The 56,649-nt window shown below is 64.8% G+C and carries 52 protein-coding genes (1 of these 52 only partly in view); 18 read left to right on the forward strand and 34 right to left on the reverse strand.

From position 1 onward, the window contains the following. Nucleotides 1-34: 34 nt before the first annotated feature. The gene (locus tag E3U47_RS17780) at nt 35-1,447 is read left to right on the forward strand and encodes a cytosine permease (protein WP_134692988.1); all 1,413 of its coding nucleotides are present in this window, start codon (nt 35-37) and stop codon (nt 1,445-1,447) included. Between the two features lie 240 nt (nt 1,448-1,687). Here the strand turns inward: E3U47_RS17780 and E3U47_RS17785 are convergent, their stop codons facing one another. From E3U47_RS17785 to E3U47_RS17795, 3 genes are all read right to left on the reverse strand, one after another. Continuing rightward, a complete protein-coding gene (locus E3U47_RS17785; RefSeq protein ID WP_134692989.1) occupies nt 1,688-2,086 on the reverse strand; it encodes a hypothetical protein in 399 nt (132 codons plus the stop codon). Beyond that, nucleotides 2,079-3,476 (reverse strand): PAAR domain-containing protein, encoded by a 1,398-nt coding sequence (locus E3U47_RS17790; protein ID WP_134692990.1) that lies wholly within the window; start codon nt 3,474-3,476, stop codon nt 2,079-2,081. Before E3U47_RS17790 ends, E3U47_RS17785 begins: the two co-directional genes overlap by 8 nt. Before the next feature lie 178 nt (nt 3,477-3,654). Beyond that, complete coding sequence (locus tag E3U47_RS17795; RefSeq protein ID WP_134692991.1) at nt 3,655-4,884, reverse strand: acyl-CoA dehydrogenase; 1,230 nt, start codon at nt 4,882-4,884, stop codon at nt 3,655-3,657. A 139-nt stretch (nt 4,885-5,023) separates the two neighbouring features. Between E3U47_RS17795 and E3U47_RS17800 the strand changes: the two genes are divergently transcribed. The 5 genes from E3U47_RS17800 to E3U47_RS17820 all read left to right on the forward strand — a co-directional run bounded on the left by E3U47_RS17800 (nt 5,024) and on the right by E3U47_RS17820 (nt 9,751). Then, nucleotides 5,024-5,950, forward strand: coding sequence for a LysR family transcriptional regulator (locus tag E3U47_RS17800; protein ID WP_134692992.1), 927 nt, complete (start codon nt 5,024-5,026; stop codon nt 5,948-5,950). A gap of 94 nt (nt 5,951-6,044) precedes the next feature. Then, nucleotides 6,045-7,172, forward strand: a complete 1,128-nt coding sequence (locus tag E3U47_RS17805; RefSeq protein ID WP_134692993.1) for a saccharopine dehydrogenase family protein — start codon at nt 6,045-6,047, stop codon at nt 7,170-7,172. Between the two features lies 1 nt (nt 7,173). Beyond that, nucleotides 7,174-7,653 (forward strand): DUF2269 domain-containing protein, encoded by a 480-nt coding sequence (locus tag E3U47_RS17810; protein ID WP_134692994.1) that lies wholly within the window; start codon nt 7,174-7,176, stop codon nt 7,651-7,653. 173 nt (nt 7,654-7,826) lie between these two features. Then, nucleotides 7,827-8,981, forward strand: a complete 1,155-nt coding sequence (locus E3U47_RS17815; protein WP_134692995.1) for a cysteine desulfurase family protein — start codon at nt 7,827-7,829, stop codon at nt 8,979-8,981. Between the two features lie 137 nt (nt 8,982-9,118). Further along, nucleotides 9,119-9,751, forward strand: coding sequence for a LysE family translocator (locus E3U47_RS17820; RefSeq protein WP_134692996.1), 633 nt, complete (start codon nt 9,119-9,121; stop codon nt 9,749-9,751). 62 nt (nt 9,752-9,813) lie between these two features. Here the strand turns inward: E3U47_RS17820 and nfsB are convergent, their stop codons facing one another. Continuing rightward, on the reverse strand, nt 9,814-10,467 hold the full coding sequence (gene nfsB / locus E3U47_RS17825; protein ID WP_134692997.1) for an oxygen-insensitive NAD(P)H nitroreductase: 654 nt from the start codon (nt 10,465-10,467) through the stop codon (nt 9,814-9,816). Between the two features lie 103 nt (nt 10,468-10,570). Here nfsB and E3U47_RS17830 point away from each other — a divergent pair, with 103 nt between their 5' ends. Continuing rightward, nucleotides 10,571-11,491, forward strand: a complete 921-nt coding sequence (locus E3U47_RS17830; protein ID WP_134692998.1) for a LysR family transcriptional regulator — start codon at nt 10,571-10,573, stop codon at nt 11,489-11,491. A gap of 34 nt (nt 11,492-11,525) precedes the next feature. Continuing rightward, on the forward strand, nt 11,526-12,140 hold the full coding sequence (locus E3U47_RS17835; protein ID WP_134692999.1) for a LysE family translocator: 615 nt from the start codon (nt 11,526-11,528) through the stop codon (nt 12,138-12,140). A gap of 49 nt (nt 12,141-12,189) precedes the next feature. Here the strand turns inward: E3U47_RS17835 and E3U47_RS17840 are convergent, their stop codons facing one another. Next, entirely contained in the window at nt 12,190-13,398 is a 1,209-nt protein-coding gene (locus tag E3U47_RS17840) for a sugar transporter (RefSeq protein WP_134693000.1), read from the reverse strand. A gap of 208 nt (nt 13,399-13,606) precedes the next feature. On the opposite strand from E3U47_RS17840, the gene E3U47_RS17845 reads away from it, so the two are divergent. Next, nucleotides 13,607-14,923 (forward strand): hypothetical protein, encoded by a 1,317-nt coding sequence (locus E3U47_RS17845; RefSeq protein WP_134693001.1) that lies wholly within the window; start codon nt 13,607-13,609, stop codon nt 14,921-14,923. Nucleotides 14,924-15,034: 111 nt separating this feature from the next. Here the strand turns inward: E3U47_RS17845 and E3U47_RS17850 are convergent, their stop codons facing one another. The 8 genes from E3U47_RS17850 to E3U47_RS17885 all read right to left on the reverse strand — a co-directional run bounded on the left by E3U47_RS17850 (nt 15,035) and on the right by E3U47_RS17885 (nt 31,248). Beyond that, nucleotides 15,035-15,772, reverse strand: coding sequence for a hypothetical protein (locus E3U47_RS17850; protein ID WP_134693002.1), 738 nt, complete (start codon nt 15,770-15,772; stop codon nt 15,035-15,037). 355 nt (nt 15,773-16,127) lie between these two features. Next, on the reverse strand, nt 16,128-16,577 hold the full coding sequence (locus E3U47_RS17855) for a hypothetical protein (RefSeq protein ID WP_134693003.1): 450 nt from the start codon (nt 16,575-16,577) through the stop codon (nt 16,128-16,130). A 7-nt stretch (nt 16,578-16,584) separates the two neighbouring features. After that, the gene (locus tag E3U47_RS17860) at nt 16,585-24,006 is read right to left on the reverse strand and encodes a DUF637 domain-containing protein (RefSeq protein WP_134693004.1); all 7,422 of its coding nucleotides are present in this window, start codon (nt 24,004-24,006) and stop codon (nt 16,585-16,587) included. A 21-nt stretch (nt 24,007-24,027) separates the two neighbouring features. Beyond that, nucleotides 24,028-25,734 (reverse strand): ShlB/FhaC/HecB family hemolysin secretion/activation protein, encoded by a 1,707-nt coding sequence (locus E3U47_RS17865; RefSeq protein WP_134693005.1) that lies wholly within the window; start codon nt 25,732-25,734, stop codon nt 24,028-24,030. Nucleotides 25,735-25,835: 101 nt separating this feature from the next. Beyond that, a complete protein-coding gene (locus E3U47_RS17870; protein ID WP_134693006.1) occupies nt 25,836-28,049 on the reverse strand; it encodes a TonB-dependent siderophore receptor in 2,214 nt (737 codons plus the stop codon). Between the two features lie 197 nt (nt 28,050-28,246). Further along, nucleotides 28,247-29,665, reverse strand: coding sequence for a short-chain fatty acid transporter (locus tag E3U47_RS17875; protein WP_134693007.1), 1,419 nt, complete (start codon nt 29,663-29,665; stop codon nt 28,247-28,249). A 192-nt stretch (nt 29,666-29,857) separates the two neighbouring features. Beyond that, nucleotides 29,858-30,514: a CoA transferase subunit B gene (locus E3U47_RS17880; RefSeq protein WP_134693008.1), complete on the reverse strand. Its 657-nt coding sequence runs from the start codon at nt 30,512-30,514 to the stop codon at nt 29,858-29,860. Between the two features lie 35 nt (nt 30,515-30,549). Next, nucleotides 30,550-31,248, reverse strand: a complete 699-nt coding sequence (locus E3U47_RS17885) for a CoA transferase subunit A (RefSeq protein ID WP_134693009.1) — start codon at nt 31,246-31,248, stop codon at nt 30,550-30,552. A gap of 120 nt (nt 31,249-31,368) precedes the next feature. Here E3U47_RS17885 and E3U47_RS17890 point away from each other — a divergent pair, with 120 nt between their 5' ends. After that, a complete protein-coding gene (locus E3U47_RS17890) occupies nt 31,369-32,274 on the forward strand; it encodes a LysR family transcriptional regulator (RefSeq protein WP_134693010.1) in 906 nt (301 codons plus the stop codon). Next, complete coding sequence (locus E3U47_RS17895) at nt 32,262-33,083, forward strand: aldo/keto reductase (RefSeq protein WP_134693011.1); 822 nt, start codon at nt 32,262-32,264, stop codon at nt 33,081-33,083. Before E3U47_RS17890 ends, E3U47_RS17895 begins: the two co-directional genes overlap by 13 nt. Nucleotides 33,084-33,205: 122 nt before the next feature. Here E3U47_RS17895 and E3U47_RS17900 read toward each other — a convergent pair whose 3' ends face one another. Genes E3U47_RS17900 through lexA form a run of 4 tightly spaced genes read right to left on the reverse strand, consistent with a single transcriptional unit; the run spans nt 33,206 to nt 38,939 of the window. Beyond that, on the reverse strand, nt 33,206-36,280 hold the full coding sequence (locus E3U47_RS17900; protein ID WP_134693012.1) for an error-prone DNA polymerase: 3,075 nt from the start codon (nt 36,278-36,280) through the stop codon (nt 33,206-33,208). Beyond that, nucleotides 36,277-37,695, reverse strand: coding sequence for a DNA polymerase Y family protein (locus tag E3U47_RS17905; RefSeq protein WP_134693013.1), 1,419 nt, complete (start codon nt 37,693-37,695; stop codon nt 36,277-36,279). The genes E3U47_RS17900 and E3U47_RS17905 overlap by 4 nt, the downstream gene beginning before the upstream one ends. Before the next feature lie 6 nt (nt 37,696-37,701). Continuing rightward, complete coding sequence (gene imuA, locus E3U47_RS17910; protein WP_134693014.1) at nt 37,702-38,322, reverse strand: translesion DNA synthesis-associated protein ImuA; 621 nt, start codon at nt 38,320-38,322, stop codon at nt 37,702-37,704. Next, complete coding sequence (gene lexA / locus E3U47_RS17915) at nt 38,322-38,939, reverse strand: transcriptional repressor LexA (RefSeq protein ID WP_177414255.1); 618 nt, start codon at nt 38,937-38,939, stop codon at nt 38,322-38,324. The genes imuA and lexA overlap by 1 nt, the downstream gene beginning before the upstream one ends. Nucleotides 38,940-39,032: 93 nt before the next feature. Here lexA and E3U47_RS17920 point away from each other — a divergent pair, with 93 nt between their 5' ends. Beyond that, complete coding sequence (locus E3U47_RS17920; RefSeq protein ID WP_134693016.1) at nt 39,033-39,686, forward strand: HAD family phosphatase; 654 nt, start codon at nt 39,033-39,035, stop codon at nt 39,684-39,686. Here the strand turns inward: E3U47_RS17920 and E3U47_RS17925 are convergent, their stop codons facing one another. Continuing rightward, entirely contained in the window at nt 39,687-40,019 is a 333-nt protein-coding gene (locus E3U47_RS17925; protein WP_134693017.1) for a hypothetical protein, read from the reverse strand. A gap of 202 nt (nt 40,020-40,221) precedes the next feature. On the opposite strand from E3U47_RS17925, the gene E3U47_RS17930 reads away from it, so the two are divergent. After that, nucleotides 40,222-40,941 carry a thioredoxin family protein gene (locus E3U47_RS17930; protein WP_134693018.1) on the forward strand — a complete coding sequence of 240 codons (720 nt, stop codon included), beginning with the start codon at nt 40,222-40,224 and terminating at the stop codon, nt 40,939-40,941. A gap of 47 nt (nt 40,942-40,988) precedes the next feature. Here the strand turns inward: E3U47_RS17930 and E3U47_RS17935 are convergent, their stop codons facing one another. Then, nucleotides 40,989-41,870, reverse strand: a complete 882-nt coding sequence (locus E3U47_RS17935; protein ID WP_134693019.1) for a LysR substrate-binding domain-containing protein — start codon at nt 41,868-41,870, stop codon at nt 40,989-40,991. Between the two features lie 169 nt (nt 41,871-42,039). Between E3U47_RS17935 and E3U47_RS17940 the strand changes: the two genes are divergently transcribed. After that, on the forward strand, nt 42,040-42,687 hold the full coding sequence (locus tag E3U47_RS17940; RefSeq protein WP_134693020.1) for an ankyrin repeat domain-containing protein: 648 nt from the start codon (nt 42,040-42,042) through the stop codon (nt 42,685-42,687). A 56-nt stretch (nt 42,688-42,743) separates the two neighbouring features. Here E3U47_RS17940 and pobA read toward each other — a convergent pair whose 3' ends face one another. Continuing rightward, complete coding sequence (gene pobA / locus E3U47_RS17945) at nt 42,744-43,931, reverse strand: 4-hydroxybenzoate 3-monooxygenase (RefSeq protein WP_134693021.1); 1,188 nt, start codon at nt 43,929-43,931, stop codon at nt 42,744-42,746. A gap of 169 nt (nt 43,932-44,100) precedes the next feature. Between pobA and E3U47_RS17950 the strand changes: the two genes are divergently transcribed. Next, a complete protein-coding gene (locus E3U47_RS17950; protein WP_134693022.1) occupies nt 44,101-44,976 on the forward strand; it encodes a helix-turn-helix domain-containing protein in 876 nt (291 codons plus the stop codon). A gap of 57 nt (nt 44,977-45,033) precedes the next feature. Continuing rightward, on the forward strand, nt 45,034-45,987 hold the full coding sequence (locus E3U47_RS17955; RefSeq protein ID WP_134693023.1) for a siderophore-interacting protein: 954 nt from the start codon (nt 45,034-45,036) through the stop codon (nt 45,985-45,987). A gap of 202 nt (nt 45,988-46,189) precedes the next feature. On the opposite strand, the gene E3U47_RS17960 is transcribed toward E3U47_RS17955, so the two are convergent. Then, nucleotides 46,190-46,969 (reverse strand): helix-turn-helix domain-containing protein, encoded by a 780-nt coding sequence (locus tag E3U47_RS17960; RefSeq protein ID WP_134693024.1) that lies wholly within the window; start codon nt 46,967-46,969, stop codon nt 46,190-46,192. A 112-nt stretch (nt 46,970-47,081) separates the two neighbouring features. On the opposite strand from E3U47_RS17960, the gene E3U47_RS17965 reads away from it, so the two are divergent. Further along, a complete protein-coding gene (locus tag E3U47_RS17965; protein WP_134693025.1) occupies nt 47,082-47,978 on the forward strand; it encodes an EamA family transporter in 897 nt (298 codons plus the stop codon). A 202-nt stretch (nt 47,979-48,180) separates the two neighbouring features. Further along, entirely contained in the window at nt 48,181-48,363 is a 183-nt protein-coding gene (locus E3U47_RS17970; protein ID WP_134693026.1) for a hypothetical protein, read from the forward strand. A gap of 117 nt (nt 48,364-48,480) precedes the next feature. Here E3U47_RS17970 and E3U47_RS17975 read toward each other — a convergent pair whose 3' ends face one another. The 13 genes from E3U47_RS17975 to E3U47_RS18035 all read right to left on the reverse strand — a co-directional run. Beyond that, nucleotides 48,481-48,861 carry a hypothetical protein gene (locus E3U47_RS17975; RefSeq protein WP_256660303.1) on the reverse strand — a complete coding sequence of 127 codons (381 nt, stop codon included), beginning with the start codon at nt 48,859-48,861 and terminating at the stop codon, nt 48,481-48,483. A gap of 369 nt (nt 48,862-49,230) precedes the next feature. Further along, a complete protein-coding gene (locus E3U47_RS17980; protein WP_372239521.1) occupies nt 49,231-49,566 on the reverse strand; it encodes a hypothetical protein in 336 nt (111 codons plus the stop codon). Beyond that, nucleotides 49,563-49,925: a hypothetical protein gene (locus E3U47_RS17985; protein ID WP_134693027.1), complete on the reverse strand. Its 363-nt coding sequence runs from the start codon at nt 49,923-49,925 to the stop codon at nt 49,563-49,565. Before E3U47_RS17985 ends, E3U47_RS17980 begins: the two co-directional genes overlap by 4 nt. Then, on the reverse strand, nt 49,922-50,353 hold the full coding sequence (locus tag E3U47_RS17990; RefSeq protein WP_134693028.1) for a lysozyme: 432 nt from the start codon (nt 50,351-50,353) through the stop codon (nt 49,922-49,924). Before E3U47_RS17990 ends, E3U47_RS17985 begins: the two co-directional genes overlap by 4 nt. 45 nt (nt 50,354-50,398) lie before the next feature. Then, the gene (locus E3U47_RS17995; protein WP_167659505.1) at nt 50,399-50,821 is read right to left on the reverse strand and encodes a tail fiber assembly protein; all 423 of its coding nucleotides are present in this window, start codon (nt 50,819-50,821) and stop codon (nt 50,399-50,401) included. Nucleotide 50,822: 1 nt separating this feature from the next. Next, nucleotides 50,823-51,770 (reverse strand): hypothetical protein, encoded by a 948-nt coding sequence (locus tag E3U47_RS18000; protein ID WP_167659506.1) that lies wholly within the window; start codon nt 51,768-51,770, stop codon nt 50,823-50,825. After that, nucleotides 51,709-52,308, reverse strand: a complete 600-nt coding sequence (locus E3U47_RS18005) for a YmfQ family protein (RefSeq protein WP_134693031.1) — start codon at nt 52,306-52,308, stop codon at nt 51,709-51,711. Before E3U47_RS18005 ends, E3U47_RS18000 begins: the two co-directional genes overlap by 62 nt. After that, nucleotides 52,296-53,336 (reverse strand): baseplate J/gp47 family protein, encoded by a 1,041-nt coding sequence (locus tag E3U47_RS18010; protein ID WP_134693032.1) that lies wholly within the window; start codon nt 53,334-53,336, stop codon nt 52,296-52,298. The genes E3U47_RS18005 and E3U47_RS18010 overlap by 13 nt, the downstream gene beginning before the upstream one ends. Then, the gene (locus tag E3U47_RS18015; RefSeq protein ID WP_134693033.1) at nt 53,326-53,715 is read right to left on the reverse strand and encodes a phage GP46 family protein; all 390 of its coding nucleotides are present in this window, start codon (nt 53,713-53,715) and stop codon (nt 53,326-53,328) included. The genes E3U47_RS18010 and E3U47_RS18015 overlap by 11 nt, the downstream gene beginning before the upstream one ends. Then, nucleotides 53,712-54,221: a phage baseplate assembly protein V gene (locus E3U47_RS18020; RefSeq protein ID WP_134693034.1), complete on the reverse strand. Its 510-nt coding sequence runs from the start codon at nt 54,219-54,221 to the stop codon at nt 53,712-53,714. The genes E3U47_RS18015 and E3U47_RS18020 overlap by 4 nt, the downstream gene beginning before the upstream one ends. Continuing rightward, nucleotides 54,218-55,327: a phage baseplate assembly protein gene (locus E3U47_RS18025; RefSeq protein WP_134693035.1), complete on the reverse strand. Its 1,110-nt coding sequence runs from the start codon at nt 55,325-55,327 to the stop codon at nt 54,218-54,220. The genes E3U47_RS18020 and E3U47_RS18025 overlap by 4 nt, the downstream gene beginning before the upstream one ends. Before the next feature lie 3 nt (nt 55,328-55,330). Further along, nucleotides 55,331-56,590 (reverse strand): DNA circularization protein, encoded by a 1,260-nt coding sequence (locus tag E3U47_RS18030; protein ID WP_134693036.1) that lies wholly within the window; start codon nt 56,588-56,590, stop codon nt 55,331-55,333. Beyond that, nucleotides 56,587-56,649, reverse strand: partial view of a phage tail tape measure protein gene (locus E3U47_RS18035; RefSeq protein ID WP_134693037.1) — the 3' portion only. The gene runs 1,830 nt beyond the window's last position; only the last 63 of its 1,893 coding nucleotides appear in the window; the start codon falls outside the window, past its right edge; the stop codon is at nt 56,587-56,589. Before E3U47_RS18035 ends, E3U47_RS18030 begins: the two co-directional genes overlap by 4 nt.

A 56,649-nucleotide genomic window follows, 5' to 3' on the forward strand; every position in this document is an offset into this window, starting at 1 on the left:
GCCCCGCTTGCCCCACCTTGCCTTGGAGTCCGTCATGACCCGTGCAGCCAATTCGGCACCCCTCATCGAGAAACACACGATCGGCTACGTGCCACCGCAAGACCGCCATGGAAAGGTAAGGGACCTGTTCACCCTGTGGTTCGGCGGCAACATCGCCCCGCTGCCCATCGTCACCGGCGCCCTGGGCGTGCAGTTGTTCCACCTCAACCTGCTGTGGGGCATCGTCGCCATCCTGGTCGGGCACCTGCTCGGCGGCGTGCTGATGGCCCTGCACTCGGCCCAGGGCCCGCAGATGGGCATCCCGCAGATGATCCAGAGCCGCGCCCAGTTCGGCTCGCTCGGCGCGCTGCTGGTGGTGGTGATCGCCGGGGTCATGTACATCGGCTTCTTCGCCTCCAACATCGTGCTCGCCGGCAAATCGCTGCACGGTGTGGTCGACGCCGTGCCGGTACCGGTGGGCATCATCGTCGGCGCGTTGGGCTCGGGCATCATCGGCATCATCGGCTACCGCTTCATCCACCTGCTCAACCGTATCGGCACCTGGGTGCTGGGCATCGGCATCGTGGTCGGCTTTGGCTATATCTTCAGCCATGTGCAAAGCGACGACTTCCTCAGCCGCGGCGGCTTCAACCTGGCCGGCTGGCTGGCCACGGTGTCGCTGGCGGCGCTGTGGCAAATCGCCTTCGCCCCCTATGTGTCGGACTACTCGCGCTACCTGCCGGCCGACGTGAAGGTTTCATCGACCTTCTGGACCACCTACCTGGGCTCGGCCCTGGGTTCGAGCCTATCGTTCATCTTCGGCGCGGTCGCGGTGCTGGCGATCCCGGCGGGCATGGACACCATGGACGCGGTCAAGCTCGCCACCGGCAGCCTCGGCCCGCTGATGCTGGTGCTGTTTTTGCTCAGCGTGATCAGCCACAACGCCCTCAACCTGTATGGCGCGGTGCTGTCGATCATTACCCTGGTACAGACCTTCGCCTACCGCTGGATCCCCACCGCCAAGAGCCGTGCGCTGCTGTCGCTGATCGTTCTGGCGGGCTGCTGCGTGGTGGCGGTGTTCGCCTCGGCGGACTTCATCGGCCACTTCGTCGACATGGTGCTGGTGCTGTTGGTGGTGCTGGTGCCGTGGACGGCGATCAACCTGATCGACTTCTATGTGATCCACAAGGGCGACTACGACATCCAGTCGATCTTCAAGGTCGACGGCGGTATCTACGGCCGCTACAACCCCCAGGCGCTGATCGCCTATGCGGTGGGTATCGCGGTGCAGGTGCCGTTCATGAACACGCCGCTGTATGTTGGCCAGGTGTCCGAATACATCAACGGTGCCGACCTGTCCTGGCTGGTGGGCCTGGCGGTGACCACGCCGCTGTACTGGTGGCTGGCCAGCCGCGACACTGCGTACCGTCGTCGCCAGGTGAGTGCGAAGATGGCGCTCGGCGTTTGATTGGATGTTCAATGAGACCCGCCATGGCGGGTCTCATGCTGTCAATTCTGCAAGAGGCATTATGCGGCAGTTTCGCACAGGGCTGATTGAAGCTCAGACCCTCGGTGCTCACCCCGGTATCGCGCCTGGCCCACCAGCCTTGGACCATTGATGCACCAGGCCCCTGGTGGAAATCCCCAGACCTTTGCGCAGGTTTCATGTCCACCCAGGTTCAGGAACTTATCGACCTTCATCACACAATTATGATCGGGTAAGCTTCGTGAAGCAGATCAGCAAGAACAGGATTGCAAAGCCCGAGAGCAAGCAGTAGCTGCTGATTTTCATCAGCCAGCTCAAGTAGCCAGGAAAGTCCTTAGTGTCCTGAATACTCAACCATCCTTGACGATAACCTAAAGACGGCCATATCAGGCCTAAAGTCATGGCACTCACAATCACCATGCGTGATTTCTGACTGAGGGTCCCCCAAATCATAATTTCATCGCGAAGGCCACTACTGCGCCGAAAGGCCCGGCACATGACGTCGAAGTGACTTGAACCTGCGATGTAGGTATTGATCAGCCCCCCTGTGATGATTAACAGAAAAGGTAGGGAAATCAGTATGAGCCTCATGCTGGCGGGCCACCCGCTCAAGTCAACCATGAATACCCTCGTAAAGAACCTCGCCCAGCCATTCTCCTCCGGCCACGCCCCCACCACTGCCGGCGAATGAGCCCACTCCAACAGTTGCGATACCACAGATCGCTTTTCCCCAGACTCCAAAATTGCAGACAGCCTTTATCGCAACACCACTCGCGGCTCCACCAAAAACACCGCCCACCAAGCCGCCCGCAAAGCCACCTGCCTCTGTAAATCGAATCTTCTTGCACTCATCTGTTTCACCCGCTTTGCACGCTTCTTGAACTTTAAGATACGACGAGCTTGCCCCAAATCCCACGCCAACGTAGCCACCATATTTAAGATAACGGGCCATCTTCGCCACCTCATCCAGGTGCGTCGCATATCCCGGTATCGCCCCCGGCGCTCCGGCCTTGGACCAATGATGAACCAGGCTCCTGGTGGAAATCCCCAGCCCTTTACGCAAGCTTTCATGCCCCCCTAGGTTCAGGTACTTGCCCACGAATGCACTGCGCAGTTGCGTGTTCAGCTGTTGATACAACGCACTGCGCGACGCGAAGAACTGCGGGCTTTTCAGGTGCCCATGCAGACCGAACTCGCGCTGATGCAGCCGCTCAATCCCCTTGAGCGTATCCTCCACCTGCCCCAGCCCACGGGCCAGCATGTCTTTACCCACCCCCATGGACTGGCTAGCGCCATTGAGCACGCCCGCAATTTCACCGATGTGCTGCATCATGAAGTTGGCCTCCTGCTCGTCGAGCACAACCAGTGCTTCCCGCGCCCGCTGCGCCGCAGCCATCAGGTCGGCTTCCTCGCGGGTGCAGGCGTGGTGGTTGTCGGGGTCACCGAGGACGAAGATTTCACCGGCCTTGAAGCCCTGGTCGAAGGTGGGGTTCAGGCGCTGGATGCGTGCAATAGGCAGTGTGCTGTCCTGCGCCAACAACTGCGCCAGTACCTGGGGCCCGGACATGCTGCGGGGAACGATATGAAAACCGGGTTCCAACCCGGCTTGCGCAGACGCGATGGCGCCAGGCATCTGTGCGTTGGCTGGGGCATGGAGAGTGCGGGCGCCGGAGGCCGTCGCCGCATTCGTCTGCCTGCCATGCAGGGGATGACTGGACGGCGCCACTCCATCCAAGGGAGCAACCACCCTGTTACTGCCGTTCGGGCAGCCACAGGCAACCAGTGAACCATCCATCGCCAGTGGCTGACCGTCGGAAATCCACCCGAGGTAGCCCTCTACAACGACGCCAGGCTGGCAGCAGAGCGGACATTCGGTAGTCGAGTCCCCGACCCGCAGGACCTTTCGCCCATCACAGATGTAACCCTCACCGCTGGCAATGCAGATTGCACCCGTGGTGGTGACATCGCCATCTACTGCCTGGCCTTTCCCGTCAAGACTGACGCGATACATAAGCAGGTTCCTTTTGCCCTGAAAGCTCAAGAACCTAACAAATGAAGTTCGCCCTGTTATCCGAGAAAAAGTGAAAGAGACCTTTCCTACCATACCTAGAGAAAAGTCTTAAAACCAACCCTGTAACCAGCCTGTTCAGGCGTGCAGCCGAACCTGAGCGGGCTGGTCACAATGCACTTCAGTGCCCGCTACGCAACATCTCCTTCGGCACATACTTGCCAATCTCGTACTTGCCAATCGCCGCCCGGTGCACCTCATCCGGTCCGTCGGCCAAACGCAGCGTGCGTTGCATCGCATACATGTAGGCCAACGGGAAATCACCGCTAACCCCTGCCCCGCCATGGATCTGAATCGCCCGGTCGATCACCTTGAGCGCGACATTGGGCGCAACCACCTTGATCTGTGCGATCTCGCTGCGCGCCACCTTGTTGCCGACGGTGTCCATCATGTAGGCGGCCTTGAGCGTCAGCAACCGGGCCATGTCGATCTCCATCCGCGAGTCGGCGATCTTGTCGATGTTGCCGCCCAGCCGCGCCAGTGGCTTGCCGAAGGCCGTGCGCTCGACAGAGCGTTTGCACATCAGTTCCAGGGCACGCTCGGCCATGCCGATCGAGCGCATGCAGTGGTGGATACGGCCTGGACCGAGGCGGCCCTGGGCGATTTCGAAGCCACGGCCCTCGCCTAGCAGTACGTTCTCGTAAGGCACCCGCACGTTCTCGAACACCACTTCAGCGTGGCCGTGGGGCGCGTCGTCGTAGCCGAACACCGGTAACGGGCGGACGATTTTCACCCCCGGCGCGTCCGTGGGCACCAGGATCATCGAGTGCTGCTGGTGGCGGGGGCCTTCGGGGTTGGACAGGCCCATGAAGATCATCACCTTGCAGCGCGGATCGCAGGCACCAGAGGTCCACCACTTGCGGCCGTTGATCACCCACTCATCACCGTCGCGCACGGCGCTGGCGGCCATGTTGGTGGCGTCCGAGGAGGCCACGTCCGGCTCGGTCATGGCGAACGCCGAGCGGATCTCGCCGCGCAGCAGCGGCTCGAGCCAACGGCGCTTCTGCGCCTCGCTGGCGTAGCGCACCAGCACTTCCATGTTGCCGGTGTCCGGCGCCGAGCAGTTGAACGGCTCCGGCCCCAGCAGCGAACGGCCCATGATCTCGGCCAGCGGCGCGTACTCCAGGTTGCTAAGCCCGGCGCCATACTCGGACTCGGGCAGGAACAGGTTCCACAGGCCCTCGGCCTGGGCCTTGGCCTTGAGCTCTTCCATTATCGCGGTGGGCTGCCAGCGGTCACCCTCGGCGACCTGGCGTTCGAACACCGGCTCGGCCGGGTACACGTATGCATCCATGAACGCGCTGACACGCTCGCGCAGCGCCTGGACCTTGGGCGAATAGGCGAAATCCATCGGGGCTACCTTCAGTCAATGAAGAACATGGGCTGAGCCTAGAACAGTCACCCTTCATCCACCTAGCCTATTTTCTACGTGTATAAACATTCATAACCGATATATGATCGACCGATAACTCCAACAAAGAGCGGCGCCCATGAACCTCAGCAAGGTCGATCTCAACCTGTTCATCGTCTTCGACGCCATCTACACCGAAGCCAACCTGACCCGCGCCGGGCAAATCGTCGGCATCACCCAGCCGGCGGTGTCCAACGCCCTGTCGCGACTGCGCGAGACCTTCAACGACCCGCTGTTCGTGCGCACCGCCCAGGGCATGGTGCCCACGCCCATGGCACAGAACATCATCGGCCCGGTGCGCAACGCCCTGTCGCTGCTGCGCACCTCGGTGCAGGAGAGCCGCATCTTCAACCCGCTGCAGGCCAGCAAGACCTTTCGCATCAGCATGACCGACCTCACCGAGGCGGTGATCCTGCCGCCGCTGTTCCAGCGCCTGCGGCGCCTGGCCCCGGCGCTGGTGATCGAGAGTTTCCTGTGCAAGCGCCGCGAAACCACCAAGGAACTGGCCGCCGGGCGCCTGGACTTCGCCGTCGACGCGCCGCTCAATACCGACCCGCAGGTGCGCCACGTCAAGCTGATGCAGGACCACTACGTGTGCGCCATGCGCCCTGGCCATCCGCTGGCCGAGAGCAAGCTGACCCTGGACAGCTACCTTGGCATGACCCACATCCATATTTCCAGCCGCCGCAACGGCCTGGGCTACGTCGACCTGGCCCTGGGCAAGATGGGCGTGCAGCGCCGCGTGGCGCTGCGCTCGCAGCACTACCTGATGGCCTCGCAGGTGTTGCAGCAGACCGACATGGTGATGACCGTGCCCGAGCGCTTCGCCCGCCGCCACCAGTTGCGCCACCAGCCGTTGCCGGTGGAGATCCCGGCCCTGGAAACCCACCTGTACTGGCACGAAAGCACCGACCAGGACCCCGCCAACCGCTGGATGCGCGAGCAGATCATCGAGTTGTGCGAGCGGGTGGTGGCCCAGGACCAACAGGCGCTGGAAAGCGCCTGAGCCCTGTCGCGCAACTTGCATTGCCCAGCCCTTTCGGTGACCCTTGCGCCGCCCGCACGCGGGCGCTCCAGACTCACTGCACAAGGAACAGAGCATGGCCACCCGGATCTTGGTGATCGGCGCCTACGGCAATTTTGGCCGAATCATCAGCCGCCACTTGAATCGCATGGCCGGCGTGCAACTGGTCATCGCCGGGCGCAATGCCAGCCAGCTGCAAGCACTGGCCCAGCAACTCCAGGGTCCTGACGCCAGCCTGGACGGGCATTGGTGCGGCGATGCCATGGCCGCAGGCTTCGCCGAGGCCCTGCGCGCACAGAGTATCGACTGGGTCATCCATACCGGCGGGCCGTTCCAGGGCCAGCCGTACAACGTTGCCGAGGCGTGCATCGAGGCAGGCGTGCACTACTGCGATCTCGCCGATTGCCGGCTGTTCGTCAACGGCATCGCACGCCTGGACGCACGCGCCCGCCAGGCCAAGGTCGCGCTGCTCAGTGGCTGCAGCTCGGTACCCAGCCTGTCGTCGGCGATCCTCGACGAGCAACGCCAGCAGTTCGGCCGGATCGACACTATCGAACACGGCATTTCCTCGTCGGCGAAAATGCCCGGGCTATCCACCATCGAAGGCGTGCTGGCCTATGCCGGACGACCAATCCGTCAATGGCGCGACGGCCGCCCACGGGAGGTGGACGGCTGGCTCGGCCTGCAACTGCGGCACTTGCCGGGGCTGGGCTGGCGCCTGCTGAACAATGTCGACGTGCCGGACATGGACATCTTCGCCCAGCGCTATGGTGCCCGGAACCTGGCCTTCAAGGCAGGTTCCGGGCTGATGCTCGGCGGCCTGGCCAATGCCAGCCTGGCATGGCTGGTCAAGTGCGCCCTGGTGCGCGATCCGCTGCCCTGGGCCCGGCGCCTGCATCGTCTGGGCGGTCACTTCGAACGCCTTGGCGACGGCAAGAGCGCGATGTACCTGGACGTGCGAGGCACCGACCCAGACGGGCAGCCGCTGCGCATGCGCGCCCAGGTCAGCGCCCGCGACGACCTGGGGCCGGAGATTCCCAGCTGCGCCTCGGTGGCGTTGATGGCCAAGGTGGTGGCGGGCCATGCGCCGGCATCGGGTGCCCGGCCTTGTGTCGGCGAGATCAGTGTCGCCGAATACCTGGCGGCGATCGACGCGCCGGACAAGATACGCTACAGCGTCAGCTACCAGCGCGGGCGGGGCTAAGATGGACTACCTGTTGCTCAAGTACCTGCACCTGATTGCCGCGGTGTTCCTGTTTGGCTTCGGCATGGGTTCCTACCTGTACCTGGTCGCCGCGCACCGTGGCAACGATCCCCGGGTGATCGCCGCAGTGGCGCGCATGGTGGTGCGTTTCGATGCCTGGATCACCACGCCGGCGGGCCTGGTGCAATTGCTCAGTGGCTACGCCATGGTCAGCCTGGCTGGCATGCCCTGGTCAGCGGACTGGCTGCAAGGCGCGCTGCTGATCTTCTTCAGCGTGGGGGCGCTGTGGCTGCCGGTGCTGCTGTTGCAAAAGCACATGCAGGTTCTGGCCGAACAAGCCGCCCATGCCAACGCCACGCTAGGGGCGCAGTATCGGCGGCTCTACCGCTGGTGGCTGTGGATGGGCGTTGCCGGGTTCAGCGGCATGTTCCTCATCGTGCTGGTGATGGTGACCAAGCAAGCACCTTGGCAATGGTTTTGATGCTCGCCCAGCAATCCCAGAAAAATTTTCCCCATCTAGGCAAACCTGGAGATTTTTGTTTCGCAAACACCGCGAACCACAGCCACATAGGAAAAACATTCACCTCCACCTCCCGGTAGGATGCTGTGCATGGGCGCCGACTGGCGGCGTCCCTGCACGGACTCGCCGCGATCATGCCCAGCACCCCGCTCTACTTCGATTACGCCGCCACCACCCCGGTCGATGACCGCGTCATCGCCGCCATGCTCAGTTGCCTGGGCCGCGACGCCACGTTCGGCAACCCGGCCTCCAGCGGCCATGCCCATGGCCAGGCCGCCCGCGAAGCGGTCGAGCAGGCCCGGGCCCAGGTCGCCGCGCAGGTTGGCGCCCAGGCCGATGAACTGGTGTGGACCTCCGGCGCCACCGAATCCAACAACCTGGCGCTCAAAGGCATCGCCCAAGGCTGCGGGCAACCTGGGCACCTGATCACCAGCCAGCTCGAACACAAGGCCGTGCTCGACACCGCCGCCGAACTGGGGCGGCTGGGCTGGGCGGTGACCCGCCTGGCGCCGGACGACCAGGGCCTGATCCAGCCCGACGCCGTGCGCGCGGCGCTGCGCCCAGACACCCGGCTGGTATCGCTGATGGCGGTGAACAACGAACTGGGCACGGTCACCGACTTCGCCCAGGTCGGCGCCCTGGTGCGTGCGCATGGGGCGCTGCTGCATGTGGATGCCGCCCAGGCGGTGGGCAAGGTGCTGATCGACCTGGGCCAGCAGGCAGTCGACCTGATGTCGTTCTCGGCGCACAAGGTTTATGGCCCCAAGGGCATCGGCGCGTTGTTCGTCGGCCCCCGCGCGCGCCCACTGATGCGCGCGCAGATGCATGGCGGCGGCCATGAGCGCGGCCTGCGCTCCGGCACCCTGCCCACCCACCAGATCGTCGGCATGGGCAGCGCCTTCGCCCTCGCAGGCCAGCCGGGCGAAACCGAATACCAACACATTGCGCAACTGGCCAAGCGATTGCGCGACGGTCTGCTGGCCCTGCCCGGGGTGAGCCTCAATGGCTGTCCGTTGCAGCGTATTCCCCACACCTTGAACCTGTGCATCGACGCCAAGGGTTTCAACAGCCTGGCCCTGGCCGGCGAGCTGGCGTTGTCCAGCACCTCGGCGTGCAACTCGGCAAGCAACGCGGCCTCGCATGTACTGCTGGCACTGGGCCTGGACGAGCGCCAGGCACGCAACAGCGTGCGCCTGAGCCTGGGGCGCCATACCCAGGAAGCGGATATCGACACGGCGCTGGCGGTGTTCGCGCGGGTGGTGAATGGGGCGGCGGTGGCGCTCTGGTAGGCACGCCTGGCAGTGGCTTGAACGGCGGCGTGGGAGCGGCGTCGCTGGCTAGTAAAGCCAGGCGCTGCCAGCCAGGTATTTCAGTTGCAACCCGCTTGTGGCATCGTGCTGCTTTCCTCGCGCAAAGGATGCGCTGCATGGCACTTCACCTCTGGCTGACTTTCTCCTTCGCCTACCTGCTGACCTCGCTGATCCCCGGCCCCAACGTCCTTCTGACCGTGCGCAACGCCTTGCGCCATGGCCCGTCAGGGATGGGCATGACGCTGCTGGGCAACCTCACCGCGCAACTGCTGGCGATCAGCGCCGTGGCCATGGGCGTGGGCGCCCTGCTGGTGTCGTTGCCCACGGCGTTCCTGCTGTTGAAACTGGCCGGCGCGGCCTACCTGATCTACCTCGGCCTACGCCAACTGTTGGCGCCGGCCAAGCCTGGGCTGGCGCCAGTGCAGGCTGGCCAGGCGCCAGTGCGGGCGCCATGGCGCATCGCCGTGGAGGCTTTCGTGGTGTCGATCAGCAACCCCAAGACCCTGGTGTTCTTCTGCGCCTTCCTGCCGCAGTTTCTCGAACCGGGGCGGTCGCTGTTCGGCCAGTTCGCGATGATGTACTTGAGTTGCTCGCTGATCGTCTGCCTGGTGCATACGTGCTATTGCATCACCGCCCACCGCTTTGGCCAGCGCCTGAAGGCCTCACCTGCCGCGGCGTGGCTCAAGCGGGCCTGTGGTGCGCTGTTCATCGGGCTGGGCGTGCGCCTGCTACAGGCCCGGGCGGTTTAAGCCTGGCACCCCGGTGTCGCCTTGCTGGCGAACACCGGCAGCGCCGGTGCCAACCGCCGCCATCAGAGGAAGGTGAACACCTCGGCGGCCGGCAGGCGCGACTTGCTCAACTCGGCGTTGAAGTCTTCCTCGCTGCGATAGCCCAGGCTCAACAGCACCACGCTGGTGTAGCCACGCTCACGCAGGCCCAGCTCGGCATCCAGGGCCTTGGCATCGAAACCTTCGATCGGCGTGGCGTCCAGCCCATGGGCGGCGGCGCCCAGCAACGCAGTACCCAACGCCAGGTAGACCTGCTTCTCCATCCAGTGTTGCACGTCCTTGAAGTCATGCCGGTGCAGGTTCACATAACCGCGACGCGTCTGGTCCTGGGCGTCCCGCGACTGCTCCGTGCGAAAACGACCGTCGCTGGCCTCCTGCCGCAACACCGCCTGCAGGTGGGCTTCGGTCATCTCGGTACGGGCGGCGAACACCAGTACATGGGAGGCATCGCGAATTTTCGGGCTGTTGTAGGCAAAGCGTTCGTCGGTGGCCTTGGCCAGGCGCGCCTTGCCTTCGGCGCTGTCGGCGACGATGAAGTGCCAGGGCTGCGAGTTGACCGACGAAGGGCTGTGGCGCAGTTGCTCGAGCAAGGCATCGATGGTGGCCTGGGGGATCTTGCGGCTGGCATCGTAGGCTTTGGTGGTGTAACGGCGCTTGGCGAGAGTAACGGTGTCCATCTACGGCAATTCCTCAAGGGATCGTGAATGAGGCAAATCTTATCTTCCCGCCACGAAAGAAAAACCAGCACAATGCAGCAACACTTTCATCCCTGGAGTGAAAATGCTGCGTATCACCGACCTGGAACTGTTCACCCGGGCCAGCGCCCTGGGCAGTTTCACCGCGGCCGCCCACGAGGCCGACCTGCTGCCCGGCCAGGTGGCGGCGGCGGTCAAGCGCCTGGAGCGCGAGCTCGATGTGCGGCTGTTTGCCCGCACCACCCGCAGCCTGCGCCTGACCGCCGAGGGCGAGCTGTACCTGCCCACCGCCCAGCGGGTGCTCGAAGCCCTGCGCCAGGGCCGTGAAGACCTGCATGGCAGCCACAGCGGCCTGCGCGGCGTGCTGCAGGTGGCGGCGCCTTCGGACATGGGCCGCAACCTGCTGCGGCCATGGCTCAGCGCGTTTCGCCGCGAGCATCCAGGGCTGGGCCTGCGGTTCTTTCTCTCCGACCAGTTGGCCGACCTGTACCGCGACCCGGTGGATGTCGCCATCCGCTACGGCCTGAACGAAGACGCCAACTACATCGCCCTGCCCCTGGCGCCGTGGAATCGCCGGGTACTGGTGGCCTCGCCCGATTACCTGGCCCGCCATGGCCGCCCGCGCAGCCCCGACGACCTGCTGCAGCACGACTGCCTGCTGTACCTGCAACAGAGCCGGGTGTACGACAAGTGGCGCCTGGGCAACCGTACCGTGCAGGTGCGCGGGCCGCTGTTCAGCGACGACGCCGATGTGGTGCGGCGCTGGGCCCTGGAGGGCGAAGGGATCGTCTACAAGTCGTGGCTGGATGTCAGCAGCAACGTCGTCGCCGGCGAACTGGAGGTGCTATTGCCCGAGCATCCGGGCGAACTGACCCCGGTGACCCTGGTATGCCCGCACCGCAAGCAGCTCACCCCCGCCGTGGCGCAGTTGCACCAGTGGCTGGGCGAGCGCTTCGCCTCCCTGCGCCCGGAGCAGATGTTGCAGCGCCTGGCGCCGGGCGTATAGTGCATCCACTGCCGACTGCAAGGAGCTGCCTGCGATGCCAAGCCTGGAATTTCTGCTCACCGCCCTGATCATCGTGCTGATCCCCGGCAGCGGGGTCATCCTCACCGTCTCCAGCGCCCTGGTGGCCGGGCGCCGCGCCTGCCTGTGGACCGCCTTGGGCTGTACCTCGGGCATCGTCCCGCACCTGCTGGCCTCGGTGCTGGGCCTGTCGGCGCTGCTACACACCAGCGCCCTGGCGTTCCAGGGGCTGAAGTTCGCCGGCGTCGCCTACCTGCTGTACCTGGCCTACGCCACCTGGCGCGATCGCGCGGCCTTCGCCGTGGATGCCAAGGCCGCCCCCGCCAGTGCCGGGCAACTGGTGCTCAAGGCCTGCCTGCTGAACATCCTCAACCCCAAGTTGACGCTGTTCTTCCTGGCTTTCCTGCCGCAGTTCATCGACCCGCACGCGGGCTCCGCGACCGTGCAGATGCTCGGCCTGAGCGCCGTGTTCATGGCCATGACCTTCGTCGTGTTCGTGCTCTATGGCCTGCTCGCCCACCTGTTCCGCCGCGCGGTGATCGACTCGCCCAAGGGCCAGGCCTGGCTGCGCCGTGGCTTTGCCGCCTCGTTCGCCAGGCTGGGCATCAACTTGGCGTTCGCCCAGCGCTGATGGCTGCACAATCGTTCCAGGCTCTGTATGAAAAGTCTTGAGACGAAGGTCAGGCCGGCGGATGCCCCAACGCCTGGCGAAAGCGCCGGGTACTGGCCAGCGCCAGCAGCAAGCCGACCACGGCCACGCTGCCGCCCACCAGGCCGATGTGAGCAACGCCCGTCTGGCTGCTGACGATGCTGCCGAGCAAGGCGCCGCCGCCGATACCGATGTTGTAGATGCCCGAGAACAGTGCCATGGCCACATCGGTGGCGTCCGAGGCCAGCTTGAGGGTCTTGGATTGCAAGGCCAGGCTGAAGCTGAGGATCGCCACGCCCCAGACCATGCTCAGGCCAGCAAAGACATAGAAGTTGCCCGACAGTGGCAGCAGCAGCAACAGGCAGGCGGCCAGGGCGCCGATCGCCCCGACCAGGAAGCCATGGGGATAGCGGTCGCTGTAGCGGCTGAACAGCAACGAGCCGAACACGCCGGCACCGCCGAACAGCAACAGCAGCAGCGTGGTGCGCTCACCGCCGATCTGCGCCACATGCAAGGCGAACGGCTCGATGTAGCTGTAGGCGGTGAACTGCGCGGTGATCACCAGGGTCACCAGCGCATAGGTGATCACCAGCGCCGGGCGCTTGAACAGGATCGGCAGGCTGCGCAGGGAACCTGAGTTCTGGCTCGGCAGCAGCGGCAGCGACTTCATCAGGCAGAGCATGGTCGCCAGGGCCACACCGGCGATGCACAGGAAGGTGATGCGCCAGCCCAAGGCCTCGCCCACCACCCGCCCCAGCGGGATGCCCATGACCATCGCCAGGGTGGTGCCGGTGGCCAGCAAGCCCAGCGCCTTGGCCTGTTGCCCGGGCGGCGCCACGCGCACCGCCAACGAGGCGGTGATGGCCCAGAACACGGCATGGGCCAGGGCGATGCCGATGCGGCTCACCAGCAGCATGGCGAAGCTCTGCGACAACCACGACAACAGGTGGCTGAGGATGAACACCAGGAACACCAATAGCAGCAGGCGCCGCCGCTCGATGTTGCGAGTCATCAGCATCATCGGCAGCGAGGCCAGCGCCACCACCCAGGCGTAGATGGTCAGCATCAGGCCGACCTGCGCGGTGCTCATGTCGAAGCTGCGGCCGATATCGCTGAGCAGCGCCACCGGGACGAACTCGGTAGTGTTGAAGATGAACGCCGCCAGCGCCAGGGCGATGACGCTCAGCCAGCTGCCGTTGCCGGTGGTGGGGGGCAACGAGGTGGGTACGGGACCATTCATGGGGAAAAACTGTTCTCCGCGGACAAGGCGATATGACGCGCCCCACCTGCCCGCTCCAGGCCCGGTGACGCACGTTTTTTATTGAAAGGATGCCCGGCATGGTACGCATCAAGCCCGGGCCTCACAACCACAGACGCGGACGGAGTACCATGCACCGTTTTGATGCACCCTTCCTGACAACATTGCGGAACAAGGAGTTCGATCCGCCATGAACAAGCAGCACCCCCAGCAGCAGTGGCGCGAGGCGGTGATCGCCTATGCCGAGGCCGTCAACCAGTACGTCGCGCAGGGCCGCGCGCACGGATGGGACGACCTCGCGCAGCCGCCGGCGCCGACCACCGGGCACCTGCTCGAGGCCTGGCAGGCCGCCTTGCTGGCGATTAACCGGCCGGGTGTCGACGAGCCGCAGCGCCAGCTGTTCCGCGAAGCCTGGCCGCCCGCGCACCTGCCGCTGCTACCGTTGCTCGACGAACAGGCCCAGGGGGTCGGCCCCCTATTACTGCTGGAGGACGGCAGCCTGCTGGCGCGGGTTGGCCTGCCCCAGGACAAGGGCCAGGTGCTGCGCATCGACGCCCACAGCGTCACCCCGGTGATCGGCATCAACCATTTCGGTCGCTGCCCGCAGCGACGCTACTATGCCCTGGCCAACGCCGAAGGGGTGCGCGTCACCGATGGCTGGGGCGGCCCGCTGGTGGCGCGGTTGGCCTGGCCCCACGGCCTGGAAGGCCTGCCCCCGGGCTATCCGTTCGAACCGCTGGACCTGCCGCCGGCACCCATCACACTCACGCCCTTCCCTGACGGCCAGCGGGTGCTGTTGGTGAGCGGCGACGGCATCTTCGTACTCGCCGCCAGCGGCGCCACCCGCCTGCTGCCGCGCCAGGAAAGCATCCTCGACGACCTGCAGCGAGGCGTCGACCCGGACGACATCGACCTGGGCCTGGCCATGGCGCACGCGGCCCTGGCCCCGGATGGCCGGCTGATCGCCCTGGGCGAACAGCGCGGGCGTCATCTGCTGCTCGACGAACAGCTGCAACCCTTGGCAAGCATTGGACCGGCCAGCGAGTATGCGCATTTCGCCCTGTTCAACCACCGCGGCGATCAGTTGCTGCTCAATGCCTGCCACCGCTACCAAGGCGCCAGCCTTGGCGTGCGTGTCGCCGACCTGCCCGGGCTGGACACAGCGCCCGGCAGCGACCATCCACGCACGCCGCTGTTACAGCAAGGTGCGCGCATCTATGCCGGCGTCGCCCGCGACGGCGAATACATCGTCGGCGATGCCCATGGCTACCTGCGCGCCTTTGGCGAGGACGGTGGCGAACACTGGCAACACTACCTCGGCTCGACCATCAGCGCCCTGGACATCAGCGCCGACGGCCGCACCCTGGTGGCGGCCAGTCACGCCGGCTTCATCTCGTTGATCGCCCTGGACAGCGGCCGGCCGCAATGGCAGATCGGCACCGGCGCCCACGCCGAGGTGCGGCGCTGGGTGTGCTGGAAAGGCTTCGACACGCCCCTGGCCTGGTAACCGCGGGGCGCCTTGCTTGCTGCAGAGCAGTCATGGTCCGCTGGCAGGCCGCCACTTGCATGGCTGCGCCTGGGGCAAGGGACGCTTGATCGCCGGGCGCGCGCGACCCCGTCAGCGACTGCACTGCACGCGCTGGGCGGGGTGCTTCAGCGTACGGTAACCCAGCAGCGACACCGCGCCCGACAGCAGCACCAGCAGCAGTATCAACTCGTGGCTGTAGCGCGCCACCCAGGCGGGGAAACCGACGAATTCGCGCACCACCTGGATCTGCGCGCTGGCACCGCCCTGATGGATACTGATACCGCCTTGGCGGATCTGCGAGTAGTCCGAGTCGAAATACACCCAGACCTTGGCGTCGCCCTGGGCATCGATGAGCGGGATGTCGATCAGGTTGGTCGACGTCGGGATCAACGTGTCGTTGCCAGCGGCATCGCGCACCTGGACCAGGCCTTTGGCCGGCAGGCGGATCTGCACGTCCTGCAGCGCTTGCTGGCGCGGGTTGTTCAATTCGATGAGCAGGCCGGTGCGGTGATCCACCAGGCCGGCCTCGAAGGGCCGCGCGAACAGTTGCAGGTAGGGTGCCTGGGCCAGTTCGACCAGCTTGTCGACCTGCTGATGGTCGAGATTGCCGGCGCCGATGTTGCCGACGCGCTCGTGCAGGCGTTCGTACTTGAGCAGGTCGTTGGCCTGGGTGACGCGCTCGTTGAACTGGCCGGGGTAGGTCAGGTGGGCGTAGGTCAGGCGCGCCTGCAGCCGGTCGTCGTCACGCAGCACCGTGTAGAAGGCCGCGACGCAGGCCGCCACGACCAGCGACGCGGCCAGTGTTTTACCGACTTTTTCCCAGCTCACCTTGAGGGTTCCTTGTGTTGACGAGACGCAATGGCTGGCAAAGGGTGCCAAGAAGCCGAGGCTGGGGCAAGGGTTGATGGGCTTTGACGCCAATGAAATGTCCAAGGGAGGCGCGATGCCCTTGGCGCCAATCGTAGACCTGGCACCGAGCGGCTAGGCAGGCGACCCACCGTGGAGGCCGCCTGCTTTCTGGCTGGCGGCTGGCCTGTTGCGCATTATGCGGGATAGAGAAACGCGCTGAGTTGCCGTTGAACCTCGGCAGTCAAGCTGTCGACAGCGCCAATGGTTGCAAAGCCAAGTCGATCCGCTTTGGCTTTGCCCCCAACGCCTGCGCGCCGCTCAGAAAAAGCGGTGTTTACTCCACCGGCTCGATCTCAACCACCAATGCGGCGCAGTTCAGCTTCACATCCCCTCCGCTGCATTCGAGCTTCACGACACTACCTGCCTGCGTCACCGAAATCCCAGCCTCTCCGACCCATGCCTGAACCAGATCACCAGCACGCCAGACATTCCAGAGCCGCAACTCTGCCGATACTTTTGCCTTCACATCGAAAGTGACAACGTCTGGACTGGTATCGGCCCACAGGATGACTTCCGCATGAGTCTGACCATTAACCTCGATTTCCCCTTTCACCGCCTTGATACGCAGCCCCGGCACCAAAGGTGCGTTGCACGCCAGCCGGCGAACTACGAACGCATTACGGCCTGTCCGTAATGGAATCTTGTGCATGGGTACAAAGATACGCCCGTCCCGCTCGACGGGGGCACCCTGTGTTTTTTGAAACTGTTCGGAAAGTGATTCCATCTTCGACTCAATATCCAGGTCGTCTGTAGGGGTCAACGGCCGCATGGTCCTGAGGCCAGCGAGGCACAAAATTCTTGCCTCCGTCCCGCGCGGGTATTGGTTCATGGCTCAATTCCATGGACTCCATACCACCTTTATCGGCGTTATAGCGTTGTGGAGCAGTGCCTTTGCGCATACGTTCCAGATTGGCCTCACCGTATTTTTCTGCAGCACCGGGGACACTGGCCTCATTCTTCCAGAAACGCGATCTTACAGTACCCCAAGTGGGCGGAGTGCCCTTCGCCGTGTTGGCGTAGACATCCTCCCCGACCTTCCAACCGTTTTTGACTATTGGCGCTGCTGTTGCCTCGCCAACACCGAACCACGATTTTATGGATGAGAGGATCGATCTGCCACCGCCACCAGCGAGTGAACGCCCCAGCGTCAATACTGCGCCAGCAAGCTCGAACTTATGCTCGACATCCAAGCGTTCCTGTTCAGACTCGGTGTATTTGAAAAGGTCGTCATCAACCTTGAAATCTTTCCTAAACTGATCGACCAGCAGTTTCGCTTGGGGATTGAGTGTTTCTATACCCTTGCCATGCTGCGCCGATACTTCGAGGGCATCCAGCAGATCCTGCTGACTGACCTTGGAAGCATCACCTTTGCACTCCTTAGGCACTTTGGTGCAGGCGTCGATGATGGCCTTGGCAAATGCCTCGGCGTTCTTGCGATGCAAGTAGTGGTTGTACTCGGTTGCCGACTGTGCAACCTGCACTCCTTTTTCCAACTCGCCATTCACTGCCGCGGCGGCTACCAGCCCGGTCAACTGCGACAACATCATGTGCACTTGCTCGTTGCCCTGCGCTGCCGACGAGAGGGCATTGACCATCGCCTCGTTGAGACCTGCCGCCGCTGCCCCGGTTTTGAAATCACCACCCGTGGCTTGCGCAATCAGCCCACCCACGATGGCGTGGGAGACGATCTTCGGCAGACTGCCACTCTCGAAACTGATGGTCTTGTCGCCCACCCACTTGAAGCCCGTGGCCATGGCAACCGTGCTGGCCTCGCCGGCCAACGAGCCAAGCAGATTGTCCTTCAGGCTGCCGCCGTTGATTGCCGTGGAGATACTGCCGTTGATCACCGCCCGGCCACCCGCGCGCAGCGCGACATCGGGGGCATTGCTCCAGGTCAGGACATTATCGGGCGTGGATGCGACCGGCAGTGCCTGGCCATTCTCAATGTTGACAGCCCCGTTGTTCGCCGCATCCCCGGCCTTGAACCACTTCTCGTCGGCGAACTGCAACGCCCCTGCGACCGCCATGGCCGTCGCGGCGCTCTTGAGGCTTTCCTTGCTCAAGGTTTCCTTGAGCGCCGCGCCCAGGTCGCCTTTGTTGTTGATGGTACTCACAGCCCCGGTGGTCGCCAGGCTAGTGGCACCCGCCAAAGGTACCCCGGACAAGCCGAAGCCTGCCGGCCCCATCACGGCGGCCATCATGATCGCGATCGCCAACTGTGCCGCCGGCCCCAACCCTGAGTTGGCGTACTTGAAGCTGGTATGGATTTCCTCTACCTGGCGCCAGTCAACCCCCCCCTGTGCCTCCAGCTGCTTGAGCCAGGCCAGCGACGGGTCGGCCTTGACCATCGAGTCGATCGACTCACTCACGGTCTTCTGGTTGATCTGCCGCACATCCGCATGAATGGCGCCGACGGCATTGATCACCAGCTCGCCCTTGGCCTGCATCTGGGTCTGACGCAAGGTTTCGTCGGTACTGCCCTTGCCCTTCATGCTGAACCAGCCAGCATCGGACTTGGATTTCTCGTGGCTCTCCTGATGCAAGTCCTTGACAGCGGCGAAGGTGATATCACCGCCACTGTGCAGGATCAGGTCGCCACCGCTGTCGAGCTTGGCCACTTGATACAGCTGGTCGCCCTTGCTGACCAGGCGCAGATCGCCGCCGCTGGTGATCTCGCTGCCGACATGAGTAACCTGGGTGACTTCGTCACGCTGGGTTTGCTTGGCCCCCCAACCGCCCTTTTTCTTCATGTCATAGAGCGTGTAGTCGCGCTCTTGCCCGGCGATCAGATTCAGGTCGTTGCCGGCATAGACGTAAGCTTCATCGCCGGCCTTGAGCTTGCTGGCCAGCAGATTGACGTCGTTGCCGGCGACCACATCCAGGTTCTCACCGGCACTCAGGCCAGCGGCCACCAGACGGCTGTGTTCCTCGACTTCATGGACTTTCTTCTTGCCCTTCTTGCTGCGGCTGTCGATATCGTGGGAGTCCACCCCGGCAACCAGGCTGATATCACCTACCGCGCTGGCTTCCAGGTTCTTGCCAGCCTTCGCGGTGCTGGCCTCGACATACAAGTCATGCCCGGCCTGGAGGGTCATGTTGCCTGCAGCCTCCAAGCTGGAACCCAGTTGGGTCACTGTCTCCTCGGTGCGCAGGCCGCGACGCAGGGCCTCACGGGTAACGGTTCGATCCTGCACGGCAAGCAGGTTGATATCTCCACCCGCCTTGGCGCTCAGATCGCCACCGCTGCTGATACGCCCCTTGTTGGTCAAATCGCCAGCGGCGTCGAGATTTACCCCTGTGCGCCCACTGATCATGGCACCGGCATCCACCCGCGTGGCACTGCCAGCGCCCACGCTCACCTGGGTCGCGGTTCGGTCGTTGACGATATCGCCCTTGAGCGACACCAGGTCGACCTGGTTGCCGCGGATCTCGCCAGCCAGGGCATTGCGAATGCTGTCCTGGGCCAGCAGCGCCAGGTGCTCGTTGGCTTGGGCCAGGCCACCTTGGTAGAGGCTGCCCCCGACCACGGCACTGAGGTCTTTGCTGGCGCGCAAGGTGCCGACGCTCTTCAGGTCGCCGCCGGTGACCAGCTCCAGGTCACGGCCCTGCACCAGGGCGCCGCCACGCAGGTTGCGCGCGTCGACCTTGGCCAGGTACAGCACCGGCGCCAGCACCTTCTGGCCATCGACCACGCGCTCTTCCATCCACACGATGTCATGGGTCAGGGCCGCCACTTGCTGGCTGGTCAAGCCCACGCCCACGCTCAGGCCCAGGGCGTCCTTGCTGGCCAGGGCGTTGTCCATCAGGTACTTGAACTGCTCGTAGTCGCTGCCCAGGCCATCGGCGAGGAAACGCTGGCCGGTCTGGGCCCGGACCGCGTCGGCGACCAGGCGCGTCTCGTAGCGCCCGTCACCGAGGCGACGCCAGGCCTTGTCGGCGTCGAAGCCGAGCTGGCCAAGCATGTAGTCCGAAGCCATGAAGCGGCCCAGGTTGGTCAGTTCGGGGTTGGACTCGACCAGGTAGCTGGCGTTGGGGCTCTGGTTGCGCACGAACAAGCCATACTCGCCCTGTGGCAGGCGGAAGCTCGACAGTGCGGTGGGGTCAACGCTCACGAACGGCGCGCCACTGAAGTCCACCGGCACGAAGCGCACCTGGGTGCTGCCATCGGCAGCGATGGTCTCGATGCGCTTGACGTCCTTGGGCAGCCCTGGGTCGCCCGCCTGGGTGCCCAAGGTGACGCGCACGCCACCGGCCGCCGCGGCCGCGCTGTCGATGGCCTTGCCGGTCAGTTGCGCGGTGTTGTGCGCATCCAAAGTACCGTTGACCAGTTCACCGCTGACATTCAACGCCACCGTGCCGCCGGCTTGTACCGTACCGGCATAGGCGGTATGGGTGCCGGGCAGGATCCGACTGTTGGGCTTCTCGGACGGATACATGGTCACGGCGGTTGGGATCGGCGCCTGCTCCTCGATGGGCTTGCCGGCGTTCTGGGCGTTCCAGGCGTTGGTCGCCGCTTCGGTGACGCGGTAGGCCCCCTTGCTCACGCCGTGCAGCCAATAGCTGACTTCCTCGATGCGGGTATCCAGGGTCTGGCCGCGGTTGTAGAAGTTCTGTGCGGTGGCGCTGAGGTTGCCGTTGGCCGCCAGCAAGCTCTGGCGGTTGTCGACGGTCTGCGCGTCGAGGGTCAGGTCGCGGTTGGCCAGCAGGCGCGCGGCGGGCGAGTCGCTGACCACCGTGCCTTTGTAGGTGGTGGTGACAATATAGGAGCCAGTGTGGCTCTTACCGCTACAGTCGGTGCAGTTGATGCGAATGTAGCGGCTGGCGATGGTCTCGCCGGGAACGAACTTTTCCTTGGCGTTCTCCAGCGAGTCCACCTTGATATCGACACTACCCTCGCTTTCGATGCTACCCGACAGGTTCTGCAGGCTGGCTGCGCGGCCACCGGCAAGGGCGGCGAAACTCAAGTCGCCTTTGCTGTAGATATCAGCGTATCGGTTGAGCAGGCTGGCGCCACGCAGCTCGAGCGGGCCGCCGGCGAACAGCAGGCTGTCCTGCTGGTTGCTGATCGCGCCGTCAGCGCGCAGTACAGCCTTGCCCTGGGCGCCCAGGGTGCCTTGGTTGTCGATGCTGGCCGCCCGCACGTCCAGGGTCTGACTACTGGTCAGGCGCCCACGGTTGCTCAGGTTGCCGCTCAGCTGGATCTCCATCGGCCCAGCGCTGGCGATCCGACCGCCCTCCTGGATCAGGTCGGCGCCGCTCAGGCGCATGGCCTTCTGGCTGGAGAACAGCCCCTGGTTGACCAGGTTGGCGCTCATCTCCAGGGTCAGCTTGCCGTCGCTGAGCAACTCGCCGGCATTGACCAGATGGTCGCCGGCCAGGCGCAGGTCGCTGGCGCTGGCGATCCGGTCGCCGGCCCCCAGAGCGATGCTCTGCAGGCCGCTGATATCCAGTTGGCCATTGGTGTGCCAGGTACCAACAGTGTCGGCGCTGCCGATCGTCCAGGTACCGGAGCCCAGACCCGTCACGCTGCCCTGGCTGCCGCTGAAACTGCCGGCGTGCAATACCAGCGCGCCCTGGCCGCCATGCTCCAGCGAGCCTCGCTGGTTGAGCAGCCGCGCCGCGGCGACATCCAGGTCGCTGGCGCCGCTGGCGATATGCCCGTCACGGTTGTCCAGCTCACCGCTCAGGGTCAGGTGGCTCTTGCTGCCTGCATGGGCGATCAGCCTGCCGTTCTGGCTGTTGTCCAGGCTCTGGCCATCGACGCCGATGCTTTGGCTGGCTTCGATCAGGCCGTTGCGGTTGATCAACCGCTGCACGGTGAGCTGCTGGTTGCCGGCCAGGCTCGTCAGGGTACCGCCAGTGTTGTCGGCATCACCCGCCACCAGGGTGATGGCGCCAGCGGTCAGGCTGCCTGCCTGGTTCTCCAGGCGGCCATCGTCGAGCAGCAGTTCGGCCAACGAACCACCGGCCAGCAGCTTGCCGTGCTGGTTGTGCACGGTGCCCGCCTTGATCAGCAGCCCGCCGCTACCGGCCAGAATCTGGCCGTTGTCCTGGTTGTCGACGGTGTTGCCGCTCAGCTCAAGACGCGCGCCTAGCACTTGCCCGGCGCGATTGTTCAACAGGCCGGTGCCGGCGTCGAGGCTGACCGCCTGCGTGCCCACTACCACACCGCTGCGGTTATCGACACTGGCGGCAGCCAGCTGGATGTTCGCCGCCGTGGCCTGCAGGCGCCCGCCCTGGTTGTCCAACGCCCCTTCGAGCTTGGCTTGCAACAAACCTTTTTCTGCCACCACCCGGCCATGCTGGCTGTTATCCAGACGCTGGCCGTCAAGGCGGACACTGTCGCCCAGCATGGCGCCGCCCTGGTTGAGCAGTTCGCCCCCTACCACGTGCAGGTGCGTGCTGGCCTGCAACGTGCCGCCATTGTTGTTCACCTGGTCGGTGGCGGTGACAGTCGCGGCCCCTTCGTTGGCAACGATGCTGCCGCCTTGGTTATCGAGGTGTCGCAGCGTGGCATCCAAGGTCTTGGCCACCAGGGTCCCGCCCTGGTTGTTCAGGCCGACAGCCTTCAACTGCTGGTGGCTGGCGGAAACCTTGCCGCCCTGGTTGTTCAATTGGTCGACATCGAAGGTCACCTGGCCGCTGCTGGCGATCAGGCCCTTGTCAGTGTTGTTGACTTCACCGGCGGTGACGCTCAGTTGCGCGCCCCCCACCAGTTGCCCACGCTGGTTGTCCAGGCGCTCGCGAGCGACCACCGTGGTGCTGCCGTCGCTGCTCAGCACGCCGGCCTGGCCGTTTTTCAGCAAACGGCTGGTGACCTCCAGCTTTTTGTCGGCGAGCACCTGGCCGCCGCGGTTGTCCAGCGTGTCGCTGACCAGCGTCTGGCGTTGCCCCTTCAGGGCGCCGCCCTGGTTCACCAGGGTATCGGCGACCGTGACCGTCAGCGCGCGGCTGGCGACCACCTGGCCACTGTTGACCAACCCTTGGCTGGTGAGGCTGAGGTCGGCGCTGTCGTTACGGCGCTTGTCGGCCTCGACCCCGGCTTCGATCACGCCATGGTTGCGCACCTGGGCGGCATCGACCGTCATCTGTTGTCGCGATGCCAGGCTCTGGCGCACCTCGAGGTCGCCACTGCTGCGCACGGTGGCGGTGCCAGCGGCGTAGGCGTTGCCCGTCAGCTCAGCCGCGCCAGCCTTGATCTGCAAGTTGCCAGCGGCACTGGCGTTGCCCAGGACCAGCTGGCCACGGGTGTCGATGTCCAAATCACCGGCGTCGACCGCCATGTCGCCGGCCAGCCGCACCCCCACGCCCTGCTCGGTGCCGACCAGGCGAATCGCCCCGGCGTACATGCCGCCCAACGCGCTGCTGTCGATGGCCAGCGCCGGTGTCGTGCTGCCGTCGTCGGCGCGAGCAGTGGCCTTGAGCGTGTCGGCATCGACATCGTTGCGGCCGGTGACGATGTCCAGTTGCTGGGCATGCAGCCGGGCATTGATCTTGGCGCTGCGGGTAATCAGCTCGAAGCGTTCGATATTGCTGGCATTGAGCCCCTTACCTTCGATGGCGATGGCGCCGCCGTCGACCTGGTAGCGCCCCACCTGGCCGTTCTCGATAATCGGCTTGCCGGTGCTGAGAGTGACCCGCGGGGTGTTGATGAAGCCACAGCCGTCGCAGGTGATGCCATGGGGGTTGGCGACAATCACCCGGGCGCCCTGCCCGGCCACCTCGGTATAGCCACGCAACTGGCTTGGGTTGGCGCCATTGACCTCGTTGAGGATGGTGCTGGCGGCGCGGCCGTGCAGGTTGGCGTTGCCGAGGATGATCCCGCCCAGCTGGGTCGATTGGGTGCGTCCGGTGGCATTGTTGAGGATCAGGCCCTCGCGGCCGACGTTGTAGTCGCTGAACTGGTTATGCGACAACCCGCTGGCATTGGGCGCGGCGATGTTGACGATAGGCACGCCATTGCCGGCCTGGCCAAGGCTGGTACCCGGGGCACTGACCGCGATGCCGTCGGCCTGGGCCCAGATCGGTTGCCAGAACATGACATTGGCCATGAGCAACGCCAGGCCGCGCCTGGGCAGGCCGCAGAAGCGCTCACGGGGCTCAGGCGCGGCCGAGGGTTGGCGCGCCAGGAAAGCAAACAGACGTACGTCCATGTAGGTACTCGCGAATCAGGTTCAGATGAAGAAGTCGAGGCGGAAGAACACCGGGCGTTCTTTCTCGGTGAGCACCCCAGGGCGCTCCAGGGTATGGGCGAAGGTCACACTGGTGCCGACGTGCTCGCCACGGGCGAACAGTTCCAGCGAGTGGCTGCTGGCGCGGCCGTGGTACGCCCCGTTGTAGCGATCATTGCTGATCACCCCCAGGTCGTAGCCCAGCCCCAGGCCGTATTGGTTGAACACCGGACGCAGAGGCGCCCAGCCCACTTGGCGGGTCCAGCGCAGGTCACTGCGCCAGTAGCCGCCACTGTCCCCCGACAGCGACTGCTCGCGCAGGCCACGCACCGAGGCCAGGCCGCCCAGGCTGATGCGCTGGGGGCTGAACAACACGTCTTCGCTGTGCTGACCGGTGGCCATGCTGCTCAGGTTCAGTTGTTCGCCCCACAGGTCGAACGCCTGCACGAAGCTGACGGTGGCGCTGTACTTGCGATACCGCGCCACCGGCTCACCTGGCCGTGGGTGGCCGTTATCCTGGGCATCGAAGGCGCCGATGCCCTCCTGCACGCCAAGGTCGAGGTTGACGAAGGCATTGCCCAGGCGACGGCCGTGGTTGATCCCGAACTGGGCTTCGCTCAGGCGGTTGCTGCTGCCGCGCAGGCGGCTGGACTCGATGTAGTTGTTGGTGCGCAAGTGCGAGAGGCCAGCGCTCAGCGAGGTCTTGCTGGTGCTGTCGCGATGGACGACCCGTTCGGCGCGGACCTGGTGGCTCTGGCTGTCGCCGCTCTGCTTGAATTCGTGGCCCTGGGCGAAGATCGGCGAGCGGTACTCGGTCTCGCTGTAGCTGTAGCTGAAGTTCCACCAGCCCCAGGGGAGGTTGTAGGAGAGCATGCCGTTCTTCGAGCCCTGGGTGTGGTCACTGACCACATCGTGGCCACCGCGCAGCACCAACTGGTCGGCCAGGCCAAGCGGGCTGTCCCACTCCAGGCCCAGGTTGAGCATCTGCTCGCCGGTACTGGGCTGGCCCTCATTGTTGCGCGACAACGAAGCGCGCCAAGGCTTGCTGGCCTGGTTGCGCACTCGCACCTCGGTACCGCCCACCTCGTGCCCGGGGGTCAATTCCATTTGCGCCTGGTTGGATGGCAACCGATTGAGCTGGTCGACCATCTGTTCGATTTCCCGCAGGTTCAACGACTGCCCGGCGCTGCCTGGAAAGGTCATGCCCAGTTCACGCTCGGTCAAACCGCTGCCCGACTCCAGGCGCAGCCCTTCCAGACGCCCTTCCACCACCAGCACCCGCAGGTGGCCGCCGGCCAGGTCCTGTTGGGGCAGGTAGGCACGGCTGGTGACCATGCCACGGTCCAGGTACAGGTCGGTCAAGGCTCGCAGCAGGTCGTTGAGCCGCGACAGTGGCAGGCATTGGCCAACAAACGGCTTGATCACCCGGTCGCGTTCGACCTGGGACAGGCTGACGGCGCCCTTGAGCTCGATGCTGCGCACATCGACGCAACGCTTGTCCTCGCGCTGGGGCTGCGGTGTCGAGTCTTGCGCCTTGCCTGGCAAGTTGCGCAGCTCCTCGAGGCGACGCTGCTGCTCTTCGAGCAGACGGTTCTGCCGCTCGCGGATCAGGTCCTGATCACCGGGCGAGGCCAGTGCGTCGGGACTGAAGACACTGCAAAACAAGATACACAGGGCAAAACCATGCGCATGGCGAGAACTGAGCGCCATTGGCCCATCCTTGGAAAGTGCGTGAAAAGGGCCGCGATATTATTTAGACATCATCTTGACGTCAAATTAATATCGCGACACCACCTCCCATGCGCGCCGGCCTACAACCGCCAGTCCAGGCTGACCATCAGCGTGCGCGGCTCCCCCATGTAGACCCCGTTGTAGAAGCCGACATTATTGAAGTAATGCTGGTCGAACAGGTTCTTCACGTTGACCGACGCCGACAGGTGCTCGTCGAAGTGATAGCGCCCCATCAGCCCGACCACGGCGAACGCCTGCTGGGTGATACGGTCGGGGGTGGTGACGATATTGCCCTTGGCGTCGCGGCCAATCGGGCGCCGCCCGGCACCGTAGGTGTCGCTCTGCCAGTCGAGGCTGCCGCCCACTGTCAGCTTCGGCGACAAGTTGTACGTACTGGACAAGCGCACCAGGTTCAGCGGTTGTTCGGTGTTCTTGCGAGTCTTGTCGCCACTGGCGGCATGGGTATAGCTGTAACCCAGGCTCATCTGCCAGTCAGGCAGGATTTCGCCGGCCAGCTCGGCCTCGAAGCCCTCCACCACCACGCCCTTGCCACCAGACTTGTAGTACTGCTGACCATTGGGCCCGAGCGGCACCGAGTCATCGAGCTCGGGGACATTGTCCTGCTTGCTGCGGTACACCGCGGTGCTCAGGTGCGCGCGGTCGTCGAACAGGCTGCCCTTAAGGCCCACTTCGTAGACCTTGCCGACAATCGGCTCGAGGAACTTGTCGCTGACATCCTTGCGCGTCTGCGGATTGAAGATATCGGTATAGCTGGCATACACCGTGTACTGCTCGGTCAGGTCGTAGAGCACCCCGGCATAGGGCGTCCACTGGTCGTTCTGGGTCTGCTGGCTGCGGCTGGCGCGGGTCAGGTTGAGGTTGGCATCGTAGTTCCAGCTACGGCTTTCGCTCTCCCAACTGCCGTAGCGGCTGCCGAGCACGAAGTGCAGACGGTCGGTGGGGTTGAGCCGCGTGGCCAGGTAGCCGGCCTTCTGCCGGGTATACGAGCGCGAGGCGTCCAGGCCACTGTCGAGGTCACCGAACTTGGGGATCGCGCCCATGTACTTCCAGTCGGCGATCTTGCTGTAGCCCGGCGGGTCGCTGCGGCCGGTGTAGAACGGCGAGGTGCTGCTGAGCTTGGAAATCCCGTAGCCGACCATGAAGTCATGGCTGCGGCCGAACAGCGCATAAGGGCCGGCCAGGTTGAAGTCCACCGCGCTCATCCGCTCCTGTCCGGAGAAATGCGAGGTCCAGGCATTCATGCCACTGCGGTCGGCGGCAGGGAAACCATTGCCACCGTAGTACACCTTGCCGTCACTGTCGCTACGGCGCTGGGTGTAGGCGGCCTTGAGCAGCCAAGCGTCGCCCAGGCGCTGATCCAGGGTGGCGAACACGGTCTGGTCCTTCAGCGGCCAGGACGACCACGGGGTCGCCAGGTTGGTCGAGCGCGCCATTCGCGCCTTGCCCCCCTCGGCGTTCCAGTACGGCACGGTGCCCCAGGACGCGCCCTGTACATGCTTGTTCTGATAGTCGTAGCCAACCGCCAGCACGGTGCTGTCGGTCAGGTCCGCCTCGAGGATGCCGTAGGCCACTTCGCGCTGGCTGGCGTACTTGTCCATGAACGACTGGCTGTCGCGGTAGGCCAGCACGGTACGCCCGCGCAAGCGCCCTTCCCACCCCAGCGGCCCGCCGACATCGAGGTAGCCACGGTAGTTGTCGTAGCTGCCAGCACTCACCCCGGTCTGTACCGCCAGTTGCGCGGTCGGGCGCTTGCGCACCATGGCGATGGTTCCGGAGGGGTCGCCCGCGCCAGTGGTCAGGCCAGTGGCGCCACGCACCACCTCGATACGGTCGTAGATGATGGTATCGGAATCGGACTTGAGCCCGGAGAAGGTATTGAGCATTCCGTCGATCTGGAAGTTGTTGATCGCGTAGCCCCGGGAATAATAAGCAGGACGCTCCGAGTCACTGCGCTTGACGGTGACGCCTGTGACCTGGGCCATGGCTTCGGAAAGCGAGTCGAGGCGAAAGTCATCGAGCTGCTGGCGGGTGAGCACCGAGACCGACTGCGGTGTGTCCTTGATCGACAAGTTCAGGCGCGTGGCCGCGCTCATGCTGCCGGTGGTGTATGAGCCGGTGTGCTCCGTGGTGCTGCCCAGGCCCTGGGCGAGAATCTCGGTGGCACCTAACTCCAGAACACCGTCCTCGGCCTCTTCAGCCAGGACCAATGGGCTGATCACGGTGGTACACAGACCCAGGGCCAGGGTCATTGAACGGCTGGTGGGCGCGAACATCGCTGCCTTTCTCCTTGTTCGATTCGAGGGTGTCCTTGCCTGCCGGTGAAAGGCAGCCATAGGAGAACGATTCGCTAATGCGAAACATTATCGAATAAAGGAAAGTTCAGCCATTTTCGATTTTTTGGATTGTCTTCACGACCTTGGGCTGCTGCGCAGCCCTGGTTATCGAACTAATCCAACGCAACGCGGAACACTTACGGCATCACCGGCGGCACATACTGCAACGTTGTGCCCAGCGCCCACAGCAACACCAGCACCAGCGGCACATGCACCAGCAACTGCACGAACGAGAAGCCGATCAGGTCACGCGCCTTGAGCCCCAGCACCCCCAGCAGCGGCAGCATGTAGAACGGGTTGATCAGGTTCGGCAGCGCCTCGGCGGCGTTGTAGATCTGCACGGCCCAGCCCAGGTGGTACTGCAGGTCGTTGGCCACCAGCATCACGTAGGGAGCCTCGATGATCCACTTGCCGCCACCGGACGGGATGAAGAAGCCGAGCACTGCCGAGTACACCCCCATCAGCAGCGCGTAAGTGTCGTGGGTGGCGATCTGGGTGAAGAACAGCGAGATGTGGTGGGCCAGGGTCTGGGCATCGGCGCCCTTGACCTGGGTGAGGATGGCGGCGATCGAGCCGTACAACGGGAACTGGATCAGCACCCCCGTGGTGGTCGGCACGGCGCGGGCCACGGCATCGAGGAAGCTGCGCGGACGCCAATGCAACAGGGCGCCAAGCATGATGAACAGCAGGTTGTAGGTGTTCAGCCCGGAAATCGCGGTGATCGCCGGCTTGGTAGCGAACTCCTGGTACAACCAGCCGCCCGCCAGGGCCACCAGCAGCAGGATCAGGATCGGGCTGTATTCCAGCCACTCACCCGGGCGCGTGCGCTGGGGCGATGGTGGTGCGCTGAAGCTCGGGTCCACTCCACAGTCCTGCGCGCTGCGGGCGCTGTTCGGGCCAGGTGCGGTGGCATAGGCGACGATCAGCGAGACGATCACCAGCGCGGCGAGCATCACCCCGGACTGCCAGAGGAAGATGGTCTCGGTGAACGGGATCACCCCGGTGATCGACAGGATCGACGGCGGCAGGCTGGCCGGGTTGGCCTGCAACTGCGCGGCCGACGACGACAGGCCCAGCGCCCAGACCGCGCCCAGGCCCAGGTAGGCGGCGGCGCCAGCGGCACGGTAATCCATCTTCAGGTCGGTACGGCGCGCCAGGGCGCGCACCAGCAGGCCGCCGAACACCAACGACAGGCCCCAGTTGAGCAAAGACGCGAGCATCGAGATCAGCGCCACCCAGCACACCGCAGAGCGGCCGTTCTTCGGCAGCCGTGCCAGGCGGTCGATCAACCGCGCGGCAGGTGGCGAGCTGGCCACCACATAGCCGCCGATGACCACGAAAGCCATCTGCATGGTGAACGGGATCAGGCTCCAGAAGCCATCGCCAAAGGCCTTGGCGGTATCGGTGGGTTTACCGCCCATGGCCAGGGCGCCCAGGGACACCAGCATCACGGCCAGGGCGGCGAACACCCAGGAGTCGGGGAACCAGCGTTCGGCCCAGTTGGAGCAGCGCAGGGCAAAGCGCGCGGAGCGGCTGTCTTGGATATCAGCGGCCACGATGTTTTCCTTTTATTGGTTTTCTTGGATACACCAGCAAAAACACAAAACCCCTGTAGGAGCGGCCTTGTGTCGCGAAAGGACCGCAAAGCGGCCCCTCGATCTCAGCGCTGGCGCCAAAATCGTGGGGCTGCTGCGCAGCCCTTTCGCGACACAAGGCCGCTCCTACAGGGGGCGGTGTGTTGCGGGTAATTAGAAGGTCATTTCCTGCACATCGTCCGGCACGATCAGCTTGCCGGCGGTTTTCTCGATGATCTCTTCGACGCTCACGCCCGGCGCGGTTTCGCGCAGGATGAAGGCGCCGTTCTCGATCTCCAGGTAGGCCAGGTCGGTCAGCACCTTGCGGATGCAGCCGGCGCCGGTCAGCGGCAGGCTGCACTTGGGCAGCAGCTTGGACTCGCCGTCCTTGGAGGCATGGGTCATGGTGACGATGATGTTGTCGGCACCGGCCACCAGGTCCATGGCGCCGCCCATGCCCTTGACCAGCTTGCCGGGGATCATCCACGAGGCGATGTTGCCCTCCACGTCCACTTCGAAAGCCCCCAGCACGGTGAGGTCGACATGGCCGCCACGGATCATGGCGAAGGATTGCGCCGAATCGAAGATCGACGCGCCACGGCGAGCGGTCACGGTCTGCTTGCCGGCGTTGATCATGTCGGCGTCGATGGTGGCTTCGGTGGGGAACTCGCCCATGCCCAGCAGGCCGTTTTCCGACTGTAGCATCACATCCATGTCGGCAGGCACGTAGTTGGCCACCAAGGTGGGGATGCCGATACCGAGGTTGACGTAGTAGCCGTCCTTCAGTTCACGGGCGACGCGTTGCGCCATTTGTTCGCGGGTCAATGCCATGGTCAGGATCTCTTTGTTGTTCTTGAGGGCGGCGCTCAGGCCTTGACGGTGCGCTTTTCGATGCGTTTCTCGAAGGTGCCGACGATGACCCGGTCGACATAGATGCCCGGGGTGTGGATCTCGCTGGGCAGCAGCACGCCGGGCTCGACGATCTCTTCGACCTCGACCACGGTGATCTTGCCGGCGGTGGCGGCCAGTGGGTTGAAGTTCTGCGCGGTGTTGCGGTACACCACGTTGCCGTAGTGGTCGGCCTTCCAGCCCTTGACGATGGCGAAGTCGCCGGTGATGGATTCTTCGAGGATGTACTTGCGGCCCTTGAACTCGCGTACTTCCTTGCCTTCTGCGACCGGGGTGCCGTAGCCGGTGGCGGTGAAGAAGGCCGGAATGCCGGCGCCGCCAGCGCGCATTTTCTCGGCCAGGGTACCTTGGGGGGTGAGCTCGACTTCCAGTTCGCCGCTGAGCAACTGGCGTTCGAACTCGGCGTTTTCGCCCACGTAGGAGGCAATCATCTTGCGGATCTGCCGGTCCTCGAGCAGCACGCCCAGACCGAAGCCGTCGACGCCGCAGTTGTTGGAGACCACGGTCAGGCCCTTGACGCCGCGGCGCTTGATCTCGGCGATGAGGTTCTCGGGGATGCCGCACAGGCCGAAGCCACCGGCCAGTACCGTCATGTCGTCGGTCAGGCCAGCCAAGGCCTCTTCATAAGTTGCTACACGCTTGTCCAGTCCGGCCATGCTCAGTCGCCTTTTGTAGTTGTTGGAACCGTGCGGTCATCTTCACTGTAGTCGACTGATTTGTTAATTTTGTTTTCGTCATCGATTGATAATTTTTTCAAAACAAAGGTCGAGCCAGTCATGAACGTCAAGCAGCTGCGTGCCTTCGTCACCGTGGCCAAGTACCAGAGCTTCGCCCAGGCCGGCGAGCACCTGCACGTGTCGCAACCGGCCCTGAGCCTGACCATCAAGGCCCTGGAGGACAACCTCGGCGGCGCCCTGCTCACCCGCACCACCCGCAGCGTCAGCCTGACGCCCGAGGGCGAAGTGCTGCTGCCCCTGGCCCGGCGCCTGCTGGCTGACTGGGACGACACCGAGGAGATGCTGCGCCAGCGCTTCACCTTGCAACTGGGCCGGGTGTCGGTGGCGGCCATGCCGGCGTTCGCTGGCAACCTGCTGCCGCAATCGCTGAAGGTGTTCCGCCAGCGCTACCCCAAGGTCAACGTCACCGTGCACGACGTGATCAACGAGCAGGTGCTGGAACTGGTGCGCCATCGCCGCGTCGAACTGGGCATTGGCTTCGAACCCGAAAGCAGCGAGGCGCTGCGGTTCCACCCGCTGTACATGGACCGTTTCGTCGCCGTGGTGCCCGCCGACTCGCCACTGGCGCGCCAGCCGCAGGTGCGCTGGCAGGAACTGCTGGCCGAGGACTTCATCGCCCTGCAGCGGCCCTCGGCGGTGCGCTTGCTGCTCGAGCAGCACCTGGCCGCCGGCCATGGCAAGCTGACGGTGGCCTTCGAGAGCCACCAACTGGCGACCATCGGCCGCATGGTCGCCAGCGGCCTGGGCGTCAGCGCCGTGCCGGCCCTGTGCATCGAGCAGATGCAGCAGCTGGGCGCACGCTGCGTGCGGTTAGTCGAGCCCAGCGTCGAGCGGCGCATCGGCGTGATCGCCCTGAGCGATCACAAGCTGTCGAAAGCCGCCGAAGCGCTGCTCGATGTCCTGCTTACCCATACCCACCCACAGGAGGTGATATGCGCTACCTGAATCTGGCGGGCAGCCGCGTTCCAGTCATTGGCCAGGGCACCTGGTACATGGGCGAGGACCCGGGGCGCAGGGCCGCCGAAGTAGCGGCCCTGCAACAAGGCATCGAATTGGGGCTGAGCCTGATCGACACGGCGGAGATGTACGCCGAAGGTGGGGCCGAGCAGGTGGTCGGCCAGGCCATCGCCGGGCGCCGCGAGCAGGTGTTTCTGGTCAGCAAGGTCTACCCGCACAACGCCAGCCGGCGCGGCATGCCGGCCGCCTGCGAACGCAGCCTGAAACGGCTGAGCACCGACTGTATCGACCTGTACCTGCTGCACTGGCGTGGGCAGTACCCGCTGGAGGAGACGGTGGAGGCGTTCGAGCGGTTGATCGAGCAAGGCAAGATCCGCCGATGGGGCGTGTCGAACTTCGACCTGGACGACCTGCGCGAGCTGGACAACACCGCCTGCGCCACTAACCAGGTGCTGTACAACCCGGCCGAACGCGGCATCGAGTTCGACCTGCTGCCGTGGAGCCGCGAGCAGGGTTTGCCAACCATGGCCTACTGCCCGCTGGCCCAAGCCGGGCGCTTGTTGCGCCATCCGCTGATGGCCCAGGTTGCCGAGCGCCATGGCGCCACGCCGGCCCAGGTGAGCCTGGCCTGGGTGACGCGCGGCGAGGGTGTGATCGCGATTCCCAAGGCGGTGAACCCGGACCACGTGCGCTTGAATGCACAAGCGGCTGGGCTGGTGCTGAGCGAGGAGGACCTGCGGGCGATCGACCAAGCGTTCGCGCCCCCGACCCGCAAGCAGCGCCTGGCGATGGTCTGAGCGCCACCTGTAGGCGCCAGCCCTGCTGGCGAACCAAGCGTCGCGGTGGTGGACGGTACCGGCTGTGCCGATATTCGCCGGCAAGCCGGCTCCTGCGGCGTTGCGCCTGGCGCTGGCTGGCATCAATGAAAATCCCGACTGCGCACATCCAGCCCATTGAGCAGCGGGCTGATGTCTTCCAGGCGCCGGGCAATCAGGTGTCGCACGCCCTTTTCCTGCTCCAGTCGCCCGCTGACTTTAAGCAACCGCGAGCCCACCAGCGCCCGCCGCTGCCGCTCGGCCAGCTCGCGCCAGACCACCACGTTGACCATCCCGTGTTCATCTTCAAGGGTTACGAAGGTCACGCCGCTGGCCGTCTGCGGTCGCTGCCGGCCGACCACGATTCCGGCCACCGCCACGCTGTCGCCATGCTCGGCGCCAACCAGCTCTCGCGAACTGCGGCAACCCAGCGCACGCAAACGCGGGCGCAGCAGGGCCAACGGATGCGGCCCCAGGGTCGTGCCCAGCGTGTGATAGTCGGCAACCAGATCCTCGCCCACCGTCGGCACCGGTAGCTCGACCGCCGGCTCCGGCGCACCCTCGAGCTGGGCAAACAACGGTAACTGCGCCTGCACCGCCGCGACCTGCCAACGTGCCTGGTGACGGTCACGTGCCAACTCGCGCAGGGCCCCGGCGTCCGCCAAGCGAGCCCTGGCCTGGGCATCGAGGCCGACACGCAGGCACAGGTCCTCGACATCGCGCCAGGGCCGCTGCGCGCGCGCCTGCTCCAGGCGCCTGGCATCCGCCTCATTGAAGCCACGAATCTGCCGCAAACCCAGGCGGATCGCCAGGACACCCTTGCCCACTGGCTCCAGGGTGCAATCCCAGGCGCTGTGGAACACATCCACCGGGCGCACCTCGATGCCCTGGCGGCGCGCCTCTTGCAACAACTGGTCGGGGCTATAGAAGCCCATCGGCCAGCTATTGACCAGGGCACAGGTGAAGATCGCCGGCTCGTGGCACTTGAGCCAACTGCTGGCATAGCACAGCAAGGCGAAACTGGCGGCGTGGGACTCGGGGAAGCCATAGCTGCCGAAGCCCTTGATCTGCTCGAAGATGCGTTCGGCGAAAGCCAGCTCATAGCCATTGCGCAGCATGCCGCCGATCAAGCGCGCTCGGTGTGGTTCCAGGCCACCATGGCGCTTCCAGGCAGCCATGCTGCGGCGCAACTGGTCGGCCTCGCCCGGGCTGTAGTCGGCGGCGACCATGGCCAGTTCCATGACCTGCTCCTGGAACAGCGGCACGCCCAAGGTGCGTTCGAACACGGCCTTGAGCTTTTCCGAGGGATAAGTGACAGGCTCCTGTTTCAAGCGCCGACGCAAGTAGGGATGCACCATGTCGCCCTGGATCGGCCCGGGGCGCACGATCGCCACCTCGATCACCAGGTCATAGAATTTTTCTGGTTTCAACCGCGGCAGCATGGCCATCTGCGCCCGCGATTCGATCTGGAACACGCCCATGGTCTCGGCCCGGCTGATCATGGCGTAGGTGGCCGGGTCTTCCTTGGGCAGGGTCGCCAGGCGGTACTCATGCCCCCGGTGCAATGCCATCAGGTCGAAGCAACGGCGCAACGCACTGAGCATGCCCAGGGCCAGCACATCGACCTTGAGCAAGCCGACCATATCCAGGTCGTCCTTGTCCCACTGGATCACCGTGCGCTCGGCCATGGCCGCGTTCTCCACCGGCACCAGCTGGTCCAGGGGCTGCTCGGAAATGACGAAACCTCCCGGGTGTTGCGACAGATGCCGGGGGAAACCGATCAGTTCGCCAGCCAGCACCAGGATACGCCGCAATGACGGGCTCTGCGCGTCGAACCCGGCCTCGGCCAGGCGCTCGGCATCCGGGATCCGGTCACTCCAGCGCGCGCAGCACTTGGCCAGGGCATCCACCTGGTCACTCGGCAGCCCCAGCACCCGCGCCACATCGCGCACCGCCCCCGCGGCGTGGTAGCTGCTGACCACTGCCGTCAACGCCGCACGGTGCCGGCCGTAGCGCCGGAAGACATACTGGATGACCTCCTCGCGCCGGTCATGCTCGAAATCCACGTCGATATCCGGCGGCTCGTTGCGCTCGCGGGACAGGAAGCGCTCGAACAGCAGCCGATGCTCCATCGGGTCGAGCTCGGTGATGCCCAGCACGAAGCACACCACCGAGTTGGCCGCCGAGCCACGCCCCTGGCACAGGATGCGCTGGCGGCGGGCGAAGGCGACGATGTCATGGACGGTGAGGAAATAGCTCTCGTAGCCCAGCTCCTCGATCAGGGCCAACTCCCGGCCCAGCACCTCGCGCACCTTGTCGCTCGGCCCGTGCGGCCAACGTTCGGGCAAGCCACGCTCACACAGTGCGCGCAACCAGCTGGCCGGCGTCTGGCCCTCGGGCACCAGCTCACGCGGGTACTGGTACTGCAACTCGCCCAGGTCGAAGGTGCAACGCTCGGCCAGCACCAGGGCCTGCGCCAACAGGTCGGCCGGGTACAGCTCCCGCAATTGCTCGAGGGAACGCAGGTGGCGCTCGCCGTTGGCGAACAGCAACTGACCGGCCTCGGTCACCGGGCAATGCGCGCGGATGGCGGTCATGCAGTCCTGCAACGCACGCCGACCACGCACATGCATATGCACATCACCACAGGCCACCAACGGTATGCCCGTGCGTGCGCCCAGCGCCCGCAAACCGGCCAGCCGCTGTTCATCGTCGCCCCCACGATGCAGGTGCACAGCCAGCCACAGGCGTTCGCCGAACAGCGCCTGCAACCAGGCCGCGTCATCGCTGGCGGCCGCCACTACCCACAGTGCCAGCAAGCCTTGGTGATGGGCCTCGAGATCCTCGGCGAGCAGTTGGTAGCTGCCTTTTTCAGCCCGCCGTCGCGCCCGGGTGATCAGCGCGCAGAGGTTCTGGTAGCCAGCAAGGTCCTGCACCAGCAAGACCAGCTTGGGCCCTTGATGCACCTGCACCTCGCTCCCGACGATCAGGCGCAGCTCATGCTGCCTTGCAGCCTGCCAGGCCCGAACGATACCGGCCAAGGAGCATTCATCGGTGATCGCCAGGGCCTGGTAGCCCTGCTCGCGCGCTCGACGAAACAGCTCGTCGGCGCTGGAGGCGCCGCGCTGGAAACTGAAGTTCGACAGGCAATGCAGCTCGGCGTAACCCTGCCCGCTCATGCGAACCAGCCTTGCAACCACAGCGGCCCGGGCGCCGCCAGGTCGCGAAAGGCCCAGCCACGCAGGCCGTCACGGGTCTGGACCCGATAATAGTCGCGCCGCACATCGCCACCGTCCCACCAACCGGACTCGATCCGCTCGGCCGGCCCCAACCACTGCAAGCCGACCTCGGCCAGCACCTGGGGTTCGGCCAACAGCCAGCCGGGGCGACTGCCGGGCGCCATCACCAGGCGGCCCTGGGCGCCCTGCTCCGCCGGCTGCCAGGCGCATTCGGGACGATGATCGGCGGCGGCGCACAACCCTGTGACCGCGTCATCGCCCAGGCGGGCACGCAGGCGCTCACGCAACTGCTCCCAAGGCTGCGCCTGCTGGGCGCGGGCCTCGAACAAGGCCTGGCGCTGGGGCACGAAGGGGGGCAAGTCGGCGGCGACCAGCCGCAGGTTACGTACCGGGGCTGGAATCCGTAGCGGCTCCAGGCGTCCGCGTGCCAGTTCGAACAGCATCGCGGCCTCGCGCTCGGCAGCCAGCAGCCCGACCTTGAGCAAGGTATCAGGCCCTTCGGCGTGCTCCAGGTGCAGCTCGAAACGCTGTACGCCGCAATCGCGCCCGCCGAGGAACGCGGCCAGGTCGTTGATCAGCCGGCGCAAGGGGAACAGCAACGCCTGGTGCGACTCGACGTCGAAGTTCAGCTCCAGGCGCGCGTCGAAGCGATCGGGTGGCTGGTAGAAGTCCAGGCCCAGGGTGCGCAGGCCAAGCAACTGGTCCAGGTGCAACTGCACCTGGGCGCTGAAACGCCTGGCCAAGGCCTCGCGCGGCAAGGCCAGGACCTGCCCGAGCCGACGCAGGCCCATGCGGCTGAACGCCTCAGCCGCCTCGGTGGGCAGGCCGGCCCGCTCGACCGGCAGGTGCTGCAAGCTGTCGCGGGTGGCCTGTGGGCAAGTCAGCGCCAGACCGTCATGGCCATTGGCAAGGATTCGCGCCGCCACCGGGTTGCTGGCCACGACGATGCGCTGACGCAGCCCCAGTTCGGCCAGTTCCTGGCGCAGCCGCGCCTCGAACGCGGGCCAGGGGCCGAACAATTGCAGGCTCGAACCGATCTCCAGCAACAACGCCCGCGGGTAATGCAGGCTGACCTGGGCACTGAAGCGATAGGCCCAGGCCGCGAGCAGTTGCTGAACCTGGTCGATGCGTGCCGGCTCGACCTCGACACAGCTGAAGCCGTCGGCCAAGGCCCGGGCGGCGGTCAGGGTCTGCCCCGCGCGCAAGCCCAGGGCGCGGGCTGGCACATTGACCGCCTGGAGGACGCGACGCTGGGTCGGACCACCGATCAAGGCCAGCGGGGTATCAGGGTCGTCGCGTTCGCGCAGGACCGTGTCCAGCGCCAGCTGGGGAAACAGGATGCAGGCCCAGAGCATGGCGCATCAGCCCCATCCCGGGCAGGCGATGGGCGCGGCCGGCGGCAAGCCACCCCGGCACTTGAGCACACGCCATTGCGCCGGTCGGGTGTCGATGGCGATGCGCAGGGCCGCGGGCGACGGGTTGTGCGCGGCCTGCTGCTCCCGGCAGGCGAAGGCCAGGGCCTCGCCGGTTTCCGCCGCAACCTGCAAGCGACGCAGCGCGCGGTCATCGGCGCGCGCCGGCCAACACAGCACGGCCGCGCAACTGCCCGAGCGCAGGCATTGCTCCGCAGCCCACAAGCCGTCATTGCCCTTGCCCTCGACCTGCGCCAACCAGCGCAGGTCCACCCCCGCCGCCTGCCAGGCCGGCGCGTAGGGAATGAACGGCGGCGCCACCAGCACCACCCGTTCGCCCGCGCCGGTCAAGCGCGCCAGGGTCGGCCACAGCAATTGCAACTCGCCACAACCCGGGCTGGCCAGCAGCAGTTCGCTGAGCGCAGCGGCAGGCCAGCCGCCATCCGGCAACCGCGCATCGAGCGCGGCATGCCCGCTGGGCTGCAACGCCTGCGGCCGCGCCTGGGCTTGCCGCCCACGCCAGACCTGGCGCTGGTCGAGCAGCCGCTCGAGGTCGACTACCGCGCCCATCAGTCACGCCTCAGCAGGCCGCAGAACACGCCTTCGATGAAGAATTCGCGCTCCGGGCTGATGTCGATGGGGGCATAGGCAGGGTTGCGCGGCAGCAGGCGATAGCCGCCACGGGTGCGCTGCAGACGCTTGATGGTCACCTCGCCATCGAGCCGGGCGACCACGATCTGCCCATCGCGGGCCTCGCCCTGCTGGCGAATGCCGACCAGGTCGCCGTCGAAGATGCCGTCGTCGATCATCGAGTCGCCGCGCACCTTGAGCAGGTAGTCCGGCGTATGCCGGAACAGGCTGGGATCGAGCAGCAACTGTTCGTGAATATCGAGGTCGGGACCGATGGGCGCGCCGGCGGCCACCTGGCCAAGCACCGGCACTTCGAGGATTTCCGGCCGGCGCAAGGGCTCGGCCAAGCGAATACCCCGCGCCTGATTGGGCGTGACGTCGATGAAACCGGCCTGGTGCAGGGCGGTGATGTGCTTGCGCGCCACGCTGCGCGAGGCGAAACCGAAGCGCTCGGCGATATCGGCCAGCGACGGCGGCTGGCCTTGATCGGTGATGCGCTCGCGGATGAACGCGAGGATGGCGCGACGTTTTGGGGGTAGATTGTCCATGGAGTACATTTGTACTCTTTTCGACGAACACTTAACAGCCCCCTTCGTCGGCGGCATTGGTTATGATGCTGCTGAATTGATTCTCCACCGCCAGGATGCCCAATGCTGACCGCCCTGCTGTTCGACCTCGATGGGACCCTCACCGATACCGACACCCTGCACCTGCAGGCCTTCCGCCAGCTGCTGCGCGATCACGACGGCCGCGAACTGACCCAGGAACAGTTCAATACCCAGGTCAGCGGCCGCTCCAATGGTCTGTTGTTCGCCGAGCTGTTCCCCGAGGCCGATGCGACACAGTGCCAGGCACTGGCCGAGCGCAAGGAAGCCTTGTTTCGCGAGCTGTCGCCGCACCTCGAGCCCATGCCGGGGCTGCTGCGCCTGCTCGAGCATGCCGAGGAGCACGGCATCGGCATGTGCGTGGTGACCAACGCCCCGCGCCTGAACGCCGAGCACATGCTCGGCGCCATGGGCCTGGGCGAGCGTTTCGACCATGTGCTGGTCGCCGATGAACTGGCCCGGCCCAAGCCCGATCCCCTGCCCTATCTCACCGGCTTGCAGCGCCTGGGGGCCCAGGCCGGGCAGGCACTGGCGTTCGAGGACTCGCTGCCGGGGGTCAAGGCCGCGGTCGATGCGGGCATCTTCACCGTGGGGCTGGCGACCACGCAACCAGAGCAACGCTTGCTGGATGCCGGGGCGAAATTGGTGATCGCCGATTATGACGACCCACGCCTGTGGAAGCTGATCGCCAGTCTCTGATCAGCGGCGCTTGTAGCTCTTGCTGCCCGACGGCGTCAGGCAGTACACGCCACCGCGCGGGCCGACGCAGTACTGCCCCGTGCCGCAGCTACAGCCCTCACTACTGCCGCTGGCACGCAAGGGCTGCGCCCGCGCCGGGCCACCGAACTGGGCGCTGCAGCTTTTCTTCGAGGCACTGATCGAGCCGTCGTTGCACAGGAAGGTATCGCCGTCGCAACCGGCGATGCCGCCTTTGCGCCCGGAACAGGGGGTGTTGCCGGCCTGCGCCACGGGAGCCGCCAGGCACAGGGCCAGCAACGGCACCGCGCAGCGGCGCCAGGAGAAGAAGGTCATCGCCACGCTCCTTGTGATAGATGGCGCAATAGTATCAACCATCGGCAGCGAAGTGGGGCACCGGCTGCGCCGGTGTTCGCCGGCAAGGCCGGCTCCTACGGAGGGTTGGTACTGGCCGTCTGTCGGTATTGGCAATGGCGTTGTCGAAAACGCCGAGGATGATTCGACCACTGTTTGAATCCCTTACGCTGGAGTCGCCACCATGAGCCCTTCCGATCCCAAGCACGCCGTGGTCTCGCGCAGCCAGTGGCTGGCCGCGCGGCGGCAACTGTGGCTGCACGAGAAAGCCTTCACCCATCAACGCGACGAACTGGCCGCCGCTCGCCGCGCCCTGCCCTGGGTACAGGTAGAGGAGGACTACCGCTTCCACGGCCCACATGGCGAACTGGGCCTGGCCGAGCTGTTCGCCGGGCGCAGTCAGTTGCTGGTCTATCACTTCATGTTCGCTGAAGGTTGGGACGAGGGCTGCCCCGGCTGCTCCTTCCTCGCCGATCACTTCGACGGCGCCAACCTGCACCTGGCACACCACGACGTGACCTTGGCCGCGGTGTCACGGGCGCCCTATGCCGAGTTCCAGGCGTTCCGCCAACGCATGGGCTGGCATTTCCCGTGGTATTCCTCCCATGGCAGCCGCTTCAACCACGACTTCGGCGTCAGCGTCGCCAGCGACGAGTACAACTATGAGCCGTACACGGGCGACGAGACCGAGCTGCCGGGGCTGAGCGCGTTCTACAAAGCGATCGATGGCAGCCTGTACCACACCTACTCCACCTATGCCCGCGGCCTGGACATCCTGGTCAATGCCTACAACTTCCTCGACCTGGCGCCGCTGGGGCGCAACGAGGCGGGCACGATGGACTGGGTACGCCACCATGACCGCTACGACGGGGTGGCCAGCAAGCCGCATTGCTGCAAGGAGTGACTGGCCTTGCTGACCAGGCAGGCAACGCGATACCTGCGCATTGAACCTCAGATCGCCTGCACCGCCAGCAACTCGGTCAGCACCTCGGCCAGCGCCTTGACCATCACATCCGCCGTGGGCCGGTGCACGATCACGATCTCGTAGCTGTCCACTTCCGGCAGCCCTTGCCCGGCGCCGAGCACGCGGTGCTCGGCGCTCGCTGCCCGTGGCGGCAGCAGGCTGATGCCCATGCCGTCGGCCACCGCCGCCTGGATGCCACTGAGGCTCGAGCTGGTGAAGCTGATGCGCCAGCGCCGGCCCATGCCCTCGATCGCGCTGATCATGTCGTCGCGGTACAGCCCGCGCGGGGGGAAGGTCACCAGCGGCACCGGGTCGAGTTCGAAGGCCGGCATGCGCGCGCTGTCGATCCACTGCAGCCGCTCCGGCCAGCAGGCCACGCCCTCGCGGCTGTTGCGCCGCTGCTTGAGCAGCACCAGGTCAAGCTCGCCGTTGTCGTAGGCCTGGCTGAGGTCGCGGCACAGGCCACTGGTGACTTCGAGCTTGACCTGCGGATGACGCCGGCTGAACGCGGACAAAGCATTGGTGGTGCGCCCGCCGACGAAATCCTCGGGCACGCCCAGGCGCACGGTCATGCCGACCATGGCCCCGGCCAGGGCTTCGAGCATCTGGTCGTTGAGCGCCAGCATGTGCCGGGCATACCCGAGCAAGGTCTGCCCGGCATCGGTGGGCAGCACATCGCGGTTGCCGCGCACCAGCAGGCGATGGCCGACCATATCCTCGAGGCGGCGGACCTTCTGGCTGATGGTCGACTGGGTGGAATGCAGGCGCGCGGCCGCGGTGGTGAAACTGCCGCAATCGGCCACCACGACGATGGCGCGCAACAGGTCAAGGTCGAACAGGGCTCTATTCGATTTCACGCTGGAAGACATCGGGTTATTCAACGAATGAATGACAAGACTGACTTCTATCACGCGCGCCCCGGCCCGGCAACTCGCCACGGGCCCATTAGCCTGGCCACTGCCTGCCATGCGAATTCTTTACTTCTGTCGCCGCCGCCACTTGCCTAGGATGAGGCCTTGCCCCTCAGGACCCGACACCATGCGCCTGTCCATCGCCACCCTGCTGCTGGCCCTGTTCACCGGCCTTGCCGCCCATGCCGAGCCCTCTGCCATGAATACCCAGCTGTTCGATGCCGCCCGCCGTGGCGATACTGCCGCCATCCACCAGGCCCTGGCCCAAGGCGCCGCGCTGGAGGCCCGCGACGACCAGGGCCAGACTGCCTTGCTGGTGGCCACCCACGGCAACCAGATCCAAGCCGCCAAGGCATTGATCGAAGCCGGTGCCGACGTCAATGCCAAGGATGCCATCCAGGACAGCCCCTACCTGTATGCCGGTGCCCGTGGTTTGAACGAGATCCTGCAATTGCCCCTGGCCCACGGCGCCGACCTGAACAGCACCAACCGCTACGGCGGCACCGCGCTGATCCCCGCCGCCGAGCGCGGGCATGTCGAGACCGTGCAGCTATTGATCGATGCTGGCGTCAAGGTGGACCATCTCAACCGCCTGCACTGGACCGCCTTGCTGGAGGCGGTGATCCTCGGCGATGGCGGCCCGCGCCATGTGGAGATCGTGCGCCGCCTGCTGGCCGCCGGAGCAGACCCGACGATCGCCGACAAGGATGGCGTGACGGCGCTGGAACATGCGCGCCAGCGGGGCTACCAGGCCATGGTGGCGGTGCTGGAGTAGATCACCTGGCGCATGGCACCGGATTTGCCGGTATTCGTGGCGGTGCTGTGCATGGCCTACTCCACCACCTCGAACGGCAACCCCACATAGTTCTCGGCAATGTTCGCCAACCCCGCCGCCGAGCCCAGGTAATAGTCGCGATCGGCCTCCTGCATCTTGCTGTCCCAAGCATCCTGGTGTTCGCCAAAGTCATGCAGCAGCCGGGTCATGAACCAGCTGAAGCGCTCGCCCTTCCACACCCGGCGCAAGGCCATCGGCGAGTACTCGGCCAACAGCTCGGTACGCCCCTCGCGATAGACCTTGACCAGGATCCGATACAGATAGTTGACGTCCGAGGCGGCCAGGTTCAAACCCTTGGCCCCGGTGGGCGGGACGATATGCGCGGCATCGCCGACCAGGAACAGGCGCCCGTGCTGCATGGGTTCGACCACCAGGCTGCGCAGCGGCGCGATGCTTTTTTCCAGCGCCGGCCCGGTCACCAGTTGCGCCGCCACATCCTCCGGCAGGCGCGCCTTGAGCTCATCCCAGAAGCGCGCGTCCGACCAGTCCTCCACGCGCTCCTGCAACGGCACCTGCAGGTAGTAGCGACTACGGCTCTGCGAGCGCTGGCTGCACAGCACGAAGCCGCGTGGGTGATGGGCATAGATCAGCTCATGGTTGACTGGCGGGGTATCGGCCAGCAGCCCCAGCCAGCCGAACGGATAGACCCGCTCGAACGTCTTGAGCACCCCGGCTGGAATGCTCTGCCGGGCCACGCCATGAAAGCCGTCGCAACCGGCGATGTAGTCGCAGTCGACCCGCTGCTGGCGCCCGTCCTTGTCGAAGGTCAGGTAGGGTTGCTCGCCATCGATAGCATGAGGCTGCACGTTGGCCGCCGCATAGATGATCGGCGCCCCGCTCTGCGCCCTGGCCTGCATCAGGTCGCGGGTGACCTCGGTCTGGCCATACACCATGACGGTCTTGCCGCCGGTCAGTGCCTTGAGGTCCAGGCGCTGGCGGCGGCCACCCAGCAAAAGCTCGACCCCTTCGTGCACCAGCCCCTCGCGATCCATGCGCGTAGCCACGCCCGCCTCGCGCAGCAAATCGACAGTGCCTTGCTCGAGCACCCCGGCGCGGATACGCCCCAGCACGTACTCGGGGGTCTGGCGCTCGACGATCAGGGTGTCGATCCCCGCCTGGTGCAGCAGCTGGCCGAGCAGCAGGCCGGAAGGGCCGGCGCCGATGATTGCAACCTGAGTTTTCATTGTTGTTGTCTCGTGATGACGATACCGACCTGGGACTGGTCCAGGCCCGGTATCTACTGTTAGGGTTAGCACCTGTATTTTTACGTGCGATCTATGGGTAGAAAGTGGGTTATCCGCTGAAAAACCTGCACTTTTGCAAAATACGTTCGATTAACGGACAGGCCCCAGCATGCCCAGCCCCCTCCCCGGCATCCCGCTGTTCCAGCTCTACGGTGAAAACCACGCCTGGCCTGGCACCGACCTGCTGCACTGCGAGTCGATCCCGGCGCGCAGCCGCCTGCACCACTGGGAGATCAAGCCGCACCGGCATGCCGAGCTGTTCCAGTTGCTTTATGTGCAACGCGGCGAGGCGCGCATCGAGATCGAAGGCCAGCACAGCCTGATCCGCGAGGCGGCGATCCAGGTTGTGCCGCCGTTGACCGTGCATGGCTTTCGCTTCAGCGCCGATATCCAGGGCCATGTGCTGACCTTCGGCACTGCCCTGGTGGCCGACCTCGAGCAGCGCCTGGGGGCGCCGTTGAGCGTGCTGGCGGCGCCGCGCTGCTACCTGCTGGGCAAGGATCGCCCGCGCCTGGGCGGGTTGCTCGACACCTTGCACCAGGAGTACCAGGGCAGCGCCCCGGCCCGTGCGGCCCTGTTGTCGGCCCTGGTCACGGCACTGATGGTGTGGCTGCTTCGCCAGCAGCCGCTGCAGGCGCCGCGCACCCCGCATGAACGCGACCAGCAACTGTTCGGCCGCTACCTGCGCCTGGTCGAGGCGCACTACCGCGAACACCTGGCGGTGGACGACTTCGCCAGCCGCCTGGGCATCTCCAGCCTGCAACTGAACCTCTTGTGCCGCAGCCTGGCCGGGCAGACTGCGCTGCAGGTCATCCACCAGCGCCTGTTGCTGGAGGCGCGCCGCAACCTGGTGTACACGCGCATGAGCATCGGCCAGTTATCCGACAGCCTGGGGTTCAGCGACCCGACCTACTTCGCGCGGTTCTTCAAGCGCCTGGCCGGACAAACGCCTAATGCCTACCGCCGTACCAGCCCGCGCGGCTAAATCACTTCGCGCGCCAGTCGTCTTCCGGCTATCGGTCATCTGCAACGAGGTACCCCCATGAGCAGCATGAGCACCCTGGCCTCCAACGTCGCGCGCAACCTGCGCAAGATCATCAAGGCCGACAGCGGCCCGCGCCCCTACCAGCTATTCGATATCCAGCTGCAGCGGCGCGAACGCCTGAGCCCGTCCCTGTGCCGCTTCGTCTTCGCCGGCGACGATGTACGGCAGATGCGCACCCTGGCGGCCGATCAGCGCGTCAAGCTGCTGTTCCCCGATGCCCAGGGCCACGAACCGGCCCTGCCCAAGGACGGCGACTGGCAAGCCGCGCGGCGCCAGGCCCAGCACCCGATGCGCACCTACACCATTCGCGCCCTGCGCGCCGATGCCGGCGAACTGGACATCGACTTCGTCCTGCACGGCGACAGCGGCCCGGCCTCGGCCTGGGCCGAACAGGCCGAGCCCGGCGACCGCCTGCAGATCGTCGCGCCGCACCGCCACGCCCAGGGCGACCCCGGCGGCTATGAATGGCGACCGCCCCAAGGCGTGCGCCAGTTGTTGCTGATTGGCGACGAGACCGCCCTGCCGGCCATCGCCGGCATCCTCGAGAGCCTCGCCGAGCTTGCCACCCCGCCCGCTACCCAGGTATTCCTCGAAGTCCCCGAGCCAGGTGACTGCGTAGATCTGCGCCATGCCCCCGGCACCGAGCTGCACTGGCTGGCCCGTAGCGAGCTCGACTGCCCCCATGGCCAAGCCATGCGCCACGCGGCCTTTGAGCTGGCGCGCCTGCCGCAGGCCACGCAAGCTAGCGCCAAGCCCCTCAAAGAGGTGGATATCGACAAGGAGATTCTCTGGGAACTGGCCGAGTCGGCCGACAGCGCGTTCTACGCCTGGGTAGCCGGTGAGTCGGCTGCCGTCATGGCGATCCGCAAGCACTGGATCAACGAACGCGGCCTCGACCGTGGCAGCCTGACCCTGATGGGCTATTGGCGCCACGGCCGAAGCCTGGAATGACAGCATTGCTCGATTTCATCATCGAACCACTACCGAGCGTGTCGATGCAGCCGGCACGCAAGGTAGCGCCATGATCATGACCGTGGTCAGCGGCGCCATCCACCGCGCACTGGGCCATCTCGCGCCTCAGTCCCTGTCCACGATAGGCCTCGGGCGCCACGAGCAGTTCGAGGACCATCCAGCTGACCCCGAATCGGGTGCCTCATGCGCCAAAGTAACGACTCGGCACCTCCCCCAGCACCTTCTTGAATACCGTAGAAAAAGCGCTCGGGCTGCTATAGCCGAGCGCCACGGCAACCTGCGTAATTGCCTCGCCATTGCCCAACTTGACCGTCGCGGCCAGTAAGCAGGCCTGTTGGCGCCACTGCAGAAAACTGATGCCGGTGTGCTGGCGGAACTGCCGGGTAAAATTACGCCGGCTCATGTTGGCCCAGCGAGCCATCTCGTCGACACCGATCTCAAGCGATGGTGCGTTGAGGAACCGCTGGCAGGCCTTGTCAAGGCGCGGTTCTGCAGGCAGTGGCGCATTGAGGTAAAGAGGCGGCATCCTGGCGATCTCATGCAACAGCAACCCCATCAAATGAGCGTCGCGCTCGTTGCCAGCGTAACGGCCAGGGACCTCGAGCGCCAAGGTGAGCAATTGCCGTACCAGCGCTGAAACAGCGAACACCTGACAGACATTCGGCAGCCCCACGCGCAGGGCGGCGGCCGGACTGACGTAGGTGTTGAGCATGGTGACCGTGCCACGCATCTGCATCCCATGGCGTACCCCTGGTGGCACCCATATTGCGCGCTGCGGTGGCACGGCCCAGTTGCCTCGCTCAGTGTTCACCGTAATGACCCCACAAGCCGCATAGGCGAACTGGCCGCGACGGTGGTCGTGCATGGGAAACCGCGCGCCATCGGCATACTCCCGCGCCGTGACCACCACCTCACAGGGGACCGCGTCATAGGGAGCAGGCTGGCAGGTGTTTTCGTTCATGGCCCGATTTTATTACCAATTGACCCTTCATTGAAAGCGGGCCATCTCGTTCACGCGCAAAGTGCCGCGACCGCCCGGGCCTGATGCCTGGGCACTCGGACAAGCAGATACCATGCATAGAAAACACTTGATGCTTGCGCTGTTGGTAACGGCGCTGTGGGGGCTCAACTTCCCCATCTCCAAACTGGCGCTCGCCGATATGGACCCTTTGCTCCTGACCAGCCTGCGCTTCACGCTGACGGCACTGCCCTGGGTATTCTTCGTCAAGCGCCCCGCCGTGGCCCACCGCTGGTTGATCGCCTATGGCCTGATCTTCGGGGTGGCGATGTGGGCAGCGATCAATCTCGGCATCGCGATGGGGGTACCTGCGGCCAGCGCATCGCTGCTCATCCAAGTCAGCGCGTTCTTCACCATCGGCTGGGGCGTGCTACTGTTTGGTGAGCGCCTGACCGGGCCGCAACGGATCGGCATGCTGCTGGCCGCGCTAGGGCTAACGGGTATTTTCATAGGCAGCCCTGGCAAGGCGACCACACTCGGCTTGGGCCTGATCATGATCAGCGCCTTGGCCTGGAGCATCGGCAACATCATCATCAAGGTTTCCAGGGTACGAGAGATCTTCGCCTTCGTGGTGTGGGCCAGCCTCGTACCGCCGCTCCCTTTGCTGGCGCTGGCCTGGTGGCTGCACGGGGCTACGTCGCTGGACTGGCCAGCCGCACAAATGAATGCGACCGTGCTCTTCTCGCTGATGTTCCAGGTATACGCCGCCACGCACTTCTGCTATTGGGGGTGGAATCTCCTGTTGCGTGAATACCCCGCCTCCAAGGTGGCGCCACTGTCGCTATTGATCCCGATCTTCGGCACGCTCGGCTCGATGGTCATCCTTGACCAGACGCCGAGCACGACAGACTGGTTCGCGATTGGATCGATCCTGCTGGCCCTGTTGATCGGCTTGCACAAAGGGCGCGGCAGGCCGACCGACCACGAGATCGAAGCGGGTGTCCCACGCTAGTGTCCTGTCTCGGCAATAAGCTGTTCACTTTTGCCGGTGTCTTGGGCGCCCGGTCGGCGTTACCACTCGTCAAAAGAGAACGTATGTCCAAGACAGGACACTAGCGAGGGTTGATTTCATCAATGACCACTATTGAGCGTGTCGATTTCAGCCGCGCGCCCCCGGCATGTAAGGTAGCGCCATCTCACACGGAGACACCTCCATGGCCAGCATCCAGATCATGTCCGTCGTCGGCAGCGCCGTCCCGCGCGAATTGCGCCAGCAAGGCTTGCTGGCCTGCTGGTACCTGATGTGCAACGGCGAAGCCATAAGCGGCCCGCTCACCTCCCGCGCTTCGGCGCAGGACATCGCCGAGCACTTCGCCCCCTGCGCGCTGCTGGCCTGAACCCCGAATCTGTTGTTGTGCGTTGCTCCCTTAACGCCCCTTGTGCCCGCCGTCATGGCGGGCTTTTTTTGCCCGTCTGTCCGCAGGGCAGCGCGGCGCCGCTTTCGCCAGCAACGCTCAGCCCTCGAGCGGCATCCACATGACGCACCCTGCTGCGGCCTGAGCCACCAGCCAATCATGCTGCTGTTTGCCGAAGGGCCGTTTCATGCCAATGGATTCACGCTCGGCATACCTAGAAGCCACCTTCACTTCAAGCTCGGTGGGCTTCGCTTGGCCTAACTGCTGGTTTTTCTGCAGCCCTGCCACGGCCCCCGTCATGGCCAGGCCCTGGCCCAGGCCATCGCCACTCTCCTCCAATATCGATACCGCGATAAACGCCGCATTCGAGCAACGATCGACCTTCATCACTTGTTTCTCGACGGCCTCCATGTCCTGAAAGTTCGAACCATGGGCCACGACAGATACCGCCAAGGCCACGCAGGCCACAACAACACGCATTGCTGATTTCCTTACCAAGTAGACGCGATATCGATACCGCGTTCGGCCACGATACTCATCAAGAACAACGGATTGCAAAGTACAGGATTAAATTTCCTTCACCTTGCGCCCTTTGGATATAAGGCATTCGACAGCGCTTCGGCCATACTCCAAAGATGTTTTCCGCGTTTTGGTGCGTTTCAGAGGGGGGCGAAACCCAATGAGACCAGGGGTTTCGCCGCGCTGGAATACTCTGTGCTACACGCCAAAACACGATCATTGGTACAAAAATTGGTACGAGCCACCCCTCCTCCGGCGTTCTGCCGACCGCTCCCCCTCTCCCCATCGCTACACCTCGTCGGCTGCTGCTGGCCGGATGCACGCTCTTGATCAGCGGCACGACTGCACTGCCGCTTCCAGCAGATTCTCGTACCCGATCCTCTGCCTGCGCTCGGCCAGCAGCGCACGCACTTTCACCTCCAGGCTGTCGCTCTTGCGCAGGCCGGCAGCTGCCCAGGGCGGCACCGCGACCTCCGGCGCCCGGCATGACACCTGCACCGGCACCTCGACACGCACGTAGCTGATCTCAGGCGCCGGCCTCGCAGCACATCCCGCCACCAGCAGTCCAACCAGCATCACCTGCAGGGCCTGCAGGGCCTGCACTTTTTCCCAGGTCCTGCAGGTTTTCGAGCGGCCTGCACTTTTTTCCAACACCTGCGCGTTCATAGGCCAAGCTCCTGGTCGATGATCGAGGTGGCCGCAGCGCACTGATCGCCACCGGTGCGTTCCTGCTGCAGGCGGTTCGCCGCCGCGTAATCCAGATCTGCGCTGGCCTTGGCCTGGGTCACCGCCTGCTCTGCCCTGGCCTGGCGCTCGTTCGCGGCCAGGGTCAGGGCGCCCAGGGCCTTGCCCTGCTCCGCTGCCAGGCCTGCGAGGTTCTCGCGCGCAGCGGTGCACGCGGCAGCCTCGCTCTGGACCGCGTCGAGAACCGGTCGAAAGTGGCTGGTGGTGACCCAGGCGCCCACGGCCATGCCGAGCAGGATCAACAGACCGGCGCCGGCGAGGCGCAGCGCCCAAGTGCTCACGCAGCCCCTAGGAACAGATCGCGCTCACCGGCGCGACGACGCACAAGGCCCGGCAGCACCTTGCCGCCAGCCTTGTTCCAGCGCGGGAACTGCTCAGCGGCAGCGGCATAGTCCCCGGCATTGAGCAGGCGCCGCAGCGTTGACGATTCAAGGTTCGCCGAGCCCAGGTTGTAGGTGAAGCTGATCAGTGCATCCCACTGGTTCTGATTCAAAGGCGCCGTGACCAGGCGTTGCACATCCGGCTCGAAGCGCTGCACGTCGTTCAGCAGCATCCGCTCGGCCTGCTCCTTGGTGATGCTCATGCCGGCCTTCACGCCCCGGGTGGTGCCGTAGCCGATGGTCCAGACGCCGACGGCATCCTGATAGGCCTGCAGGCGCAGGCCTTCGAACGACTTGATCAGGCTCAAGCCGCGTTGCGATGTACGCATTGGTTTTTCTCCAGGCGAAAAAAAGCCGCTCAAGGCGGCCAGGAGTTAGACCGGAACAACCGGCCATGCCGGTTCAGGCACGCTCAAGTCGACGACCTTCAAATCTCGAACATATGCTTGCCATGACTTTGCGCTGGCGATCTCCTCGCCTGTGGCATCGCCAAGCTGCAAAGACACAAGGAGAGGCGTCATGGCCGACGATGCAGCGGCGAGCAATGCGTTCTGCACTGCGCGATTGACGCGGGGCCAATCGATAACAGGCGGCGGTAAATCAACCCAGCCAGGAAGTCCGTTTACGGGAGCCAACCTCTGGCCTTCTGGCGGAGTCTGCTTCCAGTACGTGTCGCATTCTTCCTCGGTGAGAAGTACCGCATCTTCCGGCCAATTCTCGTCAGAATAAGTGCCATCGTTTTTCCACTCGGCGGGGATGAAAGTATTAAGTGCGGGCGAGTAATAGGCTGCAGACATTTCAGTTCCCCAGTGCAAGCCATACGAACGGGCAGGTTTTGTTGAAGACAATGGTCTGGTTTGAATCTCCCGTGAGCGACGCAGCAACGGCGTCATATCCATCAGTACTCATGATCGATGCGTAGCCATTCGTGTTGATGGTGCCTGTGCCCATTGCGACAACAAGCCGGGCCGCCGTGGGGAACCTGGTTGGGTAAGTGACAGTCGTCCGCGAGGAGGTTGTGCCTGATGCCGGCAGCGTGCCAACCCCCCACTGAACAATCAAACCTCCAGGAACATCTGGAACGCGAATGTAGTCGTTAGCAGCAAACGAACGCTTTGGAAGCCATGCGAAAGGAACAGCATGATTACTCTTGGTCGGCTCCGCTACCTGCAGGGCGCCCCCTGTGCTGCTTATAAGAATCCAGCTGTCAATTGCGGCAGACCACACCACTGTGCACTGCCCATCAGCTACAATTTCTCCGCCCTGAAGCGCAACCTTGCTCAGACCTAGAAGAGGCTTGGCAACCAGTCCATTGGGCGCAAATGTGCTGGCCCCGCTGTTCGCAGTCTTGGCTCGGAAGCTCAGCCTTAGACCGTCAGTGAACGCAGTAATAGCCGGCGCGTAGGCGACAACATACGTGTTGGCGATGCCGGTATCGACAGCAAAAGCGCCGGAACCTCCTTGCACAATCAAACGGATAGCCTTTAACAGTTGGGTCAAGTCGGCTTCGTTTGGCACCATGCCGGCACCGACGATGACCGACAGCAACTCGTCTGTGACTGCATTGCCCCAGGCTGAAGGGATCAGCGACCCCGGAGTGCCATTGACGACGTCTTCGTCGATGAACTTCCCGCCAACCAGACCGGCATTCGGCAGACTTTTTGGATAATCCACGCGGTATCCCTCAGTTGTAATCAATATGAACCACAGTGTGCGCGGGCGCAGCACGGCGAATGACGCATTCAAGAGCGCTCCCAGGATTGACCCCGAACCTCTCCCCCCAATAACTGATGCCGAATCGACGTCCCAACCTCTGCCGGCCGCCCGTATGCAACGTCCACAGGAACTGCGCATTCCAAGTGCCGAAATGCGCACTTCCAAACCGCGAACGCCCCCACCGCGGAGCACGAAATTCGGTAACAGTGGCATTCGGGTAGCCCTGGCCCGCGGCGAGGCTGATGAAGTAGGAAACAGTCTGGCTGCCGACAGCAACCAGGCGCTGCTGAACGGCCAGGCGCCGGTCCTCGAACGAAGGGGTCGCGCCCAGGCATGCGTCAGGCAGGCTCATGACTGCTTCCCATTCAGGTACCAGTTCACTCACGCCGGCTGCGTCCATCTCGTTCAGCGCGGCGGCGGCGCGCGCCTCGATTCTGGCAAACTCTTGCGATACGCCCTCCAGTACAAGGTCGACTTCCGGCACCAGCTCAGGATCCCAAGCGGGGCCCAAGGGCAGGAGCGCCCGCAACTGTTCCTTGTACTCTTTAGCTGTTCTCACGCCAGCCATGTGCACCCTCCGAACGTCAGCAGTTGATTGCTTGCGGACTCGAGGTCGGCGGTAGGTGAGACCAGCACATGGTCCCACTCGCCCTTCGCACCACTGATGGCCTCACGCATGTGACTGAGCAGAAGTGTCTCGCCGAGGCCGGCTTCACGGTTGTGCAGATCGGCCAGTTGCGCCTCTACCGCAGCCCGCGTGGCGGTCGTGTCCGGGTTGAGCCGGATCTGGTAGATCACCGGAACTATCGCCGGGGCCAACACGTATACTTCAGCCGTCACCGGTCGGCGCCCTTCGATGTAGGCCTTCACCTCAGAAAGCTCACCAGCGTCGGGGACGGGGTTAGCGTCATCGTCACGCATGATGAACACGCCAACGGTGCCAGGCCCCATGTAGTTGCGCACGCACCATGCGCGAGTGACGCCTGCGCATTCGAGCGCCCAGGTCTCGTAGTCGTCCTTGCTTCCGCCATGAGGAATCACGCGATAGGAGCGAATCACCCGCGCACGCAGCGATTCGACGCTTTCCCTGGGCGTGCCTCCGGTCAACCCTGGCGCAAGCACGATGAACGTGCCAGCGATGCCTTCCACCGGCTGAACAAGGGTCAGGGGCTGGCCTGCATCCGCATTACCCAGGGTTCCGGCGTCGACCGCCTCGACGGTGGTTTGGTTGGTGCCGGCGCTGGTCGTCACGCCAGTGGTGACCTTGTAGGGCCGGCCGTCCTCAGCCTGAAGCACGGTATCGATATCCAATACTGCGCCGGTGGCGGCCTGGAAGCTGACGGAGCCAGCCGCTGGGGCGGCCGGCTTGCGCGGCTGCTGCAGCCGCAGCGATGCTATTCGCTCGAGCGTGTCTTCGTCGGCGGTGTCGGGCAGGATCTGTTCGATGATCCAGTTCAGGTACCCATACAAACCGAAAGCAGTACCAGCCTGCGCCCTGGCCAGCACCTGGGAATCGGAGTGGCGTAATGCGTTGCTGCCCAGATCTGCCTGGGACCGGCTGATCAGGGTCGGTAGCGAAGGTGTTTCAAACGGCATAGGTCACCTGCCACAGTTGGTCCGAGTCGATGATGAGGGTGGAGCCGTTGAGCAGTGTCAGCCCTACACGCAGGTTGATGCGATCAAGGCCGGCGCGCTCGCTGGTGACGGCGATATCAAGAACCTGTCCGTCGTCGATTAGCCAGCGCAGGGCCTCATTGGCGTAGTACTCGGCATCACGCTGGGTGCGGTCGGTCAGCTTCACCCGACGCAGCAGCCAGAGGCGAGAGCCGATTCGGTCGTCAGCTACACGCGGAAAGCTGTCCCCCCACCAGCCGTAACGCTCTTCGTCGTCAACGGGGTCGTCTGGGCCAGCCCGACGCCAGGTGAACAGGCTGATCACCACGGTCCTGACCAGGCTCTTGTCGGTATCGTTCATGGCCCACCTGCCGGTTTCTGGGTCTGCCCGGTACCAGGCATCACGCCGCCGTGCACGTGATTGATCTGGCTGATGCCACCGGCAACCTGGTCGCCGGTGGACTCGATGCGCCCCGTGGTCTTGATGAGCGGCGTGTCGAACTCGACGGCTGTACCGGCCTTGACCTTCAGCGTCATGGTGTCCAGCTCGACGACACGCCCGCGCTTGAACACGAAGGTATCGCCCTCGTCGGTGTACAAAGCCACCTCGCCAGCCTCCAGCTCCTTCAGGCGAAAGCGCCGGTCAGCCACGCAGACCACCACCCCGTGGGAGCGGTCGCCGCCCAGGAACAGCGCGATGCCTTCGGCGCCGGACTTGGGATGGCTGGTGAATCCGTAGGGCTCGAAGTGCTCCAAGCCGTCCTTCACTTCACCGGCGGTCAGCCGCATTTGCAGCGATTGAAGCATGTTGCCCGCCGAGGCCAGGGCCACGGTGCCGCGGGCAATCATGCGCGTCAGCATGGTCATTTTTTCCCCCAGTCTTCTGGTAGCAGGTATTCGAAGTTGTCGCCCTTCTTTCCCTTCTTGAGCTTGCGGCGCTTGAGTGGGTCCGCCGGCTCTGGCTCATAGCCTTCGGGCGGCCCGACCACCAGGGTGGTGATCATCCCGCTGTCGCTCAGGGTGTAAGTGACCTCGGCGATGACCATGTCACGGTCGAAGCCGATCAACGGGTCCACCACCCGCACCACGGTGTTGTGTCGCCACAGCGCGCCGTTGCTCTGCCGCCAGCCTTGCACGGTGTAGGTGGTTTGCAGGGCCTTGCCCATGCGGTTACCGCGCTCCCAGTTCGCGCGCCCCTGCGCGAGCTCGTCAGTCATCTGGCCTGCCTGGTGGATGATGTGCGTGCGCTTGCGGGTGGTGCGGCTGTCGGTAACGGTGGCGGATACCTCGGCGGCTTTCTCGCCGAAGGCGTTGTCGGTGCCGCTGCGCTGGCCAAGCACCTGGTACTCGGAAAACACGCCGGAGAAGTCAAGCGAGGCGCTGCCGGTGAGGACGTTGTTGCCGACCTCTAGCCGGTCGAAGGCACGCCCCTGGCTGCCCACGTCGGCCAGCACCACCTGGCCCCGGGCGTCGTCGGTCGAGAAGGCGCGGAACAAGGTGAGCAGACGGTCGATGGACTCGAACGCGGTTTCCCCTGGCTCGATGGTGTGGTCTGACAGCCGAGCGGTTGCCGCGATTTCGCTTGTGACCCGCAGGTTGTAAGGCGCAGCCAGCGCGCTGACGATGGCCAGCACGCCCTGATTCTTCCATTGCCCTGGCTTGTTGACGGCGGCACAGTCCACTAGGTCGGCAGAGAGTGAACGCCCGGAGACCGACATGGTGATCTGGCCGGCGTCGTGACTGATCGGGGTCGAAAACACCCAGCCGGTGAGCACAAGGTCGGCACCGATGCGAACTTCGCAGCGCGATCCCTGGCGGATGGGCCTGACAACCTCTTGCCCAGGCCAGCGCCAAGTGATGCTGAGACGGAAGTCGCGGGCCTGGCGTTCGAGTCCCGCCGAGATCTCAACGTCCTTCCAGCCGCCATAGTCCAGGCCATCAACCGTCAGGGTTACAGTGTTCTGTTCATCCATGCCCTACTCCTTGGCGAGTTTCAGTGAACGCGGCGGGACGAATCCGGGGTGCCGGACGCGGTTGCGCTGCACCACTTCTCCCTCCCGCGTGGCATCGCCGAACCGGCGGTACGCCAGCACCAGGGCTGGCAGTGTTTGCTCGGGCGTCACATCGACCAGGCGCACCCCGGATGCCGCGACCGCCGTCAGGTGGTCGTTCAGCGCGTGGCGCACGTTAGTCAAAGCCTGGTAGTGAGCGTGATCGGCCTTCAGCGCGGCCTGCCAAATGGCGTCGTTGAGGTCGTCGCGCAGCTCGAGCACGTCGTCGGCGACCGGAACTTCCGGGCGCTCGACAGGCTGTTGCTCCTGCTGATCCAGCGGTGGAACGCTGGTCACGGGGCTGGCCGGCGGCGCAACTGGCAGATCAGCTACGATGTTGCCCACCTGAACCAGCAGCGCGTCCTGTACCAGGTTGGCCGTCGCCTGCGCGGCGGCCGAGGTATCGGCCCCGCCGGCCGGTGGCAGGGTGTCGATCGCCCGCACCGCCTCCACCTGCTGATTAGCCAAACTGAGGGATCGGCGATAGCTCGACCCTGAGCTGCCCGACGAGAACAGATTGAACGAACCGCCAGCGAAGTAACTGCTGAACATCGATCGTAAGCTATCAGGGGCGTTGACGATGGCCTGCACGAAGCCGATGACGCCGTTGACCGCATTGGCGATCGGTGAGAATTGCTGCTGCACCGTGGCGAAGACACCACTCACGCTGCTGCGCAGGCTGTTTAGGTTAATGCGCGCCGCGTCGACCCTGTCTATGGCAGACGAGTAGCGACCCAACGCAGAGTCGAGCAGGCCTTCGGAGGCCTTGGCAGCGCGTTGCTGGGTATTCGGCTTCGCCCCTGGGTACTTGCGCGGCTGGTCTGGGTACAACTGCAGATCGAAGCGCACCATACCGCCTTCAGCGCGCTCGTGGCTTACTTCGCACTCGCCCACCTTGACCAGCATGCGCCCGAACCATGGGTGCACCAATTCGCCCGCGCCCTGGGTCTCCAGCGCCTCGAGCAGCTTGTCGCGCCGCTCGAAGCAGTCCGGCCCGATGACAAAAGCCGTGAGCTTGTGCACCTGGGCCCGCTTGCCTAGCTGTTCGAAGTACGGCTCATCCCGCTGCACGAATTCGTGCAACTGGCCACGCTGCCCGGTTGGCATCGAAGTCCGGTCGACCTCGAACGCCACCCCGCGAAATGAGGCAGGCAATAAGCTATCCCGCCAGGTTGTTTCGGTCATGCCGGCGCCGCCCCCATCGTTCGATAGCCAACCTTCGGCTTAATCTGCAAACCAGGCTG

Origin of the sequence: Pseudomonas sp. RIT623 (assembly GCF_004519305.1) — a bacterium.
Taxonomy (GTDB): domain Bacteria; phylum Pseudomonadota; class Gammaproteobacteria; order Pseudomonadales; family Pseudomonadaceae; genus Aquipseudomonas.

Excerpts from the sequence above, each read along its gene's own strand:
- E3U47_RS17870 (WP_134693006.1), bottom strand. The coding sequence starts at position 28,049 with ATGTTCGCGCCCACCAGCCGTTCAATGACCCTGGCCCTGGGTCTGTGT.
- E3U47_RS17820 (WP_134692996.1), top strand. The coding sequence starts at position 9,119 with ATGGCACTTCACCTCTGGCTGACTTTCTCCTTCGCCTACCTGCTGACC.
- E3U47_RS17885 (WP_134693009.1), bottom strand. The coding sequence starts at position 31,248 with ATGGCCGGACTGGACAAGCGTGTAGCAACTTATGAAGAGGCCTTGGCT.
- E3U47_RS17920 (WP_134693016.1), top strand. The coding sequence starts at position 39,033 with ATGCTGACCGCCCTGCTGTTCGACCTCGATGGGACCCTCACCGATACC.
- nfsB (WP_134692997.1), bottom strand. The coding sequence starts at position 10,467 with ATGGACACCGTTACTCTCGCCAAGCGCCGTTACACCACCAAAGCCTAC.
- E3U47_RS17955 (WP_134693023.1), top strand. The coding sequence starts at position 45,034 with ATGAGCAGCATGAGCACCCTGGCCTCCAACGTCGCGCGCAACCTGCGC.
- E3U47_RS17895 (WP_134693011.1), top strand. The coding sequence starts at position 32,262 with ATGCGCTACCTGAATCTGGCGGGCAGCCGCGTTCCAGTCATTGGCCAG.
- E3U47_RS17970 (WP_134693026.1), top strand. The coding sequence starts at position 48,181 with ATGGCCAGCATCCAGATCATGTCCGTCGTCGGCAGCGCCGTCCCGCGC.
- E3U47_RS18010 (WP_134693032.1), bottom strand. The coding sequence starts at position 53,336 with ATGCCGTTTGAAACACCTTCGCTACCGACCCTGATCAGCCGGTCCCAG.
- E3U47_RS17805 (WP_134692993.1), top strand. The coding sequence starts at position 6,045 with ATGGCCACCCGGATCTTGGTGATCGGCGCCTACGGCAATTTTGGCCGA.
- E3U47_RS17860 (WP_134693004.1), bottom strand. The coding sequence starts at position 24,006 with ATGGACGTACGTCTGTTTGCTTTCCTGGCGCGCCAACCCTCGGCCGCG.
- E3U47_RS17785 (WP_134692989.1), bottom strand. The coding sequence starts at position 2,086 with ATGGTTGACTTGAGCGGGTGGCCCGCCAGCATGAGGCTCATACTGATT.
- E3U47_RS17810 (WP_134692994.1), top strand. The coding sequence starts at position 7,174 with ATGGACTACCTGTTGCTCAAGTACCTGCACCTGATTGCCGCGGTGTTC.
- E3U47_RS17900 (WP_134693012.1), bottom strand. The coding sequence starts at position 36,280 with ATGAGCGGGCAGGGTTACGCCGAGCTGCATTGCCTGTCGAACTTCAGT.
- E3U47_RS17855 (WP_134693003.1), bottom strand. The coding sequence starts at position 16,577 with ATGGAATCACTTTCCGAACAGTTTCAAAAAACACAGGGTGCCCCCGTC.
- E3U47_RS17890 (WP_134693010.1), top strand. The coding sequence starts at position 31,369 with ATGAACGTCAAGCAGCTGCGTGCCTTCGTCACCGTGGCCAAGTACCAG.
- E3U47_RS17975 (WP_256660303.1), bottom strand. The coding sequence starts at position 48,861 with ATGCGTGTTGTTGTGGCCTGCGTGGCCTTGGCGGTATCTGTCGTGGCC.
- E3U47_RS17815 (WP_134692995.1), top strand. The coding sequence starts at position 7,827 with ATGCCCAGCACCCCGCTCTACTTCGATTACGCCGCCACCACCCCGGTC.
- E3U47_RS17950 (WP_134693022.1), top strand. The coding sequence starts at position 44,101 with ATGCCCAGCCCCCTCCCCGGCATCCCGCTGTTCCAGCTCTACGGTGAA.
- E3U47_RS17940 (WP_134693020.1), top strand. The coding sequence starts at position 42,040 with ATGCGCCTGTCCATCGCCACCCTGCTGCTGGCCCTGTTCACCGGCCTT.
- E3U47_RS18005 (WP_134693031.1), bottom strand. The coding sequence starts at position 52,308 with ATGGCTGGCGTGAGAACAGCTAAAGAGTACAAGGAACAGTTGCGGGCG.
- E3U47_RS18030 (WP_134693036.1), bottom strand. The coding sequence starts at position 56,590 with ATGACCGAAACAACCTGGCGGGATAGCTTATTGCCTGCCTCATTTCGC.
- E3U47_RS17995 (WP_167659505.1), bottom strand. The coding sequence starts at position 50,821 with ATGTCTGCAGCCTATTACTCGCCCGCACTTAATACTTTCATCCCCGCC.
- pobA (WP_134693021.1), bottom strand. The coding sequence starts at position 43,931 with ATGAAAACTCAGGTTGCAATCATCGGCGCCGGCCCTTCCGGCCTGCTG.
- E3U47_RS17935 (WP_134693019.1), bottom strand. The coding sequence starts at position 41,870 with ATGTCTTCCAGCGTGAAATCGAATAGAGCCCTGTTCGACCTTGACCTG.
- E3U47_RS18020 (WP_134693034.1), bottom strand. The coding sequence starts at position 54,221 with ATGACCATGCTGACGCGCATGATTGCCCGCGGCACCGTGGCCCTGGCC.
- E3U47_RS17980 (WP_372239521.1), bottom strand. The coding sequence starts at position 49,566 with ATGAACGCGCAGGTGTTGGAAAAAAGTGCAGGCCGCTCGAAAACCTGC.
- E3U47_RS17960 (WP_134693024.1), bottom strand. The coding sequence starts at position 46,969 with ATGAACGAAAACACCTGCCAGCCTGCTCCCTATGACGCGGTCCCCTGT.
- E3U47_RS17965 (WP_134693025.1), top strand. The coding sequence starts at position 47,082 with ATGCATAGAAAACACTTGATGCTTGCGCTGTTGGTAACGGCGCTGTGG.
- E3U47_RS17840 (WP_134693000.1), bottom strand. The coding sequence starts at position 13,398 with ATGAATGGTCCCGTACCCACCTCGTTGCCCCCCACCACCGGCAACGGC.
- E3U47_RS17930 (WP_134693018.1), top strand. The coding sequence starts at position 40,222 with ATGAGCCCTTCCGATCCCAAGCACGCCGTGGTCTCGCGCAGCCAGTGG.
- E3U47_RS17865 (WP_134693005.1), bottom strand. The coding sequence starts at position 25,734 with ATGGCGCTCAGTTCTCGCCATGCGCATGGTTTTGCCCTGTGTATCTTG.
- lexA (WP_177414255.1), bottom strand. The coding sequence starts at position 38,939 with ATGTACTCCATGGACAATCTACCCCCAAAACGTCGCGCCATCCTCGCG.
- E3U47_RS17925 (WP_134693017.1), bottom strand. The coding sequence starts at position 40,019 with ATGACCTTCTTCTCCTGGCGCCGCTGCGCGGTGCCGTTGCTGGCCCTG.
- imuA (WP_134693014.1), bottom strand. The coding sequence starts at position 38,322 with ATGGGCGCGGTAGTCGACCTCGAGCGGCTGCTCGACCAGCGCCAGGTC.
- E3U47_RS17800 (WP_134692992.1), top strand. The coding sequence starts at position 5,024 with ATGAACCTCAGCAAGGTCGATCTCAACCTGTTCATCGTCTTCGACGCC.
- E3U47_RS17830 (WP_134692998.1), top strand. The coding sequence starts at position 10,571 with ATGCTGCGTATCACCGACCTGGAACTGTTCACCCGGGCCAGCGCCCTG.
- E3U47_RS17790 (WP_134692990.1), bottom strand. The coding sequence starts at position 3,476 with ATGTATCGCGTCAGTCTTGACGGGAAAGGCCAGGCAGTAGATGGCGAT.
- E3U47_RS17990 (WP_134693028.1), bottom strand. The coding sequence starts at position 50,353 with ATGCGTACATCGCAACGCGGCTTGAGCCTGATCAAGTCGTTCGAAGGC.
- E3U47_RS17780 (WP_134692988.1), top strand. The coding sequence starts at position 35 with ATGACCCGTGCAGCCAATTCGGCACCCCTCATCGAGAAACACACGATC.
- E3U47_RS17905 (WP_134693013.1), bottom strand. The coding sequence starts at position 37,695 with ATGCTCTGGGCCTGCATCCTGTTTCCCCAGCTGGCGCTGGACACGGTC.
- E3U47_RS17845 (WP_134693001.1), top strand. The coding sequence starts at position 13,607 with ATGAACAAGCAGCACCCCCAGCAGCAGTGGCGCGAGGCGGTGATCGCC.
- E3U47_RS18015 (WP_134693033.1), bottom strand. The coding sequence starts at position 53,715 with ATGAACGATACCGACAAGAGCCTGGTCAGGACCGTGGTGATCAGCCTG.
- E3U47_RS17880 (WP_134693008.1), bottom strand. The coding sequence starts at position 30,514 with ATGGCATTGACCCGCGAACAAATGGCGCAACGCGTCGCCCGTGAACTG.
- E3U47_RS18025 (WP_134693035.1), bottom strand. The coding sequence starts at position 55,327 with ATGGATGAACAGAACACTGTAACCCTGACGGTTGATGGCCTGGACTAT.
- E3U47_RS17835 (WP_134692999.1), top strand. The coding sequence starts at position 11,526 with ATGCCAAGCCTGGAATTTCTGCTCACCGCCCTGATCATCGTGCTGATC.
- E3U47_RS17795 (WP_134692991.1), bottom strand. The coding sequence starts at position 4,884 with ATGGATTTCGCCTATTCGCCCAAGGTCCAGGCGCTGCGCGAGCGTGTC.